This is a genomic window from Bradyrhizobium sp. ISRA442 (genome assembly GCF_038085055.1).
Lineage (GTDB): Bacteria > Pseudomonadota > Alphaproteobacteria > Rhizobiales > Xanthobacteraceae > Bradyrhizobium.
In genome coordinates, this window is record NZ_JALGCN010000016.1 from 1 (window position 1) to 55,224 (window position 55,224).

At 64.7% G+C, this 55,224-nt stretch carries 55 protein-coding genes; 29 read left to right on the plus strand and 26 right to left on the minus strand.

Annotated features, from left to right (window positions below; all coding sequences use genetic code 11):
• The first annotated feature begins 11 nt into the window (after positions 1-11).
• The 7 genes from MTR72_RS27680 to MTR72_RS27710 all read left to right on the plus strand — a co-directional run bounded on the left by MTR72_RS27680 (position 12) and on the right by MTR72_RS27710 (position 6,770).
• On the plus strand, positions 12-1,214 hold the full coding sequence (locus MTR72_RS27680; RefSeq protein WP_280970039.1) for a vWA domain-containing protein: 1,203 nt from the start codon (positions 12-14) through the stop codon (positions 1,212-1,214).
• A gap of 10 nt (positions 1,215-1,224) precedes the next feature.
• Complete coding sequence (locus MTR72_RS27685; RefSeq protein ID WP_008564652.1) at positions 1,225-1,548, plus strand: XdhC family protein; 324 nt, start codon at positions 1,225-1,227, stop codon at positions 1,546-1,548.
• Positions 1,549-1,550: 2 nt separating this feature from the next.
• Positions 1,551-2,252, plus strand: a complete 702-nt coding sequence (locus MTR72_RS27690) for an XdhC family protein (RefSeq protein ID WP_280970040.1) — start codon at positions 1,551-1,553, stop codon at positions 2,250-2,252.
• Complete coding sequence (locus MTR72_RS27695) at positions 2,249-3,853, plus strand: molybdopterin-binding/glycosyltransferase family 2 protein (RefSeq protein ID WP_280970041.1); 1,605 nt, start codon at positions 2,249-2,251, stop codon at positions 3,851-3,853. The genes MTR72_RS27690 and MTR72_RS27695 overlap by 4 nt, the downstream gene beginning before the upstream one ends.
• 222 nt (positions 3,854-4,075) lie before the next feature.
• A complete protein-coding gene (locus MTR72_RS27700; protein WP_280970042.1) occupies positions 4,076-4,465 on the plus strand; it encodes a DUF4189 domain-containing protein in 390 nt (129 codons plus the stop codon).
• A 90-nt stretch (positions 4,466-4,555) separates the two neighbouring features.
• Complete coding sequence (locus tag MTR72_RS27705; protein ID WP_280970043.1) at positions 4,556-4,966, plus strand: DUF2000 family protein; 411 nt, start codon at positions 4,556-4,558, stop codon at positions 4,964-4,966.
• A 700-nt stretch (positions 4,967-5,666) separates the two neighbouring features.
• Positions 5,667-6,770, plus strand: a complete 1,104-nt coding sequence (locus MTR72_RS27710) for a TIGR03118 family protein (RefSeq protein WP_280970044.1) — start codon at positions 5,667-5,669, stop codon at positions 6,768-6,770.
• Between the two features lie 218 nt (positions 6,771-6,988).
• Here MTR72_RS27710 and MTR72_RS27715 read toward each other — a convergent pair whose 3' ends face one another.
• Genes MTR72_RS27715 through MTR72_RS27725 form a run of 3 tightly spaced genes read right to left on the minus strand, consistent with a single transcriptional unit; the run spans position 6,989 to position 8,223 of the window.
• A complete protein-coding gene (locus MTR72_RS27715; protein WP_280970045.1) occupies positions 6,989-7,402 on the minus strand; it encodes a GFA family protein in 414 nt (137 codons plus the stop codon).
• Positions 7,403-7,417: 15 nt separating this feature from the next.
• On the minus strand, positions 7,418-7,891 hold the full coding sequence (locus MTR72_RS27720; RefSeq protein WP_280970046.1) for an SRPBCC family protein: 474 nt from the start codon (positions 7,889-7,891) through the stop codon (positions 7,418-7,420).
• Positions 7,888-8,223 carry an ArsR/SmtB family transcription factor gene (locus tag MTR72_RS27725; RefSeq protein WP_280970047.1) on the minus strand — a complete coding sequence of 112 codons (336 nt, stop codon included), beginning with the start codon at positions 8,221-8,223 and terminating at the stop codon, positions 7,888-7,890. Before MTR72_RS27725 ends, MTR72_RS27720 begins: the two co-directional genes overlap by 4 nt.
• A 90-nt stretch (positions 8,224-8,313) precedes the next feature.
• Here MTR72_RS27725 and MTR72_RS27730 point away from each other — a divergent pair, with 90 nt between their 5' ends.
• The 6 genes from MTR72_RS27730 to MTR72_RS27755 all read left to right on the plus strand — a co-directional run bounded on the left by MTR72_RS27730 (position 8,314) and on the right by MTR72_RS27755 (position 14,768).
• A complete protein-coding gene (locus MTR72_RS27730) occupies positions 8,314-9,015 on the plus strand; it encodes a TetR/AcrR family transcriptional regulator (RefSeq protein WP_341511578.1) in 702 nt (233 codons plus the stop codon).
• Positions 9,016-9,119: 104 nt separating this feature from the next.
• Positions 9,120-9,881, plus strand: a complete 762-nt coding sequence (locus MTR72_RS27735) for an HlyD family secretion protein (RefSeq protein ID WP_341511579.1) — start codon at positions 9,120-9,122, stop codon at positions 9,879-9,881.
• Positions 9,878-10,816, plus strand: coding sequence for an ABC transporter ATP-binding protein (locus MTR72_RS27740; RefSeq protein WP_280970050.1), 939 nt, complete (start codon positions 9,878-9,880; stop codon positions 10,814-10,816). Before MTR72_RS27735 ends, MTR72_RS27740 begins: the two co-directional genes overlap by 4 nt.
• A complete protein-coding gene (locus MTR72_RS27745) occupies positions 10,813-11,976 on the plus strand; it encodes an ABC transporter permease (RefSeq protein WP_280970051.1) in 1,164 nt (387 codons plus the stop codon). The genes MTR72_RS27740 and MTR72_RS27745 overlap by 4 nt, the downstream gene beginning before the upstream one ends.
• A gap of 30 nt (positions 11,977-12,006) precedes the next feature.
• A complete protein-coding gene (locus tag MTR72_RS27750; RefSeq protein ID WP_280970052.1) occupies positions 12,007-13,314 on the plus strand; it encodes an adenylate/guanylate cyclase domain-containing protein in 1,308 nt (435 codons plus the stop codon).
• Between the two features lie 539 nt (positions 13,315-13,853).
• Entirely contained in the window at positions 13,854-14,768 is a 915-nt protein-coding gene (locus tag MTR72_RS27755) for a PhzF family phenazine biosynthesis protein (RefSeq protein ID WP_280970054.1), read from the plus strand.
• Between the two features lie 140 nt (positions 14,769-14,908).
• Here MTR72_RS27755 and MTR72_RS27760 read toward each other — a convergent pair whose 3' ends face one another.
• Both MTR72_RS27760 and MTR72_RS27765 read right to left on the minus strand, forming a co-directional pair.
• On the minus strand, positions 14,909-15,370 hold the full coding sequence (locus MTR72_RS27760) for a DUF488 domain-containing protein (RefSeq protein ID WP_280970055.1): 462 nt from the start codon (positions 15,368-15,370) through the stop codon (positions 14,909-14,911).
• A gap of 9 nt (positions 15,371-15,379) precedes the next feature.
• Positions 15,380-16,201 carry a DUF72 domain-containing protein gene (locus MTR72_RS27765; RefSeq protein ID WP_280970056.1) on the minus strand — a complete coding sequence of 274 codons (822 nt, stop codon included), beginning with the start codon at positions 16,199-16,201 and terminating at the stop codon, positions 15,380-15,382.
• Between the two features lie 117 nt (positions 16,202-16,318).
• Between MTR72_RS27765 and MTR72_RS27770 the strand changes: the two genes are divergently transcribed.
• The 4 genes from MTR72_RS27770 (at position 16,319) to MTR72_RS27785 (ending at position 19,958) form a co-directional block, all read left to right on the plus strand.
• Positions 16,319-16,696 carry a hypothetical protein gene (locus tag MTR72_RS27770; protein WP_280970058.1) on the plus strand — a complete coding sequence of 126 codons (378 nt, stop codon included), beginning with the start codon at positions 16,319-16,321 and terminating at the stop codon, positions 16,694-16,696.
• Between the two features lie 149 nt (positions 16,697-16,845).
• Positions 16,846-17,049 carry a hypothetical protein gene (locus MTR72_RS27775; RefSeq protein ID WP_280970059.1) on the plus strand — a complete coding sequence of 68 codons (204 nt, stop codon included), beginning with the start codon at positions 16,846-16,848 and terminating at the stop codon, positions 17,047-17,049.
• Between the two features lie 242 nt (positions 17,050-17,291).
• The gene (locus MTR72_RS27780; protein WP_280970060.1) at positions 17,292-18,449 is read left to right on the plus strand and encodes a glycosyltransferase family 2 protein; all 1,158 of its coding nucleotides are present in this window, start codon (positions 17,292-17,294) and stop codon (positions 18,447-18,449) included.
• 6 nt (positions 18,450-18,455) lie between these two features.
• A complete protein-coding gene (locus MTR72_RS27785; RefSeq protein ID WP_341511580.1) occupies positions 18,456-19,958 on the plus strand; it encodes a glycosyltransferase family 39 protein in 1,503 nt (500 codons plus the stop codon).
• Between the two features lie 12 nt (positions 19,959-19,970).
• On the opposite strand, the gene MTR72_RS27790 is transcribed toward MTR72_RS27785, so the two are convergent.
• Both MTR72_RS27790 and MTR72_RS27795 read right to left on the minus strand, forming a co-directional pair.
• On the minus strand, positions 19,971-21,860 hold the full coding sequence (locus MTR72_RS27790; protein ID WP_280970062.1) for a CHASE2 domain-containing protein: 1,890 nt from the start codon (positions 21,858-21,860) through the stop codon (positions 19,971-19,973).
• Between the two features lie 59 nt (positions 21,861-21,919).
• A complete protein-coding gene (locus MTR72_RS27795; RefSeq protein WP_341511616.1) occupies positions 21,920-22,390 on the minus strand; it encodes a FecR domain-containing protein in 471 nt (156 codons plus the stop codon).
• Here MTR72_RS27795 and MTR72_RS27800 point away from each other — a divergent pair.
• On the plus strand, positions 22,290-22,658 hold the full coding sequence (locus tag MTR72_RS27800) for a hypothetical protein (RefSeq protein WP_341511619.1): 369 nt from the start codon (positions 22,290-22,292) through the stop codon (positions 22,656-22,658). The genes MTR72_RS27795 and MTR72_RS27800 overlap by 101 nt on opposite strands.
• A 381-nt stretch (positions 22,659-23,039) precedes the next feature.
• Complete coding sequence (locus tag MTR72_RS27805; protein WP_280970063.1) at positions 23,040-24,200, plus strand: DUF2778 domain-containing protein; 1,161 nt, start codon at positions 23,040-23,042, stop codon at positions 24,198-24,200.
• A 7-nt stretch (positions 24,201-24,207) separates the two neighbouring features.
• Here MTR72_RS27805 and MTR72_RS27810 read toward each other — a convergent pair whose 3' ends face one another.
• A complete protein-coding gene (locus MTR72_RS27810; protein WP_280970064.1) occupies positions 24,208-24,837 on the minus strand; it encodes a glutathione binding-like protein in 630 nt (209 codons plus the stop codon).
• Between the two features lie 11 nt (positions 24,838-24,848).
• Positions 24,849-25,442: a cysteine hydrolase family protein gene (locus MTR72_RS27815; RefSeq protein WP_280970065.1), complete on the minus strand. Its 594-nt coding sequence runs from the start codon at positions 25,440-25,442 to the stop codon at positions 24,849-24,851.
• A gap of 124 nt (positions 25,443-25,566) precedes the next feature.
• On the opposite strand from MTR72_RS27815, the gene MTR72_RS27820 reads away from it, so the two are divergent.
• Complete coding sequence (locus tag MTR72_RS27820) at positions 25,567-26,406, plus strand: LysR family transcriptional regulator (protein ID WP_280970066.1); 840 nt, start codon at positions 25,567-25,569, stop codon at positions 26,404-26,406.
• Between the two features lie 398 nt (positions 26,407-26,804).
• Here the strand turns inward: MTR72_RS27820 and groL are convergent, their stop codons facing one another.
• The gene (gene groL / locus MTR72_RS27825; protein ID WP_280970067.1) at positions 26,805-28,445 is read right to left on the minus strand and encodes a chaperonin GroEL; all 1,641 of its coding nucleotides are present in this window, start codon (positions 28,443-28,445) and stop codon (positions 26,805-26,807) included.
• Between the two features lie 45 nt (positions 28,446-28,490).
• Positions 28,491-28,805, minus strand: coding sequence for a co-chaperone GroES (locus MTR72_RS27830; RefSeq protein ID WP_027552484.1), 315 nt, complete (start codon positions 28,803-28,805; stop codon positions 28,491-28,493).
• Between the two features lie 383 nt (positions 28,806-29,188).
• On the opposite strand from MTR72_RS27830, the gene MTR72_RS27835 reads away from it, so the two are divergent.
• Complete coding sequence (locus MTR72_RS27835) at positions 29,189-29,476, plus strand: usg protein (RefSeq protein WP_280970068.1); 288 nt, start codon at positions 29,189-29,191, stop codon at positions 29,474-29,476.
• 168 nt (positions 29,477-29,644) lie between these two features.
• Positions 29,645-30,190 carry a cupin domain-containing protein gene (locus MTR72_RS27840; RefSeq protein WP_280970069.1) on the plus strand — a complete coding sequence of 182 codons (546 nt, stop codon included), beginning with the start codon at positions 29,645-29,647 and terminating at the stop codon, positions 30,188-30,190.
• Between the two features lie 214 nt (positions 30,191-30,404).
• Here MTR72_RS27840 and MTR72_RS27845 read toward each other — a convergent pair whose 3' ends face one another.
• The gene (locus tag MTR72_RS27845; RefSeq protein WP_280970070.1) at positions 30,405-31,655 is read right to left on the minus strand and encodes a NupC/NupG family nucleoside CNT transporter; all 1,251 of its coding nucleotides are present in this window, start codon (positions 31,653-31,655) and stop codon (positions 30,405-30,407) included.
• Positions 31,656-31,785: 130 nt separating this feature from the next.
• Between MTR72_RS27845 and MTR72_RS27850 the strand changes: the two genes are divergently transcribed.
• Positions 31,786-33,072 carry an MFS transporter gene (locus MTR72_RS27850; protein WP_445819643.1) on the plus strand — a complete coding sequence of 429 codons (1,287 nt, stop codon included), beginning with the start codon at positions 31,786-31,788 and terminating at the stop codon, positions 33,070-33,072.
• 262 nt (positions 33,073-33,334) lie between these two features.
• On the opposite strand, the gene MTR72_RS27855 is transcribed toward MTR72_RS27850, so the two are convergent.
• From MTR72_RS27855 to MTR72_RS27875, 5 genes are all read right to left on the minus strand, one after another.
• Positions 33,335-34,093, minus strand: coding sequence for an SDR family oxidoreductase (locus tag MTR72_RS27855; RefSeq protein ID WP_280970071.1), 759 nt, complete (start codon positions 34,091-34,093; stop codon positions 33,335-33,337).
• Positions 34,094-34,116: 23 nt separating this feature from the next.
• Positions 34,117-34,875: a proteasome-type protease gene (locus MTR72_RS27860; RefSeq protein ID WP_280970072.1), complete on the minus strand. Its 759-nt coding sequence runs from the start codon at positions 34,873-34,875 to the stop codon at positions 34,117-34,119.
• Between the two features lie 261 nt (positions 34,876-35,136).
• Entirely contained in the window at positions 35,137-35,979 is an 843-nt protein-coding gene (locus MTR72_RS27865) for a transglutaminase family protein (protein ID WP_280970073.1), read from the minus strand.
• 67 nt (positions 35,980-36,046) lie between these two features.
• Positions 36,047-36,991, minus strand: a complete 945-nt coding sequence (locus tag MTR72_RS27870; RefSeq protein ID WP_280970074.1) for an alpha-E domain-containing protein — start codon at positions 36,989-36,991, stop codon at positions 36,047-36,049.
• A gap of 4 nt (positions 36,992-36,995) precedes the next feature.
• Positions 36,996-38,414, minus strand: coding sequence for a circularly permuted type 2 ATP-grasp protein (locus MTR72_RS27875; protein ID WP_280970075.1), 1,419 nt, complete (start codon positions 38,412-38,414; stop codon positions 36,996-36,998).
• A 282-nt stretch (positions 38,415-38,696) separates the two neighbouring features.
• Between MTR72_RS27875 and MTR72_RS27880 the strand changes: the two genes are divergently transcribed.
• Genes MTR72_RS27880 through MTR72_RS27890 form a run of 3 tightly spaced genes read left to right on the plus strand, consistent with a single transcriptional unit; the run spans position 38,697 to position 40,699 of the window.
• Positions 38,697-39,434 carry a competence/damage-inducible protein A gene (locus MTR72_RS27880; protein ID WP_280970076.1) on the plus strand — a complete coding sequence of 246 codons (738 nt, stop codon included), beginning with the start codon at positions 38,697-38,699 and terminating at the stop codon, positions 39,432-39,434.
• A 37-nt stretch (positions 39,435-39,471) separates the two neighbouring features.
• Positions 39,472-39,987: a xanthine phosphoribosyltransferase gene (gene gpt / locus MTR72_RS27885; protein WP_280970077.1), complete on the plus strand. Its 516-nt coding sequence runs from the start codon at positions 39,472-39,474 to the stop codon at positions 39,985-39,987.
• 10 nt (positions 39,988-39,997) lie between these two features.
• Positions 39,998-40,699 carry a hypothetical protein gene (locus MTR72_RS27890; RefSeq protein ID WP_341511582.1) on the plus strand — a complete coding sequence of 234 codons (702 nt, stop codon included), beginning with the start codon at positions 39,998-40,000 and terminating at the stop codon, positions 40,697-40,699.
• A gap of 82 nt (positions 40,700-40,781) precedes the next feature.
• On the opposite strand, the gene MTR72_RS27895 is transcribed toward MTR72_RS27890, so the two are convergent.
• Both MTR72_RS27895 and MTR72_RS27900 read right to left on the minus strand, forming a co-directional pair.
• The gene (locus MTR72_RS27895; RefSeq protein WP_280970079.1) at positions 40,782-41,021 is read right to left on the minus strand and encodes a hypothetical protein; all 240 of its coding nucleotides are present in this window, start codon (positions 41,019-41,021) and stop codon (positions 40,782-40,784) included.
• Positions 41,018-42,040: a methionine synthase gene (locus tag MTR72_RS27900; RefSeq protein ID WP_280970080.1), complete on the minus strand. Its 1,023-nt coding sequence runs from the start codon at positions 42,038-42,040 to the stop codon at positions 41,018-41,020. The genes MTR72_RS27895 and MTR72_RS27900 overlap by 4 nt, the downstream gene beginning before the upstream one ends.
• A gap of 211 nt (positions 42,041-42,251) precedes the next feature.
• Here MTR72_RS27900 and MTR72_RS27905 point away from each other — a divergent pair, with 211 nt between their 5' ends.
• From MTR72_RS27905 to MTR72_RS27915, 3 genes are all read left to right on the plus strand, one after another.
• Positions 42,252-42,860 (plus strand): 2-hydroxychromene-2-carboxylate isomerase, encoded by a 609-nt coding sequence (locus MTR72_RS27905; RefSeq protein ID WP_280970081.1) that lies wholly within the window; start codon positions 42,252-42,254, stop codon positions 42,858-42,860.
• Positions 42,860-43,837 (plus strand): NADPH:quinone oxidoreductase family protein, encoded by a 978-nt coding sequence (locus MTR72_RS27910; RefSeq protein ID WP_280970082.1) that lies wholly within the window; start codon positions 42,860-42,862, stop codon positions 43,835-43,837. Before MTR72_RS27905 ends, MTR72_RS27910 begins: the two co-directional genes overlap by 1 nt.
• A 110-nt stretch (positions 43,838-43,947) precedes the next feature.
• Positions 43,948-45,993 carry a methyl-accepting chemotaxis protein gene (locus MTR72_RS27915; RefSeq protein ID WP_280970083.1) on the plus strand — a complete coding sequence of 682 codons (2,046 nt, stop codon included), beginning with the start codon at positions 43,948-43,950 and terminating at the stop codon, positions 45,991-45,993.
• A 131-nt stretch (positions 45,994-46,124) separates the two neighbouring features.
• On the opposite strand, the gene MTR72_RS27920 is transcribed toward MTR72_RS27915, so the two are convergent.
• The 7 genes from MTR72_RS27920 to MTR72_RS27950 form a co-directional block, all read right to left on the minus strand.
• The gene (locus MTR72_RS27920; protein ID WP_280970084.1) at positions 46,125-47,015 is read right to left on the minus strand and encodes a crotonase/enoyl-CoA hydratase family protein; all 891 of its coding nucleotides are present in this window, start codon (positions 47,013-47,015) and stop codon (positions 46,125-46,127) included.
• A 125-nt stretch (positions 47,016-47,140) separates the two neighbouring features.
• A complete protein-coding gene (locus MTR72_RS27925) occupies positions 47,141-48,562 on the minus strand; it encodes an amidase (RefSeq protein ID WP_341511583.1) in 1,422 nt (473 codons plus the stop codon).
• Entirely contained in the window at positions 48,555-49,727 is a 1,173-nt protein-coding gene (locus tag MTR72_RS27930; protein WP_280970086.1) for a M20 aminoacylase family protein, read from the minus strand. Before MTR72_RS27930 ends, MTR72_RS27925 begins: the two co-directional genes overlap by 8 nt.
• 13 nt (positions 49,728-49,740) lie before the next feature.
• Positions 49,741-51,246 carry a M81 family metallopeptidase gene (locus MTR72_RS27935; protein WP_280970087.1) on the minus strand — a complete coding sequence of 502 codons (1,506 nt, stop codon included), beginning with the start codon at positions 51,244-51,246 and terminating at the stop codon, positions 49,741-49,743.
• A 330-nt stretch (positions 51,247-51,576) separates the two neighbouring features.
• Positions 51,577-53,226 carry an ABC transporter ATP-binding protein gene (locus MTR72_RS27940; RefSeq protein ID WP_280970089.1) on the minus strand — a complete coding sequence of 550 codons (1,650 nt, stop codon included), beginning with the start codon at positions 53,224-53,226 and terminating at the stop codon, positions 51,577-51,579.
• Positions 53,227-53,339: 113 nt separating this feature from the next.
• Entirely contained in the window at positions 53,340-54,227 is an 888-nt protein-coding gene (locus MTR72_RS27945) for an ABC transporter permease (protein ID WP_280970090.1), read from the minus strand.
• A gap of 23 nt (positions 54,228-54,250) precedes the next feature.
• Positions 54,251-55,192: an ABC transporter permease gene (locus tag MTR72_RS27950; RefSeq protein ID WP_280970091.1), complete on the minus strand. Its 942-nt coding sequence runs from the start codon at positions 55,190-55,192 to the stop codon at positions 54,251-54,253.
• Positions 55,193-55,224: the final 32 nt, after the last annotated feature.

Sequence of the window (55,224 nt, forward strand, 5' to 3'; positions counted from 1 at the left end):
AGTGTTGGACCATGGCCATCAACCACCTTGCGCCTGACAAGACCGAGCAGTTCGCCGACAACATCGTCGGCTTTGCGCGCGCGCTGCGCGCGGCGGGCCTGCCGGTGGGGCCGGGCGCGGTCATCGATGCCATGAACGCGCTGCAGGTGATCGAGATCGGCAGTCGCGCCGATGTCTTCACCACGCTGGAGGCGATCTTCGTCAAGCGCCATGAGCATGCGCTGATCTTCAAGCAGGCCTTCAACCTGTTCTTCCGCGCCTCGGAAGAGTGGAAGCACATGCTGGATTCTGTGCCGCTGCCCGATCACGCCAAGAAGAAGCCGCCGCCGGCCTCGCGCCGGGTCCAGGAGGCGCTGTCGCAGCCGCACATGACCGAGACGCCGCAGCACCAGGAGCAGGATCTGCGCCTGTCGGTCTCCGACAAGGAAATCCTCCAGAAGAAGGATTTTGCGCAGATGAGCGCAGCGGAGATCACGGAGGCACTGCGCGCGATCGAGAAGATGCGGCTGCCGCAGGCCGAGCTTTTGACCCGCCGGCAACGGCCCGATCCACGCGGCTTGCGGCTCGACCTGCGCCGCACGCTGCGCGCGTCTTTACGCACCGGCGGCGACATCATCGACCTCCATCATCTCGGCCGGATCGAGAAGCCGGCGCCGATCGTGGCGCTACTCGACATCTCGGGCTCGATGAGCGAGTACACCCGCCTGTTCCTGCATTTCCTCCACGCCATCACGGATGCGCGCAAGCGCGTCTCGGTATTCCTGTTCGGCACCCGCCTCACCAACGTCACCCGTGCGCTGCGCCAGCGCGATCCCGACGAGGCGCTGGCGAGCTGCTCGGCCGCGGTCGAGGACTGGGCCGGCGGCACGCGCATTGCGACCTCGCTGCACAACTTCAACAAATTGTGGGCGCGGCGCGTGCTGAGCCAGGGCGCCATCGTGCTGCTGATCTCCGACGGGCTGGAGCGGGAGGCCGATTCCAAGCTCGCCTTCGAGATGGACCGGCTGCACCGATCCTGCCGGCGGCTGATCTGGCTGAACCCGCTGCTGCGGTTTGGCGGCTTCGAGGCCAAGGCGCAGGGCATCAAAATGATGCTCCCGCACGTTGACGAATTCCGCCCCGTGCATAATTTGAGTTCGATCCAGGAGCTGATCAAAACGCTCTCCCAGCCGCTGCCGCCGCATCACCGCAGCCTGATCCGCTCCGCAGCTTGAGAGGTGGCCTATGCTCGATCGCGACGAGGATATCCTGAAGGCGGCGGAGGACTGGCAGAAGGCCGGTCGTGGTGTTGCGCTCGCCACCGTGGTGGAGACCTGGGGCTCGGCGCCGCGGCCTGCGGGCTCGAGCCTCGTCATCAACGACGAAGGCACGTTCCTGGGCTCGGTCTCCGGCGGCTGCGTCGAGGGCGCCGTGGTCACCGAGGCGATGGACGTGATCGAGAGCGGCAAGCCCAAGATGCTGGAGTTCGGCGTCGCCGACGAGACCGCCTGGAATGTCGGCCTGTCCTGCGGCGGCACCATCCGCGTCTTCGTCGAGAAGGTCGGCTAGCCGTGAAGCTCGAGATCCTGCACGAACTCAATTCCGAGCGCGCCGCGCGGCGGCCGGTGATCCTGGTGACTGACACCGAGAGCGGCGAGCAGCGGCTGGTGAAGGCCAAGGACTTTGCCAGGGATTCCTTACGCGCCGAGCTTGAGAAGCAGCTTCGGATGGGCAAGAGCGCCAACGTCGAGGCCGGGGGCAAGAAGCTGTTCCTCAACGTCTACGCGCCGACCGCAAAGCTCGTCATCGTCGGTGCGGTCCATATCAGCCAGGCGCTCGCGCCATTGGCGCGCTCGCTCGGCTATGACGTCACCGTGGTCGATCCGCGCACGGCGTTTGCGAGCCCCGAGCGCTTCCCCGACGTTCCGCTGGTCGCCGAGTGGCCCGACACGGCGCTGCCGCCGCTCAATGTCGATGCCTACACGGCCTTTGTCGCGGTGACGCACGATCCGAAGATCGACGATCCCGCGCTGCTGCACGCCTTCGAGCGCGGTTGCTTCTATATCGGCGCGCTCGGCTCGCGGAAGACGCACGCCAAGCGCGGCGACCGGCTGCGGGCGCAGGGCGCGAAGGAGAGCGACATCGCGCGCATCCACGCGCCGATTGGCCTTGCGATCGGCGCGGTCTCGCCGTCCGAGATTGCGGTCGCGATCATGGCCGAGATCACGGCGGTGCTTCGGCTGCCTCCAAAAGAAAAAGAAGAAGCGGCATGAAATTCGGCCCGGCGAGCCCCAAGGATGCGATCGGCGGGGTGACCGTCCATACCCTGCGCCAGGGATCGCTGGTGCTGAAGAAGGGCACGACGATCGGCCCTGGCGAGGTCGAGACGCTGGAGCGCGCCGGCATCAAGGACATCGTGGTGGTGCGCATGGAGGAGGGCGACGTCTCCGAGGACGTCGCGGCCGCCAGCATCGCGCTCGCCGTCGGCGGCGATGGCATCCATGTCGAGCGCGCGTTCACCGGCCGCGCCAATTTGTTCGCGGCGCGCCCGGGCGTGCTGGTGATTGACCGCGCCGCGGTCGACCGCATCAACAACATCGACGAGGCCATCACCTTTGCCACGCTCTCCGCCTTCAAGCCGGTGGTCGAAGGCGAGATGGTCGGCACCGTCAAGATCATTCCTTTCGGTGTCGAGGAAAGCTTGCGCGATGCCGCGGTGAAGGCCGCGGGCAAGGACGTGATGACGGTCGCACCCTACGTGATCAAGCGCGTCGGCGTGGTCTCGACGCTGCTGCCGGGCTTGTCCTCCAAGGTGGTCGACAAGACGCTGCGCGTCACCGCCGAGCGGCTCGCGCCGGCTGGTGCCAGCATCATTGCAGAGCGGCGCGTCCCGCACGAGCAGCGGGAACTGTCGGCCGCGATCAATGAGCTGCTCGGGTTAGGTGCCGAGCTCGTGATCGTGTTCGGGGCCTCCGCGATCGCTGACCGTCGCGACGTGATCCCGGCGGCTGTTACGGGAATAGGCGGCGAGATCGAGCATTTCGGCATGCCGGTCGATCCCGGCAACCTCCTGTTGATTGCGCGCGCCGGCGGCGTGCCGGTGCTGGGTGCGCCGGGCTGCGCGCGCTCGCCGGTCGAGAACGGGTTCGACTGGGTGCTGATGCGGCTCTTGGCCGGCATCAAGGTGACGCGTGCCGAGCTGATGGGCATGGGCGTCGGCGGCCTGTTGATGGAGATCGTTACGCGGCCGCAGCCGCGCGCCAAGCCCGAGACTGAGGGCAACAGACAGGTCGCGGCTATCGTGCTCGCGGCGGGACGCTCGACCCGGATGGGCGGACCGAACAAGTTGCTTGCCGAACTCGACGGCAAGAAGCTGGTACGCCTCGCGACCGAGCAGGCGCTGGCGTCGAAGGCATCGGAGGTGATCGTCGTCACCGGCCATCAGGCCGAGCTGGTCGAGCAGGCCCTGCAAGGCCTGAAGGTGAAGTTCGTCCGCAATCCGGATTTCGCCGGCGGCATCGCAAGTTCGGTCAAGGCCGGCATCGCGGCCGTGCCAGAGGCTTGCGACGGCGTCCTGGTCTGCCTCGGCGACATGCCGCTGATCGATTCCGGCCTGATCGATCGCCTTATCGACGGCTTTGCGCCGGACCGCGGCAATCTCATCGTCGTTCCCGTGAGCGAAGGCCGTCGCGGCAATCCCGTGCTGTGGTCGCGCCGCTTCTTCAGCGAGCTGATGACGCTCGACGGCGACGTCGGCGCGCGCCATCTCATCGCAAAGCACGCCGAGGCTGTCGCCGAAGTGCCGGTCGACGGCGAGAGCGCCTTCCTCGACATCGACACGCCGCAGGCGCTTGAGGCGGCAAGACGCGGATAACGGTGCCGTAGGGTGAGTTAGCCCTGCGGCTGCGCGAAGCGCAGTCCACTAAGCGTAACCCACCATCTCACAGCGGAAAGAGAAGTGGTGGGTTACACTGCGCTAACCCACCCTACGAATTCATCCGCGCCTTTCGACTCCCGTTTTCAACCACTCGTTCACCATCTGGAAACGACCGCCGCTTACAGTCGCCGCCACCTGCCTGGGGGGAGGGGTTTTTCCATGGCTTCGAATGTCGTCGCGCGCCGTTGCGCGATGTTTTGCTTTGTCTTTTCGGTTGTTGTCACTGGCGCCCGTTACATCACCGAAGCCCACGCCGCCGGTGCGTTCGCGGTCGGCAAGTGCGGCGCCTACGGCCAGGCTTATGACTATGCCGGCGAGCACGAGGCGCGTGCGGCGGCGCAGAGGCAGTGCAAGGGCGAGTGCACGACGGTGACGATGAAGCGCGCCTGCGCTGCGATGTCGATCGATCTCAGCAATCCCTGCGGTGCCTATGGCTACGCCGTCAAGCCGAAGATCTCGGCCTCGCTGAATGCCGCCACGCGCGAATGCTACAAGTATGGCGGCAAGGAATGCGTGATCCGCGCCTGGGCCTGCGACGCGAAGGGGTGATTCCCCTTGCCGTCATGCCGGGGCGATGCGACGGTACCGCGCGAAGCGCGGCCCGGAGCATCGAACCCGGAATGACAGCGGAAGGAACCGATGCAATTCGACACCAAGATCGCGGTCGTGATCCGGACCGATCTGCAGGCCTGGCAGAAGCTCAACGTTGCATCCTTTCTCACCAGCGGCATTGCGGCGGCGTTTCCGGAATGCATCGGCGAGCCCTATGAAGACGCCTCGGGAACGAAGTATCTCTCGCTGATCGGTCAGCCGATCCTGATCTATGGCGCTGATGGTCCTGCGCTATCGCGTGCGCTCGATCGCGCGCTGTCGCGTGGCGTCACTCCGGCGGTCTACACCGAGGACATGTTCAAGACCACGCATGACGCCGCCAACCGCGAGGCGGTGAGGGCGGTTGCCCGCGCCGACCTCAATCTCGTCGGTATCGCCATGCGCGCCGAGCGCAAGGTGATCGACAAGATCGTCGACGGCTTGAAATTCCATAGCTGAAATCGGCACCGCGCGCGGCGCGTTGTCACTTGATTGTTATCGCGTGGCTTGCAGCAAACATGTGCTGCTTGACTCCAATCAAGGGCTCGCGCGGCCGTTAGCGACACAAAAGCCCAGTACAAAATCGCAAAATAAATCGTGAGTTAGTTTCTGACAGATAAGTCAAGCTGTCGTGGCGTCAAAATGAGATGCGGTCTATCTGCCGTCGACAGTGGTGCACACAAGATCGCTCGGCAAAGAGTGGCGCAAAAAAAATCGGACAGCGCGGGATAGTTTGTACCTTGCCGGGGTTTTATTGGCAGCGATCAGGACCTCACCGCTTGGACATGACAATGCGTGCGCTCGCATTGGCCAGTACGGTACTGCTCGCAAAATCGTCTTGAAGTAAAATCGTCTGGAAAGGGAGTGCAGCGATGAAACGCGTGTCATCAGCCTCTCTCGCAATCGGGCCCTGCCTGTTTGCTTCCGTCAGCATGCGCAGTGTTGAGTGCCGGCCCCTCAACAGGCCACGGCAGAATAGAGCATTTGGCCGGTGATTGCCGCCCATCATTTTACCTCTGCAGTCAAGCACCGAAGCCCTTTGCTGGAGCTGACGACTTCATCGCTATGAATCCGCCAGGCGGCATCGTTTCCGATGTTCTCGGATGAAAGACATCTGCTCGACCATCTCAGTCAGTCGTTGCATCATGGAGGAACAATCATGAAAGCGCCGTTCCACACTGACCCGACGTCCGCCGACGCCGCCGATGCGGCTATCTATGTTCAGACGAACCTGGTCTCGGATATCCCCGGACTCGCCACGGTAACCGATCCGAATTTGGTGAACCCTTGGGGCGTCTCGTTTCTCCCCGGCAGCCCCTTCTGGATCTCGGACCAGCAGACCAACTTGGCCACCGTCTACCCGGTGACCGACAGCACCGATGTCTCTCCCGCGGTTCTCACCGTGAGCATCCCAACCACCGCGACCGGACCCCAGGGCCCCACGGGACAGGTCTCCAATACGAACGCCTCGTCTTTCATCCTGGACGACGACGCGAGCGCCCGCTTCATCTTCGCCGATCTCAACGGGACGATCTCCGGCTGGAACCCCGGCCTCGGGACGACCGCGTCCGTCGAAGTGACGACGCCGGGCGCCGTCTATACCGGATTGGCAATCAACGAGGCTCATACGATGCTCTACGCCGCCAACACCAGCGCCGGGACCATCGACGTCTTCAACAGTAGCTTCGACCCGGTCGACCTAGGCGATCACGCGTTCAAGACCCCGGGCCAGATCGCGGCCCGGGGGCTCGTCCCCTTCAATGCGACGGACATCGGTGGCGAAGTGTATGTGACCTACGCGCCTTCCGGGCGCGATGCGCAGATAGTGGCCGACGAAGGCGACGGGGCGGTGGCCATTTTCAGCGAGAGCGGCAAACTCGAGCCGCATGGAGTGCTGCTCGGCGGCCCTCACACTCCTCTCGCCGCTCCGTGGGGCGTCGCTATCGCTCCGGACAATTTCGGCCAGTTCAGCGGCGACCTTCTGGTGGGCAATTTCAGCTTCCTGCATAGCGAAATCAACGCTTTCGATCCCCAGACCCACCACTTCGAAGGCACCATCCCGATCTCCGTCGGTTCGGGAAACACGCCGGGCGGTCTCTGGGCCCTGACTTTCGGGGGCAGCGGCAACGACGGCAGCCCGAACACCCTCTACTTCACCGACGGCATCGACGGCGAGACGCATGGTCTGTTCGGCGCAATCCAGAGCATGCCGCTAGCTGGGGCATCGACGCTGACGCATCATTCAGACGCGTTGTTGGTCTGATCGACGCAGCAGGGCCCTTCCGGCCCTGCTGGCACGATGCAGCTCACACCCCGAGGCAGCTCATGTCTCGCCGCAAAAGCGTGGTCGGCCGCGAACCGAATGGCAGGCCACAACGCGCGCGCGATCACCCGTCGAGCTCAAACGCCTGCTCGACGGGGCCGCCTCAGGCTTGAAAGACCAGTTCTGGGCACGATGCTGGGGCGCCTAATGTCGGCGCCTCACGCCGGCGGCATGCCCTCGAACTTCGGCAGGCTGGGATCGAGCTGATCCCAGCCATGTCCGCGCGCGGCGTAAGTGACCACCTGGGGCTTGTAGCGAGACGGCTCGTCGAGGCTCGCGGCGCGGATGGTGAAGATGTCGGGCATCGCCGCGAAGGTCATGTAGACCGGCAAGCCGCACACGGAGCAGAAGGCGCGCGTCTTCACATTGCCGCTGTCACCGACCATGTCCCATTGCTTGGCCTCACCTGTCACCGTGACGCCGGCGCGCGCGAAGGTCGCGTACGAGCCGTGACCGCTGCCACTTTCACGCTGGCAGTCCCGGCACTGGCAGTGGTTGGCGAAGAGAGGCTCACCGGAGATCGAATAGCGGATCGCGCCGCAGGCGCAGCCGCCGGTATAGGGCTTCTTCATCGCGATATCTCCCTCTCACTCTTCGCCGCTGACCGCGTCGAGCCTCTGCAGGACCTTGGTCCAGCCATCGCTCATGTTGCGGTAGGCGGTGTCGTTCCTGGGCGTCAGGAAGCCCGAATGCACGAGGCGCACGCGCGTACCGGCTTCGACCGGCGTGAGGGACCAGGTGACGACGGTATTGAGCGGCGAGCCGTAGCCGGTATTGCCTTCGTCGCCGCCCTTCCAGGCGTAGGCGAGGCGCCGGTTCGGCACGACTTCGAGAACGCGGCAATGGATCACGCCATCCCAGGCGCCGGCCGGGTTGGTCTTGAACGTGAAAGTGTTGCCTTCGGTTGCCTCGAAGCCGGTCGGCGGCATCAGCCAGCGCCCGATCAACTGGGCGGTCGTCAGCGCCTTCCAGATCGTCTCGGTGGAGTGAGGGAGGACCTCGTCGATGACGATGTCCTGTGTGTTTTCTTGGGGCTTGGCTTTCAACTCGGCAGCACTCACGGATCGATCTCCTTCAACAGGGTACGCAGGTTTTGGAAGCGCTCGCGCCAGAACACGCCGTAATGGTCCATCCATTCGACCAGCGGCTCGAGCCCTTGAGGGGCGGCGCGATAGTAGACATTGCGGCCCTCGGCACGCTCGGCGACGAGGCCGGCCTGCCGGAGGGATTTCAGGTGCTGCGAAATCGCGCCTTGGGTCACACCGCTGCCGCGCGTCAGCTCGGCGACGCTGATCTCTTTGCTCTCGAAGACACGCTCGAACACGGCGCGCCGGGTCGGATCGGCCAGCGCGCGCATGACGGTCGTAACCAGGTTTGGGGCGGCTTCGCTCATGGCCAACCAATTAGTCCAGGCTAATGCATTAGTCAAGACTAATGTGTTGGTCCGATTGACTATGACTGACCGGTCAGTCATAATCTAAAAATGGTAAAGACCCCGATCCACATTTCCGCCCCGCCAGACGTCCGCACGATCGCAAAGGGCGGCGCATCCAAAGCAGGTGGCGACGCCGTTGCAGGCGCCTCGAACCGCGCCGCACGGGCGGCTGAGCGGCGCGCGGCGATCGTGGAGGCGGCGCTGGAGGAATTCATCGCGCGCGGCTTCGCGGCGACACGGCTCGACGACATCGCCAAGCGCGCGGGCGTCGCCAAGGGCACGATCTACCTGCATTTCAAGGACAAGGAATCGATGTTCGAGGAGCTGGTCCGCATCGTGATCGTACCGGTGGTGGAGAAGCTCACGACGCTGCCGCCGCCGACCGGCTCGGTGCGCGATCTCGTCGAGTCCTTTGCCAGCAATTTCCTCAAGGAGGTCGCGAACACCAGGCGCGGCGATCTCGTGCGCCTGATCGTGGCGGAGGGGCCGCGCTTCCCGGCGGTGGCCGATTTCTACTATCGCGAGGTCGTCTCGCGCGGGATCGCAGGCATGCGCGCGCTGATCGAGCTCGGCATCGCCCGCGGCGAGATCCAGCAGAAGAACCTCGCACGCTTCCCCCAGATCCTGGTCGCACCGGCGATGATCGCGGTGATCTGGCAGAGCCTGTTTGCGCGGCATGCGCCGCTCGATGCGCAGGAGATGCTGCGCGTCCATCTTGATTTGATTTTTGGTGAACGGAGGACGACATGACGTCGTCGCAAATTATTTCGCACTTCATCCTCATCCTGAGGAGCGCGGAACGCGTGTCTCGAAGGATGAAGGCCCGGCTTTCAGTACGCCAGGCGCGACTTCATATGATCGTGGCCGTCGTGCTCGCAACTGGGCTTGCCGGGTGCATGGAGAAGCGTGATCCCGGCTTCCAGGGCTGGGTCGAGGCCGACATGATTTTCGTCAGCCCCGACGAGGCCGGTCGCGTGATCAAGCTCAATGTCCGCGAAGGTGACGAGGTCAAGGTCGGCGATCACCTCTATTCCGTCGACGACGATCTCCAGCTTGCCGATCTCAACCAGAACAAGGCGACGCTCGCGAACGCGCAGCAGACCTATGATCGCGCGGCCTCGCTCAGCAAGACCGGCTCCGGCACGCAGGCCAATCTGGATTCCGCGGTCTCGGCCTTGCGGGTCGCGGAAGCACGCGTGGCGACATCGGAGACGCGGATGGCGCGGCGCAAGTGCTTTGCGCCGGTTGCCGGCACCATCCAGCAGATCTATTTCCGCGAAGGCGAGATGGTTGGCGCGCAGCGGCCGGTGCTATCCATCATGCCGCCCGGCAACATGAAGCTGCGCTTCTTCGTGCCGGAGGCGGAGCTGCCGAAGCTCGCGATCGGCGATCAGGTTCGCGTGTCCTGCGACAATTGCGCTGATGACCTCACCGCAAAGATCTATTTCATCGCGACTTCGGCCGAATACACCCCGCCGGTGATCTACAGCCTCGATGAGCGCAACAAGCTCGTCTACCTGATCCAGGCGCGGCCCGCGCGGCCGGATGCCTTGCGGGTGGGTCAGCCAATCAGCATCTATCTCAATCCAAAGACTCCAGTGGCGGACAAGCGATGAACGGGACATCCGGCAACGGCATCGCGATCGACGTCAAGGGCCTGACGAAATCGTTCGGCGGCCGCGAGGTCGTGCACGATCTGTCGATGCAGGTGAAGCGCGGCTCGATCTACGGCTTTCTCGGGCCCAACGGCTCGGGCAAGACCACGACCATTCGCATCCTCTGCGGCTTGCTCACGCCGGACAGCGGCGAGGGCACCTGTCTCGGCTACGACATCCGCCGCGACGCCGAACGCATCAAGCGCCAGGTCGGCTACATGACCCAGCGCTTCAGCCTGTATCAGGACCTCTCGGTGCGCGAGAACCTGGAGTTCGTAGCGCGGCTCTACGGCCTGCGCGATGCCCGCAGCGCGGCGCGCGACATGATCAGGCGGCTCGGGCTTTCGGGCCGCGAGGAGCAGCTCGCCGGCGAGCTCTCCGGCGGCTGGAAGCAGCGGCTGGCGCTCGGCGCCTGCACCTTGCCCAATCCTCAACTCTTGCTGCTCGACGAGCCGACCGCGGGCGTCGATCCCAAGGCGCGGCGCGATTTCTGGAACGAGATCCATGCGCTCGCGGCCGACGGCCTCACCGTGCTGGTGTCCACCCACTACATGGACGAAGCCGAGCGCTGTCACGAGATCGCCTACATCGCCTACGGCCATCTCCTGGCGCGCGGCACGGTGGACGAGGTGATCGCGAAATCCGCACTCACCACCTATACCGTGACGGGTGAGGATCTGAACGGCCTTGCGGCCGAGCTCACCGGAAAGCCTGGCGTCGACATGGTCGCGCCGTTCGGCACGTCGCTGCATGTCTCGGGACGCGATGTCGCGGCGCTGGAGGCGAGCATCGCGCCATGGCGCGACAGAAGCGGCCTGCGCTGGCAGAAATCGTCGCCTTCGCTCGAGGACGTGTTCATCGAACTGATGGGCCGCTCGAAGGACAATTTCCAATGACCGCCGTCGATCAGCCGTTCCCAACGCACGAAATCCGGGAGCGCTTCGGTTTCTGGAAGCGCTCCTATGCGATGCTGGTCAAGGAATTCATTCAGCTCAGGCGCGATCGCGTGTCCTTTGCGATGATCGTCATGCTGCCGGTGATGCAGCTCCTGCTGTTCGGCTACGCCATCAACACCACGCCGCACAACCTGCCGAGCGCGGTGCTGCTCCAGGAGGACAGCGATCTCGCCCGCTCGGTGCTGAAGGCGCTGGAGAACACCGCCTATTTCCGCTTCCTTTACGAAGTGCACGATGTCGACGATTTCGACAATCTGCTGAAATCCGGCAAGGTGCTGTTCGGCGTCGAGATCCCACGCGGCTTCGAGCGCGCGGTGCGGCGCGGCGACAAGCCGGCGCTGCTGGTCGCGGCCGATGCGACCGATCCGATCGCGGCGAGCGCCGCGCTCGGCTCGCTCGGCATGGTCGTGCAGACCGCGCTCGCGCACGATCTCTATATCGGCGATCCCCCGGAGATGCCGTTCGAGATCCGGGCACATGCCCGCTACAATCCGGCGGCCGCCTCGAGCCTTAACATCGTGCCGGGCCTCGTCGGCACCATCCTGACCATGACGATGCTGATCTTCACTGCGCTCTCGGTCACACGCGAGGTCGAGCGCGGCACCATGGAGAGCCTGTTGTCAATGCCGATCAAGCCGGTGGAGGTGATGTTCGGCAAGATCATTCCTTACGTGCTGGTCGGCTTCGTCCAGGCCTTCCTCATCATCGGCATCGGTGTCGGTCTGTTCGGCGTACCCGTGCTCGGCAACTTAGTCCTGCTGGCGCTGTTGTCGACGCTGTTCATCACCACCAACCTGTCGATCGGCTATACGATCTCGACGGTGGTGCAGAACCAGCTTCAGGCCATGCAGATGTCGATGATGTTCTTCCTGCCGAGTATCCTCTTGTCCGGATTCATGTTCCCGTTCGCGGGCATGCCGGCCTGGGCGCAATATGTCGGCGAATGCCTGCCGCTGACGCATTACCTGCGGATCGTGCGCGCCATCATGCTGAAGGGCGCGACCATGCAGAACCTGCGCTTCGATGCGCTGGCGCTGGCCGCCCTGATGCTGGTCGCCATGGTCATCGCCGTGACGCGCTTCCGCCGCACGCTGGATTGAGGCAAAATACCCCGGAATCGAGGGGGTGGAATGGTCAGCTTTGCGAGCAGAAGGAAACGGCATCATGCCGTGTTGTCGGAGGATTTCGAGCGCGAGCTGACGCGGGAAGTGCTGCGCACCGAACTCTTGCGGGTGAGGGCGCTGATCATGACGGGATGCGTCATGATCGTCTTCCTCACCGCGATCTACCTGATCGATCCGGCCGTCGTGAACCGGGTCTGGCGCGGAACGCGTGGACTCCTCGAAGAGTACGGCCTTCTGATCGGCTTCATCCTTCTCGAGGTCTGGATCTACACCCAGATCCGGCGCAACCTCAGGCTCAACCGCGATCTGCCGGTGGTCCGGCGCTATATCGGCGCCCTGATCGAGACGTCGCTGCCCACGGTCATCCTCATCCTGCAAATCCGGAGCATGGGCGCGAGCCAGGCGCTCGGCTTCGCCGTGCCGCTGATCTACTTCATCTTCGTCATCCTCTCGACCCTGCGGCTCGATTTCTGGCTCTCCACCTTCACGGGCTTCGTCGCCGCGGCCCAGCTCTTCGCGGTTGCGCTGATCTATGATCCCTCGAGCGGCATCGGCGAACCTCAGACCTATTTCCATGCGGTGCGCAGCATCATCATCCTGGTCTGCGGCGTGCTCGCGGGCACGGTCGGCGCGCAGCTCCGGCGACAATTTGCCGCGAGCATCGCGGCGGCCACCGCGCGCGACCGCGTGACCAACCTGTTCGGCCAGCACGTCTCGCCTCAGGTGGTGGATCGGCTGATGACGCAGGGAACGAGCGCCGGCGGTGACGTCCGCCGCGTTGCGGTGATGTTCGTCGATTTCCGCGGCTTCACCGCGGGCGCGCAGACGCGCTCTCCGCAGGAGGTGGTCGACCGGCTCGACGGCGCCTTCGCGGTGCTGGTCGACATTCTCGACCGCGAGGGCGGCATCGTGAACAAATTTCTCGGAGACGGCTTTCTGGCGCTGTTCGGCGCGCCGCTGGAGGCCTCCGACGCCGCTCATCGCGCGGTTGCCGCAGGCCGCGAGATGCTGACCGCGATGGATCACATCAACGCGCAGACGAGCTGGCCGCTTCGTATCGGCATCGGCATCCATTTCGGCGAGGTGGTTGCCGGCAATATCGGCTCGCCCCGGCGCAAGGAGTACACGGTGATCGGCGACACCGTGAACTTTGCCTCGCGGCTTGAAGCGTTGAACAAGGAGTTCGGCTCGCAGCTCCTGATCTCGGCATCCGTGCGCGAGGCGCTCGGGGACGACGGCGGCGATGCCGTTGCGCTCGGCGAAGTCGCGGTGCGTGGCTACGAGCAGCCGGTGGCGGTATTTCGGCTGGGGTGAGGGGCTTTCGACGGCTTCAGACGCAACTCGCGTTTGGTTGATGAGGCGTGATGAAATTTTTGCCGGAGCTTTCTGCTCCTGCACTCAGGAAGCCGAAACGTCCTCGGCTTTCGTCTGTCACGCGGAGAAAACCAATGACCCGATTGACCTTTGTCTCGGCGGCCTTGATCGCTGCCGCCGTCTATCAAATTCAGACCGCAGCCGCCCGTGACGTCGCCGCGCGGCGCGCCGCACCTCAAACAGCGGCGGATTGTGTGAGGGCTCCAGCGGTGGGCGCGTATGCCTCTGCCCCCTACAAGGAGCCACCTTGCATGCCGAAGCCGACGAACTGACGATGGAGGCAGACGAGGTCGGGCTGGCGAACTCCGCCAACCTGACCTCGCGATCCGCTGCGGCCGGCTCACTATGCCTGTAGTCGCGCCAACAATGATTGCTCCGAATGCTCCGAGTTTTGAGACATGACGAGTAATGCCGCCGGCTTATACAATGCCGGCGGTGCGGCCGGTTGTGGCCGCCATTTGCGTGAAGGGAAGCGAAAGATGCAGCGGCGCTACATCACCGTCGACGTGTTCACCGACCGTGCCTTCGGCGGTAACCAGCTCGCCGTCGTGCTCGACGCCGGCGGGCTTTCGACCACACAAATGCAGGCGATCGCGACCGAGTTCAACTATTCCGAGACAACCTTCGTGCTGCCGCCGCGCGATCGGGACAATGACGCGGAGGTGCGCATCTTCACGCCGGTCAGGGAGCTTCCTTTCGCGGGGCACCCCAACGTCGGCACCGCATTCGTGCTGGCCACGTTCGCGAAAGAGCCGAAGCCGCGCCTGCTGTTCGAGGAGAAGGCGGGGCTCGTGCCGGTCGACATCAGGAGAGAGCAGGGCCGGGTGGTCAACGCCGAGCTGACCGCGCCGCAGCCGCTGTCGCGCCTCGCGCAGCTTTCCGCCGCCGAGGTCGCGGCTTGCCTGTCGCTCACCACGGATGACATCAGGACCGATCGTCACGCGCCGCAGGTCGTCGGCGTCGGAACGCCCTTCGTGGTGGCGGAAGTGCGGTCGCGCCACGCCGTGCGCCGGGCCAAGCCCGATGCCGCAGCGTTCGGCCGGGTGTTGCCGCGTGACGGTGCTTTCGCCATCTATTTCTACACCCGTGATGTCCCTGCGCCGGAGTCGCCCTGTGAATTGCAGGCGCGGATGTTCTTCCCGGGTGCGAGTGGCCTGATCGAGGACCCCGCCACCGGCAGCGCCACGGTCGCCGCGGCGGCCTTGTTCGCCGATCTCGATTCCCTGCTCGAGGGCGAATTGCGGCACACGATCGGCCAGGGCTTCGACATGGGCCGCCCGAGCCTCCTCCTGACGCGCGTGCGCAAGCAGGATGGCAAGATCGTCTCCGCTCATGTCGGCGGAAGCTGCGTGCAGATGATGGAAGGCACGTTCAGCTTGGCGGGGGAGGGGTAACCCTCGCCGCCCGCGCGCGAATTCTCTCCACTTGTCATCCGGGGCGCGCGTAGCGCGAACCCGGAATCCATCGGGCCGCAGAGTTGGTGGGTAAATGGATTCCGGGCTCGCGCTCGCGCGCGCCCCGGAATGACGGGGATCTAGATCTGCCGCCCCGCCAAATTCTTCACCGTCACCCCATCCCGCTCCTCGATGATCTCCGCGATCATCTGCCGGTGGCAATGGGCGTGGTCGCGCTCGTAGCAGAGCAGGCAGACGGGGCCGGCCTTCTTCACCAGCGCAGAGAGCTCGTCGAGCTCTTCCTTCGCCTGCGGCGTCTTCAGGTGCTTTGAATAGATCGTTTCCAGCACGTCGTATTGGCCGCTGCGAGCGGCGAGGCGGCCTTCCCTGGGCGTGCCGAGCGCGGCGAGGTGGACATAGGCGATGCCGCGCTCATCGAGGCCGGCGGCGAGCTGCTTCTTGGAGAAGCCCGGCCGGCGCGAGGAGGTCACCGCGCGCACGTCGACCACGAGCTTGACACCGGCCTGTTCAAGTTCGTCGAGCACGGCCCTGGGCGGTGTCTGCTCATAGCCGATTGTGAAGAGCTTCTTCGCCTTTGCCATCGAGCAATCTCAGCCCACCCGCGCAATCAGTTCCATGGCGCCGGCCGGTGCGCGCACCTTGCCTTCATGGATCACGTAGGCGAACACATCGCGCGGCTCCTTCTTGGGCTTTGCCTTGTCAACCTTCGGCAGGTCGTCGGGTTCGCTTCCCTCGGCCCAAGCTTGAAACCGCTTGCTCCAGGCATCGAGCTCCTTGGGCGGGTAACAGGTCTTGATCTCGTCGTTGCCCTTCTGCAGCCGGGCATAGACGAAATCGCCGGCGACGTCGGCGATCGCCGGATACTTGCCGTGCTCCGCAAACACCACGGGCGTCTCGAATTCGCGGATCAGCGCGACGAAATCCGGCGTGCAGAAGCTGTCGTGGCGGACCTCCACGACATGGCGCAACACGCGCCCGTCGAGCTTGCGCGGCAGGAGCTCGAGGAATTTGCCGAAATCGGCGCCGTCGAATTTCTTGGTCGGCGCGAACTGCCAGAGCACAGGTCCGAGATGGTCGCCGAGTTCCAGCACGCCGGAATCATAGAACCGCTTGATGGAATCGCCGGCCTCCGCCAGCACGCGGCGATTGGTGGCGAAGCGCGGACCCTTGACCGAGAACACGAAACCCTCCGGCACCTCGCTTGCCCATTTGCGAAAGCTCTCCGGTTTCTGCGAGCCGTAATAGGTGCCATTGATCTCGATCGAGGTCAGCTTCGAGGCTGCGTAGGACAGCTCCTTCGCCTGCGCGAGCTTCTCCGGATAGAACACGCCGCGCCAGGGCTCGAAGGTCCAGCCGCCGATGCCGATGAAGATGTTGCCGGATTTTTTTGACGCGGTTTTTGCTTTGGCCACGGAAGGATCTCGGATGGACGGGGAGCGGGCCTTCATCCTAATCAAACGAGTTGTGATTGGCCAGTTGCCGCACGCCTTCTAAGCTTTGCGCGGGATCTGCGAAAAAAGGAGAACAAGATGCGGATGCTGATGGTGGGAGCGGCGCTCGTGATGATGACATCTGCTGCCACATCTACTGTCATGGCGGATGACGATGATGCGCGCGGCGCGCAGAAGCTCGCCATCCAGGGCCGCGACGATTACTGGCATTGCCTGGCGCGCGAGTATTCGCGCGACAGCAATCAGGGCCTGTCGGAGCAGGATTTCAGCCGCTCGGTCGCCAGCGCCTGTCCCTCGGAGCGGCAGTACTATCGTGTGGCGCTGCTCGACTATCTGACCACGCAATATCCGAACATCGATTCCGGCGCCCATCTCGCCACTGCGAACAAGGCGGTCGAGTCGGCGCAGAAGGACATCGTGACCGCGTTCGTCAAGCGCCGGCCGCCGGAGAAGTAGGGGAGTGGCGAATGGCCAGTAGCGAATAGGGCAGGAAAGCCAGCATTCATCATTCGCTACTCGCCATTCGCCCCTCCGCGGAGGGCTCTTCCGGCTCCGCGCTCATCCATGGTATCAGATGGGAACATCTGGAACAGGGATGGGGTCACATGTCGTCTGAGTCGGTGGGTGGCATTTGTGGTGCGATCGTTGCCGCGATCGTGCTGGCGGTCGCCGTCGTCTTCGGGCCGATCGGCCAGTTCGGCAAGCCGCCCAAGCCCGCGAAGGTCGAGCCGGCCCCTGGGGCCGCGCCAGCGGCACCAGCCGCACCTGCGCCGCGAGGTCCCGTGATCCGGGAAGTGCCTAACCAATAAGGGCATGAAAACGGGGGTTTTAGCCCCCTTGCGAAGAACTTTGTCGTTCCTATCTAGTTGACAACGGCGACGTCGAGCGAAGAGCTCCGGCGCCGGAACGACCTTGGAATAGCTTGGGCCTGCGCCGGATGTACGCGCGGTCCGCCGTTCCGGGGTCGTTGGCATTTTAGGGCCTCTTTCGGCCATTTCCCCAGAGAAACCCCGGCTTGGCAGCGCAGGACGTGGCGGATATACGCTCCGTCATGAATGAAGCGATCAGACCGAGCCCCGAAAGCCGGCCACAGGGCCAAAATCACGTCCAAGAGACGGTTTCGCGGTCGCCAGAGCTTTCGGTGGTCGTCCCGACCTTCAACGAACGCGACAATGTCACGGTACTGTACCGGCGGCTCGAGGCGACGCTCGCCGGCATCGCCTGGGAGGTCGTGTTCGTCGACGACAATTCGCCCGACGGCACCTGGGACGTCGTGCGGGCGCTTGCCCAGCACGACAGCCGGGTGCGCTGCATCCGCCGCATCGGCCGCCGCGGCCTGTCGGGCGCCTGTATCGAGGGCATCCTGGCCTCCAGCGCGCCTTACGCGGCGGTGATCGACGCCGATCTCCAGCACGACGAGACGCAACTGCCGAAGATGCTGTCGCTGCTGGTGAGCGGGCAGGCCGAGCTCGTCGTCGGCAGCCGCTACATCGAGGGCTACAAGAGCGAAGGTTTCAACAAGCAGCGCGCCGGCGCCAGCGCGCTCGCCACCGAGGTGGCCAAGCAGGTGCTGCGGGTCGAGATCGCCGATCCCATGAGCGGCTTCTTCATGATCCGCCGCGACCGTTTCGAGCAATTGGCACCAAAGCTTTCGGTGCACGGCTTCAAGATCCTGCTCGACGTCGTCGCGAGCGCACAGGGCAGCTTACGCGCCGTCGAGATTCCCTACACGTTCGGTGCGCGGCAGCATGGCGAGAGCAAGCTCGATTCCATGGTCGCGCTGGACTTTCTCGGCCTCGTGCTGGCGAAGCTGACCAACGACATCGTCTCGCTGCGCTTCATCCTGTTCGCGATGGTCGGCGGCATCGGCCTCGTCGTGCACCTCACCACGCTGTTCATCGCGCTCGAGTTGTTCAGGGTGCCGTTCGCGGAGGCGCAGGCCGCCGGCGCGCTCGTCGCCATGACCAGCAACTTCATCCTCAATAACTTCCTCACCTACCGTGATCAGCGGCTGAAGGGCTTTGCCATTGTGCGCGGCCTGATCGCCTTCTACATCGTCTGCAGCGTCGGCCTGCTCGCCAATGTCGGCGTCGCCTTCTCGGTTTACGACCAGGAGCCGATCTGGTGGCTGGCTGGTCTCGCCGGCGCGCTGATGGGCGTGGTGTGGAACTATGCGATGTCCGGACTGTTCGTCTGGCGCAAGAAATAGCCAGCGATGGGCGGGGCTGACGCGCGGATCGTCCGCAATACGGCGCTGGTGATCCTCGCGCTGATCGCGCTGCGGCTGGTGGCCGCCGCGTTCACGCCGATCACCTTCGACGAAGCCTATTACTGGATGTGGTCGAAGAACCTTGCGGGCGGCTATTACGACCACCCGCCGATGGTCGCCCTCGTGATCCGCGCCGGCACCATGATCGCCGGCGACACCGAGCTCGGCGTCCGGCTGGTCTCGATCCTGCTCGCGCTGCCGATGAGCTACGCGATCTACCGCTCGGCAGCGATCCTGTTCGGCGGCGCGCGCGTCGCCGCGACCAGCGCCATCCTGCTCAATGTGACACTGCTCGCCGCGGTCGGCACGATGATCGTCACGCCGGACGCGCCGCTGCTGGTTGCCTCGAGCTTCGTGCTGTTCTTCCTCGCAAAGGTGCTGGAGACCGGGCGCGGCGCCTGGTGGCTCGCGGTCGGCGCAGCCGTCGGCGCGGCGCTGCTATCGAAATACACCGCGCTGTTCTTCGGGCCGGCGATTCTGATCTGGCTCGCGGCCGTGCCGAAGCTCAGGCGCTGGTTTCTCTCGCCCTGGCCCTATCTCGGCGGCCTCGTTGCGTTCGCGCTGTTCCTGCCCGTGATTCTCTGGAATGCGGACCATCAATGGGTCTCGTTCGCAAAGCAGCTCGGCCGCGCGAGGATCGAGGACTTCCGTCCCGTCTTCATCGCCGAACTGATCCCGACCCAGATCGCCTTCGCCACGCCCCTCGTCTTCATCCTCGGTGCAATGGGGCTTCACGCGCTGACCTGGCGCAGGGCGGGCGCGCTCGCCTCGCGCGTGCTGATCGAGGCGATGTTCTGGACCATCGTTGCCTATTTCGTCTGGCATTCGCTACATGCCCGCGTCGAGGCCAACTGGTTCGCACCGGTCTATCCGCCCTTCGTCGTCGCCGCGGCCGCCGCTGCCAACCTCGTGCAGTGGAAGCCGGCCGAGCGCCGGCTGGTCGATTTCTGCCTGCGCTGGGCCGCGCCCGCAGGCATCGTGATGTTCGCCGCGCTCATCGTGCAGGCCAACACGGGCGTGCTGTCCGGCTATCGTCGCGATGCGACTGTGCGCAGCGTCGGCGTGGGTTGGCGCGAGCTTGCCGGGCAGATCGAGGCCGTACGCGCCCGCCATGGTGCAAGCTGCATCCTCGCACCGGACTACGGCACCACGGGCTGGCTTGCCTTCTATCTGCCGCGCGGCACCTGCGTGCTGCAACAGAGCCAGCGCATCCGCTGGGTCAATATGGGAGAGCCCGATCCGAAGCTGCTCGCGGGCAAGCTCATCTATGTCGATGAGTTGCATCCGGAGGGCCACCCGTTCCTCAACGAGTTGTTTGGAGAGGTGACGCGCGTTGCGGAATTGCAGCGCAAGCGGGGGCCGCTGGTGATCGAGACCTACGGCATCGATTTGCTGGAAGGCGCCAAAGGCGAGGTGCTGGACCGCTCTCCGCCGCCGGAAGCGCGGTAGCGGTTCGAGACTTCAGCCCGCCACGTCGGCTCCAGCCGCCGCCTGTCTCGGCTGTCGCTCATCGCGCCAGAACCAGACCGTCACCGTGCCGGAGCGGCCGCGAATCTGCGTGCGCAGCGGGCCTCTCAGCGTGTTGTCGCGATCGCCGAGGAAGTCGGCGGCGTCCAGCAGCGTATCGCTGAGCGCGAGCTTTGCATCGTGCTGGGCGGCGACTTCCATCAGCCGGCTCGCCACGTTGACGGTGTCGCCCGTCGCGGTGATGTGCTGGTGGCTGCCGCCTAGGCGCGAGGCGACGATGGGGCCGAAATGCGCGCCGATCTTGAAGCTGAGCCGATCCCCGATCGAAGGCGGCAGCGATGCGAGCCAGCCTTGGACGGCGCGATGCAGGTCGACTGAGCATGTGACCGCGCGGGCTGCGTCATCCGGCATCGCGCGCGGCAGGCCAAACAGGATCATGGCGCCGTCGCCGAGAAAGTCCGTGATGATCCCGCCGGAGGAGACTGCCGTCTTGTCGACCAGCGCGTGAAACGCCTTGAGCAGATCGCGGAGCGTATCCGGATCGATCCGTTCGCTCAGCGACGTGAAGCCGGAAAGATCGATGAAGACGACGGCGGCGTTCTGCCGGACCGGCTTTGCCAGGAAATCGGGATCGCGCGCCAGCCACTCCTGCACTGCCGGCGCCTGGAATTGCGCCAGCGATCGGCTCTTGGCGGCGAGATATTGCGTCCGGCGTCCTGTCGCCCACAATTGCACGCCGGCGAAGACTGCGACCGGAGGCACCGCGGCTGCAAGCGTGGTCGCGCCGTTGAGCCAGATGCCGTGTGTGAACGCGAACAGGTTCAGCGCGGCCCAGGCCGTCATCACCGCGGCGGCTGCAATGATGCCGATCGCGCTCCGCCGCCAGGCCAGTAGGCCCACCAGCAGCATCGGCAGCAGGATCGCAGCGAGTGCATCGGCGATGTGGACCCGGCGGTCGCGCACGATGCCGTCGCCGGCAACGAGGTGGGTGATGGCGGTCGAGACGACCTCGACGCCCGGCATCAGGGAATCGAATGGTGTCGGGAAGAAGTCGCCGCCGCCCGCGACGGAGGCGCCGATCACGACGATCCGATCTTCGATCGTCCCGCGATCGAGCGTGCCGTCGAATATGGTCTGCGCGCTCACCGTGCGGATGGTTCGGCGCGGTCCGTAATAGGTGATCGGCAGCGCGAAGTCGGTATCGGTCCGAACCGTGCGATCGCCGAGCATGAGATGGTCCGGTGCGATCGTCAGCGGCTTGTCGAGCGCACGGCTCGCCACCCGCAGCGGAAACGACAGCTCGACCTTGTCATGCGTCCTGAACAGCATCGGGACCGAGAGCGGTGATCCCGATTGTCCCGTCGCGACGTTGACGACCCCGACCTCGGCGTGATCGGTGAAGGCCGCTAGCGGCAGCAGGAAGCGTTCGGCCTGGGGCAGGGTGGCGAGTGGCCCCTCGCTGCTCGTCGCCACGGTATCGCTGGCGGTCGGGAAGATCGCCGCGGCGGCGAGGATGGTGGGACTGGCGGCGAGCGAACGCGCCAGCGTGGCATCGCCGAGCCCGCCGCCGCGATCGACCAGCAGGAGGTCGATGGCGACGACCTTCGGCTTGAACTGCGCGATGGCGTCGACGACGCGCGCAAGATCGGCGCGGGGCAGCGGGTAGCGGCCGCCGCGCTTCACGACGGTATCGTCGATCGCAACGATGGTGACGAGATCGGGAGGGCGCTGCGGGCCGCGCGCCAGCGTACGCAGGTCGGTCAGCGTTGCCTCAAGGCGATCGAGAAACCGCAAATGGCCGTTGGCGTGACCGGCATAGATGCTACCGCCCCACAGCGCAGTGAGGACGAGCGCAACCAGGATCTCAACGCGTTGGCTACTCATACGGCCGTTTCTGCAATCCGCTTTGTCCGAGCCTGTTGTTCCAAGTCGACTGTCCAAGTCTACTGTCCGAGCCTTGCCATCAGCGCGTCGATGCGAGGCTGGCCCCAGCGTTTGACCTCCAGCGTGCCGGTGCTCGTCTCGACGTCGACGCCTTCGCCCGGTCCGAGGACGACGCCGCGTCCGCGAGCCCTGCGGCTCACGCCGACACGTCCGTCGGCGACGAAGACGGACGTCTTCGCGTCGGCAACATCGACCGCCCATTTGGTGCCGCGCACCGCCGCGATCGCCTGCGGCGTCAGCACCTTGAAGGGATTGCCGCCGCGCTTCTTCGGAACCTCGATCAGCAGGGCCTTGCTGCTCAACTCGACGGAGTCAATACGTCCGTCGCGGTTGGCGTCCTTAAGTTCAAACCTGGCGCCATTTTCAGCAATGATCGTGATGCCGTTGTCGCAGCGCCACATCTGCGTGCCGGCGGCGGACGGCGATGATGTGCAACTTGCACTGGCGGGCTGCGCGGCAGCCTGCCCCATCAACAGAAACGACCACGCCAGAGCCAAGCATCCGGCGCGCGTGCCCCTTTTCATGTCAGCCTCCATTGGCGTGGTCGGCACATTTCAAGGCAATGTTGATACGGTACCGTATTACACGCCGAGGCTGCTGAAAAGTGCCGTGCTGGCAGCTATTTTGTCGATCGGCGTATTTCCAGATTGCACGCGATCAACTTTCGGTCAGGCCGGCGTGTCGCGGGAGCTTCCGACAAGCAGCATCGACGGCACGTCAGGTGCTGTTTGTAGATGATGCCCATCATATCGACGCAGCGAACGGACGGCGGACTCGCCAGCCGCGCGCAACGCCTCGTCGCTATGTTTGGCGGTATTGCAGACCACGAAAACGGCGTAGTTGGATGCGCAATACGCCGCTGCTGGAGACGCCAGATGACCACGCCGAGAGGCGTGAGAATTATGGTTAACAGCCCCGCCTAAGTCCGTAGTTCTGCGGGCTTTTCCCTAAATGGGACAGCATTAACGAGTTGCCCTATATCCGCCTGAACTTAATCCGCATTTAACTAAAAGTCGCCTTAATGACGCTCCGACCTCCTGCGAGATGCTGCGGTCTGAACGTGACCAGTAGCGGCACTTCGAAGGGGGACTGAGTGACACCGTCCTGGACGCAAGGCGAATGAGTACGAGTATCGCTGCGCAGAGTAACGCGGCACGGAAGTCCAAGAATTCTTTTCGGAAGTCTTCCCGGAAAAAGACCAGCCCAAACGTGCTTGGCGCCGCCGCGATCGGCTGCCTCGTGCTGGGAGCCGGCTGGACCGTCTACAGCAACATCCTTGCCGCGAGCGTCTATCCGACGGTCGGCAGCACCGGCTACGACGAGCCCGTGATCAAGCGCGCGCCGAAGGTCGCGCTGCGCGAGGCGGGTGAGGCGGTGAGGGAAGCTTTCGCGCTGCTGCCCGACCGGGTGCAGGTCGCCGCGCCGATCTCGCGCGAAATGTTCAACGAGCGCTTTGCCGCCGCCGCTACCCAGGGCGTGGAGTCGAACGCGGCGAGCGCGGCGCTTCAGGCTCCTGCAACCAAGACTGCCGAAGCCAAGGAGACTGCGAAGCCCGCCGCGCCTGTGAAGGTTGCGGAAGCGCCGAAGGCGCAGGGCCCGGCCAAGATCGCGGACGCCGCGAAGGCCAAGCGTGGTGCTGATGCGCCGGTGCAGGTCGCCTCGGCCGAGCCGGCCGAGACTGCGCACCTGCCCGAGGCGAAGCCGAAGTCCTTCGCCGATCGCGCCAAGGCTGCCGTGTTGTCGATCACCGGTCCCCGCCAGTCGATGGTGGAGAAGCTCTGGGGCAAGCGCGAGCCGTCCGGCGGGCTGCTGGCCTATGCGTCGGCCGATGCCAGCGTGACCGCGAGCATCGCGCCGAAGGAGCAGAATCCCATGCTCGGCGGTTCGCCGCCCTATGAGCGCGACACCGCGGTCTACGACATCACCGCAAAGACGGTTTATCTGCCCGACGGCACCAAGCTCGAGGCGCACTCCGGCCTCGGCTCCAATCTCGACGATCCACGCTCCTCGCGCGTCCGTATGCGCGGCGTGACGCCGCCGCACATCTACACGCTGAAGCCGCGCGAGGCGCTGTTCCACGGCGTCCCCGCGCTGCGGCTGACCCCGATCGGCGGCGAGAACGCGATCTATGGTCGCGACGGCCTGCTCGCGCACACCTTCATGCTCGGGCCGAACGGCGACTCCAACGGCTGCGTGTCGTTCAAGGACTACTACGCATTCCTCGACGCCTATCGCAACAAGGGCATCCGCAAGCTTGCGGTGCTGGCGCGGGTCGAGTGATCCGCGTCTAGGCCGCTAGCGTCTTGCGCAGCGCCATCTCGGTGGCAATTGCTTCCCTCACGGCGGGCCGCGCCTGCATGCGTTCGAGATAGCTGACCAGCGACGGCCATTGCGCGATATCGACGCCGGCGGGACGGAGCAGCAGCAACGCCCAGGTGAGATGCGCATCTGCTACGGTGAAGCGATCGCCGACCAGGAATTCGCGCTCAGTGAGATGCGTGGCCGGCACCGACAATATCTGTCCGATTCTTGCGCGCGGCTTGGCGAGCGACGCCTCGTCCTTGTACCAGAAGGTTGGAAACAGGAACCCCTTGTGGATCTCGGCGCCGGTGAAGCTGAGCCACTCCTGCAGGCGATAGCGATCCGGATCGCCGGGCCGCGGCGCAAGCCCGAGCTCAGGCTTCAAATCGGCGACATATTGCAGCACCGCCGCGCTCTCGGTGAGCCGTTCGCCGTTCTCCAGGATCAGCACCGGCACGGCGCCTTTCGGCGAAACGCCGCGGAAATCGCTGCCGTCGTCCACGACCTTCTTGGTCCAGATATGGACGAGGTGATAGCGCGCCTCGATGCCGGCCTCCATCAGCGCGATACGGCTGGCGAGCGAGCAGGCCATCGGAAAGAAATAGAGCTGCAGCATCGTGCGCTCCGTTACTTCAGCGCCTCGCCGCGCGCGATAATTGCGAAGCGATCCGACAGCTCGGCGAGCGCAACCTCGTGGATCGTCCGGGCATCCAGCGTCCCGCCGCGGCCATCGGGCAGGTCGCGAGTGGCGCAGGAATCGGCCGCGATCGTCGTGCGCAGGCCGAGGTCGAGTGCGGCGCGTGCGGTCGAACTCACGCACATGTGGGTCATGAAGCCCGCCAGCACGATGTTCGTGCGTCCGGTCGCGGCGAGCCGCGCCTGCAGGTCGGTGCCGGCGAAAGCGTTGGGCAGTCCCTTCTCGATCACGGGCTCGGTCGCAAGTGGTGCCAGGCTCTCGACGATCGCGCCGCGCTCGGCCTCGCGGTCGAACAGGCCGCCGGCGCGGCCCTTGTGCGCGATGTGGAAGATCGCAGCGCCGCTCTGGCGCGCGTGTGCGAGCAGGCGAGACGCGCGCACGATCGCGGCCTCTGCATCAGGCAGCGCGAGCGGGCCCGCGCGATATTCGTTCTGGATGTCGATCAGGACGAGACAGGTCTCGCCGAGCCGTGGCGGAGTAAGATCTGCGCCGGCGAGTTCGAGCAGGGTCTTTGGAGCGGTCATGGGAGCCTTTCCAGGAGGTCGGACCAGCGCAGCCTAGCGCGGCCGCGGCCCGCGTTCGTGCAGGACTATTGCAGCAGGTGGCTGCAAATTTGCAGGCAAGCGGGCAGCATGCTAATCGGTGCGGATGAACTGGGACGATTTGCGCATCATCGCGGCCGTGCGGGACGAGGGCACCTATGCCGGTGCGAGCGCGCGGCTGCGCATCGACGAGACCACGGTCGGGCGGCGCATCGCCCGCATCCAGCGCGACCTTGGCGTTCCCCTGTTCGAGGCCATGGACGGCGTGCGCCGGCCGACCCGCCACTGCGAGAAGGTGCTCGAACACATCGGTGCGATTGCCGGGCATGTCGCCGAGATCGGCCGCATCGGGGAGAGCCAGCCGGGTCCCGTCGGACGGCTGCGCATCGCCTCGACCAATTCGGTCGCGGAGGAGTTGCTCGCGCCACGCGCCGAGCCATTTTTGCGCGAGAACCCTGGCCTGACGCTGCAATTCCTGACGTCGAGCGAGAACGTCAAGTTCTCGCGCTGGCAGGCCGATCTCGCCATCCGGCTGCGCAAGCCGGAGAAGGGCGACTTCACGATCTCCAAGCTTGCCGAGGTGCGGCTGTATTTCTTCGAGCCGGCGGAGGCCGTCGATGCCGCACCGATCGTCTGTGCCTATCCGGACGAGTTAGATGCGATCCCGGAGCAGCAGTTCTTGCGCGCAAAGCGCCTCAGCGCGGCGCGCTGCGTCACCGACAATGTCCGCGTCATCCAGACGTTGATCAGGTCGCATCGCGCCATCGGTGTCCTGCCGGAGCACAACAGCGCAGCGCTGCTCGCCGATCGCGGCCTGCGCGCGACGCTGCTTCCCAGGCGTCGCGACGTCTGGCTGCTGGTGCAGAACCATCTCAGGCGCGATCCGGCGACGCGCTTGACCATCGACTGGCTGCGGCTGTGCTTCAGGGATCTCGCGCATCGTTGACTGCCGACGGGCGACCGACAGCCGCGTGATGACCGCGATAGGCTTCGTGCCGAAGCTCGAAGAGCGAAGGCGGAAGCGCGAGCCCGGAATCCATAACCCCAGGCGGTTGGAATGGTCCACTACGTCTACATCTTCGCCAGCAGGAAGCACGGCACGCTCTACATTGGCTGAGCAGAATCCGAACTGGGATGATCTCTATCCCAGGTTAGCCAACTGACGTTCGTGGTTATGGATTCCGGGCTCGCGCCCAACGGGGCGCGCCCCGGAATGACGAGGGGGAGAGCCGGCAAAAACAAAAACCCCGGCATCGCTGCCGGGGTTCTGCATTTCGTGGAGCGAGATCCCGGCTCTGCGGTGCACCGCTGCGCGCTGCACCGCGTCCGGGACGACTTCGTCGATCAGAAGTCCATGCCGCCCATGCCGCCGCCCGGAGGCATCGCGGGGCCGGCGCCGCCCTTCTTGGGCAGCTCGGCGACCATGGCTTCCGTGGTGATCAGCAGAGCTGCAACCGAGGCTGCGTTCTGGATCGCGGTGCGCACGACCTTGGTGGGGTCGATGATGCCCTTGGTGACCAGGTTGCCGTATTCGCCGGTCTGGGAGTCGAAGCCGTAGTTGTAGGCCTTGTTCTCCAGGATCTTTCCGATGATCACCGAGCCGTCTTCACCGGCGTTGATCGCGATCTGGCGAGCCGGCGCGGACAGCGCCTTGCGCACGATCTCGACGCCGGTCTTCTGGTCGTCGTTCTTGGTGCGCAGGCCCTTGAGCTGCTCGGAGGCACGGAGCAGGGCGACGCCGCCGCCCGGGACGATGCCTTCCTCGACAGCCGCACGGGTCGCATGCATCGCGTCATCAACGCGATCCTTGCGCTCCTTCACCTCGACCTCGGTCGCGCCGCCGACGCGGATCACCGCGACGCCGCCTGCGAGCTTGGCGAGACGCTCCTGGAGCTTCTCGCGGTCGTAGTCCGAGGTGGTCTCCTCGATCTGCGCCTTGATCTGGGCCACGCGCGCCTCGATGTCGGCCTTCTTGCCGGCGCCGTTGACGATCGTGGTGTTCTCCTTGTCGATCATCACCTTCTTGGCGCGACCGAGCATGTTGAGCGTGACGTTCTCGAGCTTGATGCCGAGATCTTCCGAGATCGCCTGGCCGCCGGTCAGGATCGCGATGTCCTGGAGCATGGCCTTGCGGCGATCGCCGAAGCCCGGAGCCTTGACGGCCGCGACCTTCAGGCCGCCACGGAGACGGTTCACGACGAGGGTAGCGAGCGCTTCGCCCTCGACGTCCTCGGCGACGATGACCAGCGGCTTGCCGGTCTGCACCACGGCCTCGAGCAGCGGGAGCAGCTCGTTCAGCGAGGAGAGCTTCTTCTCGTTGATGAGGATGTAGGCGTCATCCATCTCGACGCGCATCTTGTCGGCGTTGGTGACGAAGTAGGGCGAGATGTAGCCGCGATCGAACTGCATGCCCTCGACGACGTCGAGCTCGGTCTCGAGCGACTTGGCTTCCTCGACGGTGATGACACCCTCGTTGCCGACCTTCTTCATGGCGTCGGAGAGGAACTTGCCGATCTCCGCGTCGCCGTTGGCCGAGATGGTGCCGACCTGGGCGATCTCGTCATTCGAGGTGACCTTCTTCGAGTTCTTCTCGAGGTCCGCAACCACGGCTTCGACCGCGAGGTCGATGCCGCGCTTGAGGTCCATCGGGTTCATGCCGGCGGCGACCGACTTGGCGCCTTCCTTCACGATCGCGGCCGCGAGCACGGTCGCGGTGGTGGTGCCGTCGCCGGCCGCATCAGCGGACTTGGAGGCGACTTCGCGCACCATCTGGGCGCCCATGTTCTCGAACTTGTCGTCGAGCTCGATCTCCTTGGCGACGGTGACGCCGTCCTTGGTGATGCGCGGAGCGCCGAACGATTTGTCGAGAACGACGTTGCGGCCCTTCGGGCCGAGGGTGACCTTCACTGCATTGGCGAGGATGTCGACGCCACGCAGCATCTTGTCGCGCGCCTCAACCGAGAATTTGACTTCTTTGGCTGCCATCTGGATTTTTCCTTAAGGGTTTGACTGAGGGAGAGAGAGGGGCTCTTAAGCCGCCTTCTTCTTGGAATCGCTGACCTCGAGGACGCCCATCACGTCGCTCTCCTTCATGATCAGCAGGTCCTGGCCGTCGATCTTGACTTCGGTGCCGGACCACTTGCCGAACAGCACGCGGTCGCCGACCTTCAGGTCGATCGGGATCAGCTTGCCAGCCTCGTCGCGGCCACCGGGGCCAACGGCGACGACTTCGCCCTGGGAGGGCTTTTCCTTGGCAGTGTCGGGAATGATGATGCCGCCAGCGGTCTTCTCTTCTGCGTCGATGCGCTTGACCACGACGCGGTCGTGAAGCGGACGGAATTTCATGCAGTCCTCCTAAGCAGTTGCACGAGTTGAGGATTTTCAGCTTGTTAGCAATCGTTACCAGCGAGTGCTAGCACAAGCGAGGTTGAAATAGGACAGGAATTTTGCGGGAGCAAGGGCTTGTAGCAGAAAAATCAGCACTCCCAAGCGCGCGTTGCCAGCTTCCCTTTTCCATCGTTAACCGACCTGCGGAGCCCGTATTAGCACGGGCGCGCATCTGCTGCTAACGCATTGAATTTCAACAGCTTGTTAAACTTTTGGGCTTGAGATGGATTGTCAGTTTGCGTCACATTTCTCTCATGTGAGCGCATCTCCACCGGGTGGCTCGTCGGGCACACGGGATCGAGCCAGCCCCCTGAATATGCGCTCCTGCAAAGGAGGTTGGCATGGGCTTGCCGGTTGGGGGTGTTTCCGAGGACTTCCGGAAACAGATGCTTGGTTACGGGCTGACGACGGCGCAAATTCTCTATCGGATGCCGGATCATCCCTCGCTGCTGCAGACTTACGTCTGGCAGAACTACGATGTCTTCCCGAAATTCCCGGCGCTGACCGACTTCCTGGCGTTCTGGGAGGAGAAGCTCGACGGTCCGCTGTTCTCGGTGACGGTGGCGCACTCCAAGCTGATCAAGCCCGCGGAGCTGCGCGCCGTGGACGGCGTGTTCAGGCTGAACTGACGCCGGGCTCGGACTCGTAGGGTGGGCAAAGGCGCGCTTGCGCGCGCCGTGCCCACCAACCTCTCCACGATCGCATCTCGCGCTGGTGGGCACGCTTCGCTTTGCCCACCCTACGATTTCCCCAATCTGTGCTAGCCTCTCGCCCATAACAACAACGGGAGGCAACTCATGGCCAAGACCAAGAAGCCGGCATCGCGCAGCGCCGCACAGCCTGCGGTGAAGAAGAGGAGCGGCAGCAAGGCCGCGGCGCGGTCCTCGGCGCGCAAGGCGGTGAAAGCGAAGGCGCGCACGACACCGGCCAAATCGTCCGCCAGGAAGGCTGCGCGGCCGAAGCAGCGCATCGCCGTCAGCCATCACCGCGAAGAAGACTTCAAGGCCGACGGCCTGCGCGCCTACGCCCAGTATCGCGACCTCGGCATCTCCGATGCAACCCATGGCCTCGCACAAGCGCATGTCATCCGCCTCTTGCCACCGTGCAATCCGGCCGAGGTCTCAAAGCTCCACTATCACGACGTCGAATTCCAGATGGTCTATGTGCTCAAGGGCTGGGTGAAGACCTATATGGACGGCCAGGGCGAGACGCTGATGACGCAAGGCAGCGCCTGGACCCAGCCGCCGAAGATCAAGCACATGATCCTCGACTATTCGGATGATGTCGAACTGCTGGAGGTGATCCTGCCGGCGGAATTCAAGACGGTGGAGTTGAAGGCGTAGCCGTTCTCTCGTCGTCATTGCGAGGAGCGCAGCGACGAAGCAATCCAGACCATTTCCGCGGATGAATTTCTGGATTGCTTCGCTTCGCTCGCAATGACGTTCTCTTACCTCAGCCTGTAGCCCGGATGGAGCGAAACGAAATCCGGGAAGGCCGCGAACACCGGAAGCGATGTCCCGGATTGCGCTGCGCTTCATCCGGGCTGCAGGTTCGGCCTCAGGTCATGACCCCCACCACCGCCCCCATCAAACACGTCGTCAGCGTCCCCGATACGATCGACTTCAGCCCGAGCGCATTGATCTCCTCGCGCCGCTCCGGCGCCATCACACCGAGGCCGCCGATCATGATGCCGAGGCTGGCGAAATTCGCAAAGCCACACATCGCGTAGAGCATGATCAGGCGCGAGCGTGCGTCGAGCGCGTCCGGCGCAAGTTTCGACAGATCGACATAGGCGATCAGTTCGTTGAGCACGGTCTTTGTGCCCATCAGACTGCCGGCCGTGACGGCCTGATCCCATGGCAAGCCCATCAGCCAGCACACCGGCGCCATCACGAGCCCGAGCAGGCGTTGCAGCGAGATCGCGGCGCCGCCAACGTTCGGCAGCAGGCCGAGGGTGGCGTTGACGAGATAGACCAGCGCCACCAGCACCAGCAGCATGGCGACGATGTTAAGCAGCAGCTCGAGGCCCGCGCTCGTGCCCTTCACGATGGCGTCCATCGTGCTGGAGACCTCCATCTCGGGATCCTCCAGCGCGCCGCCGGTGCGTTTGTCGCTGGTCTCCGGCACCATGATCAGGCTGACGAGGATCGCGGCCGGCGCGCCCAGCACCGAGGCGATGACGAAATGTGCCGCAGCATCGGGGATCAGCGGCGCCAGCAGCGTCGCATAGAGCACCAGCACCGTGCCGGCGATGCCGGCCATGCCGCCGGTCATCACCAGGAATAATTCGCTGCGCGTCATCTGCGCCAGATACGGCCGCACGAACAGCGGCGCCTCGACCATGCCGAGGAAGATGTTGGCGGCGGTCGACAGCCCGACCGCGCCGCCGACGCCGAGCGTGCGTTCGAGCAGCCACGCCATGCCGCGCACGATCGGCGGCAGCACCCGCCAATAGAACAAGAGCGTCGTCAGCACGCTCATGACCAGCACGATCGGCAGCGCCTGGAACGCCAGGATGAAATCGGCTCCGGGCACCTTGACGTCGAAGGGCGGGGTGCCGCCGCCGACATAGCCGAACACGAAGGACGAGCCGGCGCGCGAAGCCGATGAGATGGCGCCGACCGCGTCGTTGATGGCGCCGAAGGCATGCGCCACGACCGGCAGCTTCAACAGGACGACCGCGGTCACGAAGGTGACGACGAGCCCGATCGCCGCCTGGCGCGTTGAGACCGCGCGTCGGTTTTCGCCGAGCGCCCAGGCGATCAGCAGCAATGCGAAAATGCCGAGTGCCGATTGCAGCCGCAGCATGATGTTCCCAAACCCCCAATGATTATGGCCGCGCGTGCATTGCAAAGGCAATGCCGGAACATGGGCGCGGCCGCCCGCTGTTGACAAGCACGCCTGCGTCGGCCACGCGGAGCCTGTCAATATCGGGCGGATGGTCCAGAAGGTGAGCCAAGAGCTAAGTGAAGGGCTGAGTGAAGAGCTAAGCGAAGAGCGGCCGGTGTCAGCGAATCCGCCGGTCAGTGCCCGCGTGCTGCTCTCCCACCGCGCCTTCCTGTTCTTCCTGCTCTCGCGCAGCCTGTCGCGCTTTTCCAGCCAGATCGCGGCGGTCGCGATCGGCTGGCAGATCTACGATCTCACCGGCTCGGCGTTCGACCTCGGCATGGTCGGGCTCGTGCAGTTCCTGCCCACGGCGCTCCTGGTGTTCGTCGCCGGCCACGCCGCCGATCGCTACGAGCGCAAGCGCGTCGTCCAGCTCTGCCAGCTCGTTGAAGCGGCGACGGCGCTCTATCTCGCCATCAGCACCTATCTCGGTGCGGTCGGCGAGGTGCAGATCTTCGTCGCCACCTTCGTGCTCGGCATCGCCGGCGCCTTCGAGAGCCCGACCACTGCGGCCCTGCTGCCGCTGATCGCGCCGCAGGGGTCGCTCCAGCGCGCAACCGCGATCTCGAGCGGCGCGGCGCAGGTCGCGACCATCACGGGTCCCGCGCTCGGCGGCTTCGCCTATGCGATCGCGCCGCATCTGGCCTATGCCGTGATGGTGCTGTTCTGGATTTTCGGGATGATCCTGACCGGCTTCATCCGGCCGCGCCCGCAGGCGGTCGCCAAGGATATGGGCGCGGACAACATCTTTGCTGGCGTCCGTTTCATCCGCGGCAATCCGGCGATCCTCGGCACCATCTCGCTTGACCTGTTCGCCGTGCTATTCGGCGGCGTCACCGCGCTGCTGCCGATCTATGCCCGCGACATCCTGCAGACCGGCCCGGTCGGGCTCGGCGTCTTGCGTGCGGCGCCGGCCGTCGGCGCGCTGGTCATGACCATGGTGCTGGCGCGTCATGCCATCTCGCGGCATGTCGGCCTGCGCATGTTCCAGGCCGTGATCGTGTTCGGCATCGCCACCGTCGTGTTCGCGCTGTCGTCCTGGATGTGGCTGTCGGTGGTGTCGCTTGCGATTCTCGGCGCGGCCGACACGATCAGCGTCGTGATCCGCTTCTCGCTGGTGCAGTTGGCGACGCCCGACGAGATGCGCGGCCGCGTCGGTGCAGTGAACTTCCTCTTCATCAACGCCTCGAACCAGCTCGGCCAGTTCGAGAGCGGGCTGACGGCCGCGCTGTTTGGCGCCATGCCGGCCGCCGTGCTCGGCGGCGTCTGCACCATCGCGGTTGCGCTCTTGTGGATGAAGCTGTTTCCAAGCCTGCGGCAGGTGGAGCGGCTGGAGTAGGGGACACCTCTCCCCCCCGTCATTGCGAGCGAAGCGAAGCAATCCAGAATCTTTCCGCGGGGACAGTCCGGATTGCTTCGCTGCGCTCGCAATGACGATTGTGAAGGTGGCGCGTGGGTTTGCTTGACTTCACCCCGCTCGCCGGCAGCAGCCACAACCCCCTTGACGTCTACTGTGCATGGGGTTGTTTTTCAGTTTTTGAGTGGGGCGCAGAGTGCCAGCCCTCTCCCCGTAAGAACGAGGAGAGGGAGAGGAGAGACCTTTAGCCCCGTCCCACGAACGGCATCTTGGTCGCCATCACCGTCATGAACAGGACGTTGGCATCGAGCGGCAGGCCGGCCATGTAGGCGACGGCATCGCCGACCGCCTTGGCGTCCATGCGGGGCTCGTGCTTCGTCGTGCCGTCCGGCTGCAGCACGCCGGGGCCGTTGACCATGCGATCGGTCATGGGGGTAGCGGCATTGCCGATGTCGACCTGGCCGACCGCGATATCGTACATGCGGCCGTCGAGATTGCTCGCCCTGGTGAGGCCCGTGATGGCGTGCTTGGTCGAGGTGTAGGCTGCCGAGAACGGCCGTGGCGCGTGCGCCGAGATCGAGCCGTTGTTGATGATGCGGCCGCCGCGCGGGGTCTGGTCCTTCATGATGCGGAAGGCGTGCTGTGTGCACAGGAACGGGCCGGTGAGGTTGGTGTTCACCACCGCCTGCCACTGTTCGAGGCTGAGGTCCTCGAAATTCACGGCCGGTGCGCCCATGCCGGCATTGTTGAAGAGCACGTCGAGCCGGCCATAGGTCTGGCTCACCTTGGCGAACAGCGCGGCGATCGAGTCGGGTTTGGTCATGTCGGCGGTAACGCAAAGGCTCTTGCCGGCCGGACCAAGCTTCGCCGTCTCCTCGAGCATGTCGAGCCGGCGTCCGGTGAGCACCACGGTGAAGCCCGCGTTCATCAGCGCCAGCGCCGCCGCACGTCCGACACCAGTGCCGGCGCCGGTCACCACTGCGATCTTCTTTGCTTCACTCATTGTTTCCTGCCTTTTCTCTGGTGTCAGGTTTTGGGTTCTTTTTCGTTCTTGTAGGGCGGGCGCGGGATGTTCTGGTGCGCCGCGCGCAGCGCCGCGGACCAGCGCGAACGCAGGTCGTGGAAATAGGGCTCGCCCGCCTCGATGCGGTGATTGAGGTCGGCATCGCAGGCATCCGCGCGCACCACCAGCACGTCGATCGGAAGGCCGACGCCGAGATTGGAGCGCATGGTGGAGTCCATCGAGATCAGGCCGGTCTTCAGCGCCTCGTAGAGCTCGACGTCGTAGTGCATGGCGCGGTCGAGCACCGGCTTGCCGTATTTGTGCTCGCCGATCTGCAAATACGGCGTGTCGGTGGTGCATTCGATGAAGTTGCCGGCGGTGTAGACCATGAACAGGCGCATGCGCGCGCCCTTGATCTGGCCGCCGAACAGGAAGGAGACGTCGAACGAGACGTCCTCGGATTTCAGTGCCGGTCCTTCCGTGGCGTGCACGGCGCGGATCGCGCGGCCAATCCGCTGGGCGGCCTGGAACATGGTCGGCGCATTCATCAGCGTCTCGACCTCGCCCGTGTCGGGGTCTTCCAGGCCTTCGGTCAGGGTCGACAGCACCGACTGGCTGATGGCGAGGTTGCCGGCGCTGGCAATCGCCATGATGCGCTCGCCGGGCTTGGAGAAGATGTGGAGCTTGCGGAAGGTCGAGACGTTGTCGAGGCCGGCATTGGTGCGGGTGTCGGCAATCATGACGAGCCCGTCCCGAACCAGGATTCCGCAACAATAGGTCATTTCCGTCCCCGAACGCGTTTGCGCGGAATTACTAGCCAATTTCAAAGGCCGCTCCAACCCCAATTCCCGCGGGCGCTGGGTTGAAACCTTGCGGTAGATGAAGGCCGTAGGCGGCTGGGAGGCGTCCGCTCTCACCCCTCATGGAGAGGAGCGTGCGCAGCACGTGTCTCGAACCATGAAGGCCCCGATCTAGCCCGCGGCCCATCCTTCGAGACGGCGCTGCCGCGCCTCCTCAGGATGAGGGCGTGCGCGCGGCACGCGTCACCCCTGCCATTGCGATTGGGACTGGCCGCCGCGGCCGGCCTGCTCGACCTTGACCGCCACGGTCAGCGTCTCGATGCCGCCGCCATAACGGGTGCCGCGCACGGGCGCCGCGCCGAGATAGTCGAGCCCGATCGCGACGCGGACATGGGCGTCCGTCGAGCAGATGCAGTTGGCGGGATCGAAGCCGATCCAGCCGAGATCGGCTACGTACGCTTCCGCCCAGGCGTGGCCGGCATTCTGGTGGATGGTGCCGTCGGCGCGCAGGAAGTGGCCGGAGACGAAGCGCGCCGGCACGCCGCCGGTGCGGGCGCAGGCGATGAAGATATGCGCGTAGTCCTGGCAGACGCCGCGCTTGAGCGTGAATGCCTCCGCTGCCGAGGTGCCGCTGTTGGTCGGGTCCTCGTCGAAGGTCATGTGCTCGCTGATCTGCGTCATCAGCGTGTGCAGGAAGCCGAGCGTGTCGCTCTCGGCCTCCGCGCGCAACTGCCGCGCGACCGCGGCCATCGCCGGATTGACCTCGGTGAGCTGCGTCGTCCGCAGGAACATGCCGGGCGGAAAGCGTTCGTCGGTGCCGCGCAGCACGCCGCCGGTGTCGTGGGTCTCGATCAGGCCCTCGGCGCTGATCTTGATATCGCCGACGGGTCCGCAGGACAGGACATGGGTGACGTTGCCGAACGCATCCTCGTGGGTGTCGAGCTTGGTGTCGGCCGAGACGTCGATCTGCCATTCCGCCACATATTGCCCGTCGTGGCTGCCGGGCGTCATGCGCAGGACCTGGATCACGCTCGTCGCCGGCGGTTCGTAGCGATAGGTCGTGGTGTGCTGGATTCGCAGGCGCATGGTGGACCATAGTCTTGTGTCGTCGTTCCGGGTTCGCGCTTCGCGCGCCCCGGAATGACGGCATGTATCAGATCAAATACTGCCTCGTGATGATTTCGCCCAGCCTGGAATTGTCCGCGATGAATTCCTGAATGAATTCATGCACGCCATGCTGGAAGATGTCGTTCATGTTGGAGTGCTCCAGCCGGTTGCGGATGCCGCGGGCGTGGCGCTGGGCCGGGCCCTGGCGGCCATAGGCGACGCCGACCTGGTCGAGGTTGCGGACGAGATTGCCGTAGCAGCTCGCAAGCGAGCGCGGCAGCGTATCGTTGAGGATGAGCAGATCGGCGATCAGCCAGGGTTTCAGCGTCTCGCGGTAGACCCAGTGATAGGCGGTGAGTGCCGAGACCGAGCGCAGGATCGAGCTCCACTGATAGAAATCGAGCGGGCCGCCGACATGCTCCTCCTCGGGCAGCAGCACGTGGTACTTCACGTCGAGAATGCGCGCGGTGTTGTCGGCGCGCTCGAGATGCACGCCCATCCGCGAGAACCAGTAGGCGTCGTTGCGCAGCATGGTCCGGTAGGCGGAGCCGTCGAAGCGCAGGGACGTCTCCTGCACGAAGCGCAGGAACTTTGCCAGCTCCTCGCGCGTGGAGGTGCCCTTGCTCCAGACCGCCTGGAGCTCGATCCAGGCCGAGTTGATGGTATCCCACATCTCGCTGGTGAGCGCCGTGCGCACCGAGCGCGAGTTCAGCCGCGCCGCCTCGATGCAGTTCCTGATCGAGGACGGATTGTCCGGCGAGAAGGAGAGATAGTCGACGACGTTGGTTTCGTTGGCTTCCTGATATTGCTGATAGAAGCTCGCGGCGACGCCGGCGGTGAGCAGCGCCGAGTCCCATTCATTGGTCTTGCCGATATAGGCGGCGGGAAGTGCGGTGACGCGCAGCGTCGCATCGATGGTGCGCGCGAGATATTCGGCCCGTTCGACGTAGCGGGCGAGCCAGTAGAGGTTTTCGGCGGTACGCGACAGCATCTCTCTACTCGTCCAGAATCCAGGTGTCCTTGGTGCCGCCGCCCTGGCTCGAATTCACCACCAGCGAGCCTTCCTTCAGCGCGACGCGGGTGAGGCCGCCGGGCACGATGGTGGTGTGCTTGCTGCCGGTCAGCACGAAGGGGCGCAGGTCGACATGGCGCGGCGCGAGGCCTGACGCCGTGCAGGTCGGGCAGGTCGAGAGCGCCAGCGTCGGCTGGGCGATGAAACCTTCCGGCTCGCGCTTGAGCTTCTCGCGGAAGGCTTCGATCGTCGCCTTCGTCGCCGCCGGCCCGATCAGCATGCCGTAGCCGCCGGAGCCGTGCACCTCCTTCACCACGAGCTCGCTGAGATTGTCGAGCACATAGGCGAGGTCCTTCGGCTCGCGGCAGCGCCAGGTCGGCACGTTCTTCAGGATCGGCTCCTCGCCGAGATAGAATTTCACGATATCCGGCATGTAGGAGTAGATCGCTTTGTCGTCGGCAATGCCGGTGCCGACGGCATTCGCCAGCGTGATGTTGCCGGCCGCATAGGCCGACATCAGTCCCGGCACCCCGAGCACGGAGTCGGGGCGGAAGGTGAGGGGATCGAGGAAGTCGTCGTCGACGCGGCGATAGATCACGTCGACACGCTTCAGCCCCTCGGTCGTCCGCATGAACACTTCGTTGTTCTTGACGATGAGGTCGCGGCCTTCGACGAGCTCGATGCCGAGCTTGTCGGCGAGGAAGGAGTGCTCGTAGTAAGCCGAATTGTACACGCCGGGGGTGAGCAGCGCCACCGTCGGCTCGCTCGATGCGCCGTGCGGCGCGACCGAGCGCAGCGCGGCGAGCAGTTCGTCCGGATAGCGCTCGACCGGCGCTACCCTGTGGCGGGCGAACAGGTCCGGAAACAGCCGCATCATGATCTCGCGGTTTTCCAGCATGTAGGACACGCCCGACGGCGTGCGCGCATTGTCCTCCAGCACGATGAAGTCGTTGGCGTCGACCCGGACGATGTCGATGCCGGCGATGTGCACGTAGACGTCGTGCGGCACATGCTGGCCGTTCATCTCGGGACGGAACACCGGGTTCTGGAAGATCAGATCATCGGGCACGATCTCGGCGCGCAGGATGTCGCGGCCGTGATAGATGTCGCGCAGGAACATGTTGAGCGCACGCACGCGCTGCTTCAGGCCCTTTTCCAGCAGCGCCCATTCCTTGCCCGACATGATCCGCGGGATCACGTCGAACGGGATCAGGCGTTCGGTGGACTCGGCCTCGCCATAGACCGCGAAGGTGATGCCGATGCGGCGGAACAGGAGCTCGGCCTCCTGGCGGCGATATTCGAGCGCCTCGGGAGGCGTCTCCTTGAGCCAGCGTGCCAGCTCCTGATAGGCGGGGCGAAGCTCCCCGCCGGGGATATTCATTTCATCAAACGCGACTGCCATAGATCCCGACTGTTCTCCCCAGGCATTGCGCCATTGGACAGGTCGCGTAGGCCTTGGTGAAGACCGCAACGTCCTGTGGCCATGCATCAGAGAGTGCATGACTTCCCTGGGTGGTAGCAAGGGCCGGGCCAGCGCGATAAGCATGGACTGAAGGCATTTGCCGGGGACGACCGGGGGCTTGCCTGAAAAAATGGCTGAGGACTGCTTATTTCGGCAGCAAAAGCGCGTGACTTCAACGCGTTACCTCGGCAAAGTCGGCGCGACAGGTGAGGGACTTAAGTTATGAGCGAAATCGTCACGGCGGGCATACTGGTCATCGGGGATGAAATCCTGTCCGGCCGGACCAAGGACAAGAATATCGGCTTCATCGCCGAATACCTGACTAATATCGGCATCGACCTGAAGGAGGTCCGGGTTGTTGCCGACGACGAGGACGACATCATCGCCGCGTTGAACGCACTGCGGCAACGCTACACCTACGTCTTCACCACCGGCGGCATCGGGCCGACTCATGACGACATCACCGCCGATAGCGTCGCCAAGGCATTCGGTGTCGGCATCGATCACCATCCGGAGGTCGTCGCCCGTTTCCGCGAGCGCTGGAGCGAGCAGGACCTCAACGAGGCCCGGCTGCGCATGGCCCGCATCCCGGATGGCGCCGAGCTGATCCAGAGCGCGACCATCCTCGCCCCCGGCTTCAAGATCGGCAATGTCATCGTGATGGCGGGGGTGCCCTCGATCATGCAGGCGATGATGGATATCGTCTCGCCCAAGCTGAAATCGGGCGTCCGCATGCTCTCCGATTCGGTCCGCGCCAATGCGCGGGAGGGCGACATCGGCAGCCCGCTGCGGGCGATTGCCACGGCCCATCCGGACACGATCATCGGCAGCTATCCGTTCATGGACGAAGAGCAGAAGCCGAACACCAATCTGGTGGTGCGCTCGCGCGATCCGGAGAAGCTCGCGGCCGCGATGGCCGCAGTGAAGGAAATGCTGGCGGGATTGAACATCACCCGCTAGCAGCTAGCTGCCGGACGACGAATGGCAGGAGACGACAATGGCTGGTGAAGCACCGGAACTGAGCGCGCAGAAGGCCTTCCCGGTCTCGTGGGATCAGTTCCACCGAGATTGCCGGGCACTGACCTGGCGGCTCAACGAGGTCGGTCCATTCCACGCGGTGATCGCGATCACCCGCGGCGGCCTGGTGCCGGCCGCGATCGTCGCGCGCGAGCTCGGGGTGCGCGTCATCGATACGGTCTGCATCGCGAGCTACGACCACACCAAGCAGGGCGACCTGCAGGTCCTCAAGGGCATTTCCGAAGCGGCGATGAAGCTCGGCGGCGGCACCGGCAAGGGCCTGCTGATCGTCGACGACCTCGTCGACACCGGCAAGACCGGCAGGCTGGTGCGCGAGATGCTGCCTGACGCGCATTTCGCCACCGTCTACGCCAAGCCCAAGGGACGTCCGCTGGTCGACACTTTCATCACCGAAGTCTCCCAGGACACCTGGATCTTCTTCCCCTGGGACACCGCGCTCTCCTACCACCCGCCGCTGCGCGACGGCGCGGCGTGATGAGTAGCGAATGGCGAATAGCAGCTCGTCCACTCGCCATTCGCTATTTGCTACTCGCCCCCTGCAAAATCGCGTCACGCCGACCGGCGAGATCATCGCCACTCCGCACCGCGGCCTGTTCACCGGCAATCGCGGCATCATCCATGATCCCGCGACGAAGACGCTCCTCAAGAAGCGCTGGTCGACGCCGGCCTGGCTGACCTGCACGTGCGAATTCCGCGGGCGCCGCCGCGAGGTGATGGCGACGCAAAGCTGGACCGAGCTGTTTTTCCTCGACGAGGCAACTGCGCTCGCCGCCGGACACCGTCCCTGCTTCTATTGCCGTCGCGACGATGCCAATCGGTTTCGCGCGGCGTGGGAGAAAGGCAATCGTGTGCACAATGTGCGCATGCACGACATCGATACGGTGCTGCACCACGAGCGGCTCGATCGCGGCAGGAAGCGGCTGCACGCGCTGTTGATGCCGCTCGAACAATTGCCTGACGGCGCGATGGTGCAGCAGGGCGAAGAGAGTTTTCTGGTGACGCAGGGCAGGGCACTGTTATGGTCACCGGCGGGCTACGTCGCCGGGACGCGCGAGCTGATTCAGCCGATGCTGCTGACGCCGCCATCGACGCTGCGCGCGTTGAATGCTGGTTATGAAGTTACGCTGCATCCGAGTGCACAGTCCGTTCCCTCCCCCCTTGCGGGGAAGGGCCAGGGAGGGGGGTAGCCCCAAGCGAGAGCGGAGTTCGAGGCTACCCCGCTCTCCAGCTCTCCCTCGAGAGGGCGCAATGTGCTCGTGGCGATACCTGTTACTTCAGCGGCCGCCCTTGCTCGTCGACCGTCATCCGCGCATCGCGCAGGGCCCATTCACGGATCACTTGGCGGCAGCGGGCGAGCTCAGCTTCGCTCGCGGCATTCGAATCCTTGGACGTGCGCTCGACCATTGCCTTGCAACTGAGAAGCACGGAGCGATCCTCCGCGTGCGCCGGCAGCGCAGCCGCCACTAGCAGCGCGAGGCTACATGCAATCCGAAGCAGCGCCGCCATCATCGCAATGTTTCGCGCGCCAGCGCGGCACCGGCGCCGAGCGCCATCAGCTTGGCCTCCGCGATCTCCCGTCGCATCGGCGCCATGCCGCAATTGGTGGTCGCGATGATGTTGTCCTTGGGCACGAATTTCGACACCGCGTCGATCACCTGCACGACGTCCTCAGCCGTCTCGACCGTATCGCTCGCGACATCGATCACACCGGCCTGCACGATCTTGTTCTTGAGCAGCGTAAGCAGGTCGAGCGGCACCTTCGAATTGCGGCACTCGATCGCGACCTGCTGGATCGAACTCGCATCGATCGCCGGAAAGATCTGCTCATACTGCCGCCACTGGCTGCCGAGCGTCTCCTTCCAGTCGGTGTTGGCCTTGATGCCATAACCGTAGCAGATATGCACGGCGGTGGCGCAGGTCAGCCCCTGCGCGGCGCGCTCCAGCGCCTTGATGCCCCAGTCATTGACCTCGTCCATGTAGACGTTGAAGGCGGGCTCGTCGAACTGCACGAGATCGACGCCGTCAGCCTGCAGCGCTTTGGCTTCCTCGTTCAGCAGCTCGGCGAAGGCAAAGGCCATCTTGACCCGGTCGCCGTAATAGCGGTCGGCGATGGTGTCGATGATGGTCATCGGCCCGGGCAGGGTGAACTTGAGCTTTCTCTTGGTATGCGTGCGCGCGACGCGCGCTTCGTCGGCGTGGACGCGGCCCTTGAGCCTGAGCTGTGCGACCACCTGCGGCACCATCGCCTTGTAGCGATCCTTGCGGATGCCCATCTCGACCTTGTGGGCGAAGTCGATGCCGTCGATCTTCTCCAGAAAGCCGTGCACGAAATGCTGCCGGGCCTGCTCGCCCTCGGTGACGATGTCGATGCCGGCGTCCTCCTGAACTTTTACCGCGAGCATCGTCGCGTCGCGCTTGGCGCGTGCAAGCTCGTCGCCCTTCGACTTCCAGGGCGCCCAGAGCATGTTGGGCTCGGCGAGCCATTCCGGCTTCGGCAAGGAGCCGGCGATCGTGGTTGGAAACAGCATGGCGGCCCTCCCGGCGGGTTGTGTTGCGCCCCTTCCTGCCATGTCTTAACGTCGAGGTACAGAACAACAAAAGTCGCCTAGTAACCGGCGGCGTCCATAGGGAAGGCGATGATCGATCTCTACTCGCGCCGACGCCGAGCGGCTGGAACCAGCCCCCACGGAGTACGGGGCAGTGCGACGAACAAAACCAACAACGCAACAAGGAAACGCCATGATCGAGTTCTTCTTCGACTGTTCCAGCCCCTGGACCTATCTCGCCTTCCACAACGTCCAGCCGCTCGCGAAAGAACTCGGTGCCGAGATCACCTGGCGGCCGATCCTGGTCGGCGGCATCTTCAACACGGTCAACCCGAGCGTCTACGCACAACGAGAAAAGCCGGTGCCGCTGAAGGCGCGCTACATGCTGAAGGACCTCGGCGACTGGGCGCGCGCGGCTGGGCTCGCGATCAAGATGCCGCCGACGGTGTTTCCCGTGAACAGCGTGAAGGCAATGCGCGGCTGCATCTGGGTTGGTAAGGACGTGGTACCGTTCGCGACCGCCGTGTTCGAGGCCTATTGGGGCGAGGACAAGGACATCTCGCAGGACGCGGTGCTCGCCGGCATCTGCAGGAAGATCGGTCTCGATGAGCAGAAGTTCTTGGCCGGCATCTCGGAGCAAGGGATCAAGGACCAGCTCAAGGCCAATACGGAAGAGGTCGTGGCCCGCGGCGGCTTCGGCTCGCCGACGATCTTCGTCGACAAGACCGACATGTATTTCGGCAACGATCGGCTGCCCTTGATCCGCGAGGCGCTGCTGCGCCGCAAGGCGAGCGCGGCCTGATGGTGCGGGCTGTCGTCTGTCGCCAACTCGGCGCGCCCGAGACGTTGCGGCTGGAGGAATGTCCGTCGCGGCCGCTGAAGCCAGGCGAGGTGCGCGTCACAATCCGCGCTGCCGGACTGAATTTTCCCGACGTGCTGATGGCCGCTGGCGAGTATCAGCTCAAGCCGGAACTGCCGTTCACACCGGGGATGGAAGCCGCAGGCGACGTGACCGAGTTTGGGGCGGAGGTGAGCGGCGTCGCCGTTGGCGACAAGGTCATCGTCAAGATGCGCCACGGCGCCTTCACGGATGAAGCGATCGTGACGCCCGCGCAGCTCACCCCAAAGCCGTCGACATTCGACTATGCGGAAGCCGCGACTTATCTCGCCGGTCACGGCACCGCCTATCACGCATTGATCGATCGCGGCAGGGTCGAGCCAGGCGAGGTGCTGCTGGTGCATGGCGCCGGCGGCGGCGTCGGCCTTGCCGCTGTCGAAATCGGCAAGCTTTTGGGCGCCACCGTGATTGCGACGGCGTCCAGCGACGAAAAGCTCGCGATCGCCAAGGCGCGGGGCGCGGATCATCTCATCCGCTACGACCGCGAGCCGTTCCGCGATGCCGTCAAACGCATCACTGACGGCCGTGGCGTGGACGTCGTCTTCGATCCCGTCGGCGGCGAAGTGTTCGAAAATTCGATGCGTTGCATCGCGTGGGGTGCGCGGCTTCTGGTGATCGGCTTCACCGGCGGCATCGGCTCGGCGAAGACCAATCTCCTGTTGATCAAGGGCGCGAGCGTGCTTGGCGTGCGCGCCGGCGAGGCCGTGCGCAAGAATCCGGCGCTGGGTGAGGTTCGGCTGAAGGCGCTGCTCAAGTGGGCGGAGGAGGGCAAGCTCCGCCCCAACGTCTCGCACCGCCTGCCTTTGGAGGACTACGCGAAGGCGATGCGATTGCTGCTCGACCGCAAGGCGATCGGCCGCGTCGCGCTGGTGATGGATTGACTTGGGTGCCGCATCCGTGAGCAGGCGTCGCCCATCTTTTGCTCACGCGCATCAAGTGCTTTCTTTACCAGTCCTATCCTATTACGAGCTCGCAAACGCGAACTCGATTGATGTTAAAGAACGCAAGAATTCTTCATCGCATAGCCTTGGCCGCGCTGCTGCCTCTCGCGGCGCTTGCCGCGCTCGCACTCTACGAAATCTCCGTCAAATGGTCCGCGCGCTCGGAAATGGCCGACATGCGGCCGGCCGTGGACGCCGTCGGCAAGCTGAGCCGCTTCGTCCATGAGCTCCAGCGCGAGCGCGGCCTGTCGTCGACCTTTCTAAGCAGCAAGGGCAGGCAACTGGGCGCAGAGCTCCTCCAGCAGCGTGGGCGCAGTGATGCCGAGAGGTCCATAGCGCTCGGCGCGCTCGCCGATCTTGACCGCGAAAGAAGCGGCCCACTTGCGTCCGCAAGCCGGACGGCGACGGAGGGCGTCGGCCGCCTCGATTCGTTGCGGGAGCAGATCGATAACCAGGTGGTTGCTCCGGTCGTGGCAGTTGGCCATCTGACCGATATCATTGCCCGTGTGATTACCGTGATGTCGGGCATTTCGAAGCTCGCCACCGACGACGATGTTTCGCGGTCGATTGCAGCGCATGCCAATCTGGTGGAAGCCAAGGAACGTGCCGGTCAGGAACGTGCCACCGTGGCCGGCGCGATTGCGGCGGGCCGTTTCGAGCCGCAGGCCTATATCCGGGCGATCGGCCTTGCGGCGGCGCAGGACAGTTTCTTGACTTCCTTTCGCGCAGTCGCCTCGTCGCAGGCCAAGGAGCTCGTCGGTTCGCAACTGTCGGGACCTGCAATCGACAAGTTCGAAGGCATGCGCAGGGTCGTCGAAAAGGGCGGACTTGCGGGAGATTTCGGCGGGCTCGACAGTAAATCATGGTTTGATGCGGCGACGGTTCGAATTGACCTCATGAAGAAGGTCGAGGATGGCCTGGTGACGCAGCTCGCCGGCCTGATGGCGAAGAAGGAGGCTGAAGCTACTGTGAGCCTTGGTCTGGTGATCGGTCTGACCGTACTTGTACTGCTGGCGAGCTTGGTGGCGGTCGCGATGATGGCGCGGAGCATCACGGTTCCGATCGGCCAGCTTGCCGACACCATGACGCGCCTGGCCGGCGGCGAGTTCGACCGGCAGGTCGATGCAACAGATCGGAGCGACGAGATCGGCGCGATGGCGCGCGCCGTTCAATTCTTCAAGGAAAACCTGATTCGCACCGTCGAGCTCAACGCGAGGGAGCGCGAAGCGACCGCGCAGCGCACGGCCCGCGCAACCCGCATCGACCAACTCACCGAGCGATTCAACGTCGATATCGCCGAGGTAATCGAGACGGTCATATCCGCCTCCTCGCAGCTCGAAGCCACGGCAGCCCGAATGAACAAGTCGGCCGGTCAGACCAGCGACGAAGCTGCGAGCGTGGCCGGGGCGACGGAGGTTGCTTCCGTCAACATGCAGACTGTCGCTGCGGCGACCGAGGAGCTGTCGAACTCAGTCACCGAAATCGGACGGCAGGTGACGCAATCGGCGCAGATCGCCCAAAAGGCCGCCGTCGAAAGCCGCCGGACCAACGAGACCGTGCAAGGTCTTTCATCCGCCGCGCAAGCAGTCGGCGACGTGCTCAGGCTGATCAATGAGATCGCGAGGCAGACGAACTTGCTGGCGCTGAACGCGGCGATCGAGGCGGCTCGGGCGGGACAGGCTGGCAGGGGATTTGCCGTCGTTGCGGGCGAAGTGAAGAGTCTCGCCGAACAGACCGCAAAGGCAACCGACGATATTCGCGGCCAGATCGAGGCGATCCAGACGACCTCCGGGGAGTCGGTCGCCGCAATCCACGACATTACGGTCACGATCGAGGAGATCAACGAGATTGCCTCTTCGATAGCGGCTGCGGTTGTCGAGCAGGATGCCGCCACGCGGGAGATTGCGCGCAACGTTCAGGAGGCCGCGCGAGGCACCGGCGAGATCTCGGCAAGCATCCGGGGAGTCAGGGTCGCATCGAACGAATCCAGCACGGCCGCGAGCGAGGTGTTTGACGCCTCGGAAGAGCTGACGCGTCAGTCGGAGAACATGCGCCGGTTTGTCGAGACGTTCATCCGCGGCATTAAGGCAGCGTAGCGCTGTCGAGTGGCCGGCCGAAGGCGTACAGCGCTTCTCCGGACGTTTGGATCGCAATGTGGTGGGTCACGCTTCCGCCTTCGCTCTTCGAGCTTCGGCGGACAAAGTCGTGAACCCACCCTGCGAGAGAGCTATTTATACTCCCGCTCCGTCCACCACGGGAAATAGTCCGGCATATCGGTCGACACCTTGTTCTTGAACTGCGCGGGGCGCTTCTCCAGGAACGACACCACGCCTTCCCTGACGTCGTCGGAGCGGCCGCGGGCATAGATGCCGCGGCTGTCGACCTTGTGGGCTTCCATCGGATCGTCCGCGCCCATCATGCGCCACATCATCTGGCGGATCAGCGCCACCGAGACCGGCGCGGTCTTGGCAGCGAATTCCTTGGCAAGCGCACGCGCGGTCGGCAAGAGGTCGTCCGGCGGCACGACCTTGCTGACGAGACGTCCGGCGAGCGCTTCCTGCGCCGGGAAGACGCGGCCCGAATAGCACCATTCCAGCGCCTGCGAGATACCGACGATGCGCGGCAGGAACCAGCTCGAGGCGGCCTCCGGCACGATGCCGCGCTGGGAGAACACGAAGCCGAACCGCGCGGCCTCTGACGCAATGCGGATATCCATCGCAAGCTGCATGGTGACGCCGATGCCGACCGCAGGGCCGTTCACCGCGGCGATCACCGGCTTCAGGCACTTGAAGATGCGCAGCGTCACCTGGCCGCCGCCGTCGCGCACCTGCGGATCACTGTAGTCGACCTTGCCGTCGGCAAACCGCTTCACCGGCCCGCGCCGCGCATCGCGATCGAAGGTGTTGGCGCCGGAGGAGAGATCGGCGCCCGCGCAGAAACCGCGGCCGGCGCCGGTGACGATGATGGCGCGGATGTCGTCGTCCTTGTCGGCGGCGTCGAACGCGTCGATCAGCTCGGCTTGCATCTGCGCGTTAAAGGCGTTGAGCTTGTCGGGCCGGTTCAGCGTGATGGTGAGAATCTGCTCGGCGACCTCATAGTTGATCGTCTCATACGCCATCGAGTGTTTCCTCTCTTGGTATTCTTGAATCAATTCCGTCATTACCGGGCTTGACCCGGCAATCCATCTTTTTTGAGAAGGATGGCGCGCGGGTCGAGCCCGCGCTTGTGCTGAGACGCTAGATGCTATTTCGCCGGAGGACTCGGCCACGGCCGTTGTGCGCCACGCAGGCCCTCGAACGCCTTGGCCAGGCCGAGTACGCCGATGTCGTCGAAGCGGCGGCCGACAATCTGCACGCCGATCGGAAAACCCTTGGCGTCGAATCCGCCGTTGATGGAGACGGCAGGGTTCTCCGACATATTCCATGGCACGGTATAGCAGATGTGCTCGAACGGCTTCATCGGATCGTTGGTTGGCGATGCGAGCTCCGCCGGAAAGTTCACGTTCGGCGCGGTCGGCGAGATCACGTAGTCGAGCTCGCAGAACAGCTTTGCCGCGGCGGCGCGGATCGCCATGGTCTGGTTGAAGCCGCGGATCACCTCGACGCCCGACAGGCTTGCGCCGGACTCACCCCATTTGAAGATGTAGGGTAGTACTTTTGCTTGCTCGGCGGGCGTCAGCTTCGACAGATCGTCCCACATCCGCGCGCGCCAAAAGTTGTCGAGGCCATCGAGCATCTCGCGGGTCAGGATGCCATCGACTTCGGTGATAACAGCGCCCACGGATTCGAACGCCTTGGCGGCCTTCACCGCGACTTCACGCACCGGCTTTTCCAGCGGCAGCCCAACGCCGAGATCGAGCATCAAGCCGATGCGCAGCTTGCGCGGCGACTTGTCCAGCGTCTTCCAATTGAGGGGCTCGGCGGGCAGGCTCATGCCGTCGCGCCGGTCGGGCTTTGAGATCACGCTCATCATCAGGGCGCAATCGTCGACGGTGCGGGTCATGGGACCGGCGACGCGGCCGACATAGGGCGGATCGATCGGCACTCGGCCGAGGCTCGGCTTCAGGCCGACGAGGCCGCACCAGCCGGCGGGCAGGCGCACGGAGCCGCCGATGTCGGTGCCGAGATGAAGCGGGCCGTAGCCGGCGGCAGCGGCGGCGCCTGCGCCCGCGCTGGAGCCGCCGGGGTTCTTCGAAAGGTCCCAGGGATTGCGCGCGAGCGCATGGAAGCTGGAAAGTCCGGAGGAGAGCATGCCGTAATCGGGCATGGTGGTCTTTGCGAAAATGACCGCGCCGGCGTCGCGCAACCGCGCTGCGGGCGGCGCGTCCCTTTCGGCCGGCACGAGCTTCACGCTCGCTGCGCCCAGCGGCACCGGCACGCCCTTGGTCGCGATGTTATCCTTGATCGTCACCGGCACGCCGTCGAGCGCGCCGGCCGGCTCGCCGCCGGTCCAGCGCGCGGTCGAGGCCTTTGCCGCACCGCGCGCGGTGTCGGGATCGAACGCATACAGCGCCTTGAGGTGCGGCTCCCACGCAGCGACGTGCTCGAGCACGTCCTCCAGCACCTCGCTCGGCGAGAACTGTTTGGCGCGATAGCCCGCGATCAGGTCGACCGCCGAGAGATCGTGCAGCGAGGTGACCGGCTCGTCGGCGCTGTGCTTAGGCATTGCCACCTGCCGGCATGCGCGTCTCGATGATGCGGGCGAACATGCTGGCGCCGATCGGCAGGATCTTGTCGTCGAGCACGTAGCCGGGATTGTGCACCGGCACCGAGCCATCGTGGCCGACCCAGAAATAGGCGCCGGGAATGGTCTGCAGCATGTCGGCAAAATCCTCGCTGCCCATCTTCGGCTGGGTGCGGGTGATGACGTTGGCGGGATCGACGACGGTGCGCGCGACCTCCTCGACCACCTTGGACTGCTCGACCTGGTTGACCAGCACACCAAAAGTGTCGCGGATGTCGGCCTCGATCTCGACCTGGAACGCGCTAGCTACGCCGGCGCAGATCGCGCGCATGCGTTCGCGGATCAGCGCGCGAACCTCGTCGGAAAACGCACGCACGGTACCGCAGAGATGCGCTTCGCCGGGAATAACATTATAGGCCGAGCCCGCATGGATCTGGGTGATGGACACGACGGCGGCCTGGAGCGGCTCGACGTTACGGCTGACGATGGTCTGGATCGCCTGTGCCAGCGTGGTCGCGATCACCACGGCGTCCTTCGAACGCTCCGGCATCGCGCCATGCGCGCCATAGCCGTTGATCCGGAGATCGAAGAAGTCGGCGCCGGCCATCGCAGGTCCCGGCAGGATCGCGATCTCGCCGAGATTGAGGTCGGGCGCGTTGTGCAGGCCGTAGAGTTCGTCGCAGGGGAATTTTTCGAAAAGCCCGTCCTTGATCATGGCGCGGGCGCCGCCGAGGCCTTCCTCGGCCGGCTGGAAGATCAGATGCACAGTGCCGTCGAAGTTCCTGGTCTCGGCGAGGTAGCGCGCGGTGCCGAGCAGCATGGTGGTGTGGCCGTCATGACCGCAGCCGTGGAAGCGGCCGGGAATGGTCGAACGCCATTTCAGATTGGTGTTCTCTTCCATCGGCAGCGCATCCATGTCGGCGCGCAGGCCGATACGCTTGTTGCTCGAGCCCTTGCCCTTGATGACGCCGATCACGCCGGTGCCGCCGAGCCCGCGATGCACCTCGATGCCCCAGCTCTTCAGCTTGTCGGCAACGATGCCGGAGGTGCGCACCTCCTCGAAGCCGATCTCGGGATGAGCGTGCAGGTCGCGGCGGACGGCGGTGAGTTCATCGGCATAGCCGTCGATGCGGTCGATCGTGGGCATGTGTTCTGTCCGGTTAGCGTGAAGGGGGATTGAAGACGGGACCGTTGGGCTTGATGCGAACGCCGGGGCGCAGCTTCGTCCAGGGCAGGGAGGCCGTGTCCGCCGGCATCGCGCCCGGTGCGGCGCAGATCAGGAGTTTTGCCGCGATCGGCTCGAAATCGGCGCGGAAGTGCACGGAGCTCTTGTTGACGAGAATGGCCTGCTCGGTCGGCTCGATGCCGACGTAGCGGTACATCGCCTGGTCGGCGAGCTGCGCCTTGTGCGAGCTCACGACCACACGGACCTCGCCGATGCGAAGGCAGGCGGATGGACCCATCTCCATCTCGCGGCCGCCGTAATAGGGGCCGGGTGCGATGAAGCGGCCGTCCGAGAGCTTTTCGACGACAAAGGTCTCGCGATAGGGCTCGTCGCCGGGAATGCCCGACCTGCCGCCGAGCGAGAGCGTCACGGTCGCACCAGTGCCGGCTGCATGTGCGGCTTTGGCCGACTCCGGATCGTAGATCACGCCGGTCGCAGCGCTCGCCTTGTTGCGCACCAGCGCGCGCAGCATGCCGGTGGTGTCGGAATCGCCGCCGGCGCCTGGATTGTCCTGGGTGTCGGCGATGATGATCGGCTTGCTCGCGCCCTTCGCGAGTTCCATCGCATGGCGCACGCCTTCGTCTGGCGCATAGATCTTGCCGTCGAAATCGTCCTCGTGGCTTTCGATCAGCTTGACGATCGCGTCCGCTGCGCGATCAGCGTCATCTTGCGTCCTGCCATAGGCGAACACGCTCGGCCCGCAATCGCGGAAGTCGGCGGCAGGAAAGCCCGGCGCGAAGGACAGCGTTGGCACGGCCTCGCTTTCGAGCGCCGCAAGCCTTTCATAGATGCCTTTGGTGGGCTGGTCGCTGGTGCATTGCCAACTGATCGGAATCAGGAAGGGCAATTGCCGGAACGCCTTTGCAAAGCGCTGCTTTGTCTCCAGGAGCCGCGCCAAATGTCTTGCGGAGGCCCGGCCGGTGTCGGCCATGTCGACATGAGGATAGGTGCGGTAGGCAATCAGCGCGTCCGCATGCTCGACCATCTCGGGCGTGACGTTGGCGTGCAGGTCGAGGCTCGTGACGAGCGGAACATCCTTGCCGATGATGCGGCGCACGCGCGCCAGGATCTCGCCTTCGCCGTCGTCGAGATGCTCGGTCACCATCGCGCCGTGCAGGTCGAGATAGACCGCATCGAGCGGGCCGGCCGCTTTGATGCCATCGACCATGACCTTCACGATGCGCTCGAATGCGTCCTTGGTGACATGCGCCGAGGGGCTTGCGCCGCACGCAATTGTCGGAATGAGTTCCCATCCGTTGGCTTCGCCGCTCTCGACGAAACCGGCGAGGCCGACATTGATGCGGCGCATCACCTTCAGCACGTCGGCGCCTTGCGTCATCGCCGGCCAGCCGCCGCCATGCTGGAAGTCCTTAAACGTCGCCTTCGTCGGTGCGAAGGTATTGGTCTCGTGCAGGAAGCCGCCGACGGCGATACGGGTCATCAGTTAATTCCAATTGAAAGTGCGCGACGTTAGCCTCGGCCTTGCGGCGAGAGCAAGGTGCGAAGCAATTCGAAAGCGCATGGGGTCAAGCTGTTTTGGGAATGCTGCGGATGCGATCGGAGTTGGACGTAAAGATGCGGCCACACTCTCGGTATCGTCCCGGCGAAGGCCGGGACCCATAACCCCAGGGAGAAGTTTGGCGAAGATTAGTCACCCGGGACTCGCACCGTGCGCAAGTCGATAGATTCCGCGGTATGGGTCCCGGCCTTCGCCGGGACGACGATGGGGAGGCAGGGCGCCTCCACACTTTCACCGTCGCGCGGCGAGACCTTACGCGCTCGCCGCAACACCTTCCGCCACCGGACGGAAATTCGCGAAATCCCAGCCGCGGCCGGGGGCCGCATCCAGCAGTGCCCTGGTGTAGGCCTCCTTCGGATGCATCAGCACCTCGCCTGCCGGGCCCTGTTCGACGACGCGGCCGTGCTGCATCACCACCACCTCGTCGCAGATTTGCGCTGCGACGCGCAAATCGTGGGTAATGAACAGGATGGCGATGCCGAGGCGCTTCTGGATCTCGCCGAGCAGTTCCAGAACCTGCGCCTGCACGGAGACGTCGAGAGCGGAGACCGCCTCGTCCGCGACCAGCACGTCAGGGTCGAGCGCGAGGGCGCGTGCAATGGCGATGCGCTGGCGCTGGCCGCCGGAAAACTGATGCGGATAGCGCGACACCGCGTCGGCCGGAAGACCGACCAGCTCGAGCAGCTCGCGCGCCCGCTTCATCGCATCGGCGCGCGCGACGCCGTAGTTGATCGGCCCCTCGGCGATGCTCTCGCCGACGGTGACGCGCGGGTTGAGCGAGCGGTAGGGATCCTGGAACACGATCTGGATTTTTTGCCGGTGCGGTTGCAGTAACCGGCGCGACAGATCGGAGATCTCGCGGCCGGCAAGACGCACGCCGCCGGAGGTTGGGTCGATCAGGCGGACGATGCAGCGCGCCACCGTCGACTTGCCCGATCCGCTCTCGCCGACGATGCCGAGCGTGCGACCCTTGCGAAGCGTGAGGGTGACCTTATCGGCGGCGACGACCTCGCGGCCTTTGCCGAAGAAGGACCGCTCGCGATAGACCTTGCCGAGGTCGTTGGCCTCCAGCACGATCGGTTCCTTGGTCTCCTCGCGCGCCGCCCGCGGCACCAGGCTCGGCACCGAGGCGAGCAAGTTGCGGGTGTATTCCATGGTCGGATTACGCAGGATGGTCTCGAGCGGGCCGGTCTCGACCAGCCGGCCCTGCCGCATCACCGCGACGCGGTCGGCGATCTCGGCCACCACGCCCATGTCGTGGGTGATGAACAAAACCGCGGTGCCGTGATCGCGCTGGAGGTCGCGGATCAGGGTCAGGATCTGCTTCTGCGTCGTCACGTCGAGCGCAGTGGTCGGCTCGTCCGCAATGAGCAGCTTCGGCTCCAGCACCAGCGCCATCGCGATCATGATGCGCTGGCGCTGGCCGCCGGAGAGGCGGTGCGGGTAGGAGGCGAAGATGCGTTCGACCTGCGGCAGGCGGACCTGCTCCATCATGTCGAGGATGCGCTTCTTCCGCGCCCTCGCGTCGAGATCGGTATGGGCGCGCAGCACCTCATCGATCTGGCGTCCGACCGGTACGACCGGGTTGAGCGCAGTCATCGGCTCCTGGAAGATCATCGCCATCTGCGTCGCGCGCAACTGCCGCAGGCGACGGTCGGTCGCGGTGAGCAGCTCTTCGCCGACCAGTTTGACGCTGCCGCCGGTCGGAACCAGCGAGCCCTTCTGCAACAGGCCCATCACGGTCAGCGAGGTCACCGATTTGCCCGAACCGCTTTCGCCGACCAGGCACAGCGTCTCGCGCTCGCGGACCTGGATCGAGATGCCGTCGATGATCTTCGGCCCGTTCGGTTTCCTGCCGACGGTGACGATGAGATTGTTGATGTCGAGAACGGTGTTGGTCATCAGGTCACTCCGTCGTCATTGCGAGGAGCGAAGCGACGAAGCAATCCGGATGCAGTCTGGATTGCTTCGCTTCGCTCGCAATGACGGAACAAGGGGCAGGGCCGGCGAGACAATCACTTCCCCTCTCGCTGCTTCATGCGCGGATCGAGTGCGTCGCGGGCGGCGTCGCCGATCAGGTTGATGCTGAGGATCGCGATCGACAGCAACAGGCCGGGCCAGAAGATCAGCGACGGCTTGAGCTGGAAGTACTGGCGCCCTTCGGCCATGATGTTGCCCCAGGTCGGCGTCTCCGGCGAAATGCCGGCGCCAAGGAAGGAGAGGATGGCCTCGGTGAGGATCGCGGATGCGCACACATACGTACCTTGCACGATCAGCGGCGCGATCGTGTTCGGCATCAGGTGGCGCCACATGATCTTCGGGAGCGAGGAGCCGACCGAGATCGCGGCTTCCACATAGGGCTCCTCGCGCGCCGACAGCACGACCGAGCGCACGAGGCGGGCCACGCGCGGGATCTCCGGAATCGTGATCGCCACCAGCACGGTCCAGATGCTGGCGCCCGACAGCGACACCACGGCGATCGCGAGCAGGATGCTCGGCATCGCCATCAGACCGTCCATGATACGCATCATCACGGAATCGATCAGCTTGAAGAAGCCGGAGACGAGGCCGATCACAAGTCCGATGACGACTGACAGGATCGCCGAGCCGATACCGATCAGCAGCGAGATGCGGCCGCCATAGATGACGCGGGACAGCAGGTCGCGGCCATAGGCGTCGGTGCCGAGCAGGAATTGTGCGGAGGCCGGCTTCAGCCGCTGCGACGGCGCGAGCTGGATCGGATCATGCGGCGCGATCAGCGGCGCCAGAATCGAGATCAGTACGATCAGCGCGAGACAGACCGTTGCTGCCGCGATGATCGGCGTCGACGTGAGGAAGCCGAACCGTGGCCTGAGCGGCGACGTGATCGGAATGGACGACTGGGGAAGGGTATCTACCGACATTCTTGACCTTGTTTATCCTTGCCTCAGTACCGGATCCGCGGATCGAGCAGGGTGTAGGCCACGTCGATCAAGAGATTGACGACGACGTAGATCAGCGACGTCAGCAGGATCATCGCCTGGATCACCGGATAGTCACGCGCCAGCACCGCATCCACGGTGAGGCGGCCGATGCCGGGGATGTTGAACACGCTCTCGGTGACGACGACCCCGGAGATCAGAAGCGCAAAGCCGGTGCCGATCACGGTGATCACCGGCACCGCGGCGTTGCGCAGCGCATGCCGCATCATGACCGCGACTTCGCTGATGCCTTTCGCGCGCGCAGTTCGCACGTAATCCTCGCCGAGCACATCGAGCATCGCAGCGCGCGTCATACGCGCGATCAGCGCGATGTAGATGAAGGACAGCGCGCAGGTCGGCAGGATGATGCGCTCGAAGAATGGCCCGAAGCCGGTGCTGATGCTCTTGAAGCCCTGCACAGGAACCCAGCGCAGGTCGATGGCGAAGATCTGGATCAGGATATAGCCAACCACGAACACCGGCACCGAGAAGCCGAGGACGGACAGTCCCATCACGAAGCGGTCAATCCAGGTGCCGTGCCTCCAGGCCGCAACCACTCCCAAGGGAACGGCAACGACGACGGCGAGGATGATGGTCGACAGCGCGATCGAGATCGACGGCTCGACGCGCTGACCGATCATCTTCAGGACGGGCAGGTTGGAGATCAGCGAGGTCCCGAGATCGCCGTGCAGCAGCTTGTTCACCCAGGTGATGAACTGCACGATCAGGGGCTCGTTGAGGCCAAGCGAGGTGCGGATGCGCTCCAGCCGCTCTGGCGTGGCGTTGTCGCCGGCGAGGATCGCGGCGGGATCGCCGGGGGTGAGCCGGAGCAGCAGGAAGACGAACAGCGCGACCACGCCCATCACGGGCACGGCGGCGAAAATTCTGCGAACGAGATATCCGAGCAAGTTGGATCCGTCAGATTAGAGGCAAACCGTGG

Excerpts from the sequence above, each read along its gene's own strand:
- MTR72_RS27680 (WP_280970039.1), top strand. The coding sequence starts at position 12 with ATGGCCATCAACCACCTTGCGCCTGACAAGACCGAGCAGTTCGCCGAC.
- MTR72_RS27685 (WP_008564652.1), top strand. The coding sequence starts at position 1,225 with ATGCTCGATCGCGACGAGGATATCCTGAAGGCGGCGGAGGACTGGCAG.
- MTR72_RS27695 (WP_280970041.1), top strand. The coding sequence starts at position 2,249 with ATGAAATTCGGCCCGGCGAGCCCCAAGGATGCGATCGGCGGGGTGACC.
- MTR72_RS27700 (WP_280970042.1), top strand. The coding sequence starts at position 4,076 with ATGGCTTCGAATGTCGTCGCGCGCCGTTGCGCGATGTTTTGCTTTGTC.
- MTR72_RS27705 (WP_280970043.1), top strand. The coding sequence starts at position 4,556 with ATGCAATTCGACACCAAGATCGCGGTCGTGATCCGGACCGATCTGCAG.
- MTR72_RS27710 (WP_280970044.1), top strand. The coding sequence starts at position 5,667 with ATGAAAGCGCCGTTCCACACTGACCCGACGTCCGCCGACGCCGCCGAT.
- MTR72_RS27715 (WP_280970045.1), bottom strand. The coding sequence starts at position 7,402 with ATGAAGAAGCCCTATACCGGCGGCTGCGCCTGCGGCGCGATCCGCTAT.
- MTR72_RS27725 (WP_280970047.1), bottom strand. The coding sequence starts at position 8,223 with ATGAGCGAAGCCGCCCCAAACCTGGTTACGACCGTCATGCGCGCGCTG.
- MTR72_RS27730 (WP_341511578.1), top strand. The coding sequence starts at position 8,314 with ATGGTAAAGACCCCGATCCACATTTCCGCCCCGCCAGACGTCCGCACG.
- MTR72_RS27735 (WP_341511579.1), top strand. The coding sequence starts at position 9,120 with ATGATCGTGGCCGTCGTGCTCGCAACTGGGCTTGCCGGGTGCATGGAG.
- MTR72_RS27740 (WP_280970050.1), top strand. The coding sequence starts at position 9,878 with ATGAACGGGACATCCGGCAACGGCATCGCGATCGACGTCAAGGGCCTG.
- MTR72_RS27745 (WP_280970051.1), top strand. The coding sequence starts at position 10,813 with ATGACCGCCGTCGATCAGCCGTTCCCAACGCACGAAATCCGGGAGCGC.
- MTR72_RS27750 (WP_280970052.1), top strand. The coding sequence starts at position 12,007 with ATGGTCAGCTTTGCGAGCAGAAGGAAACGGCATCATGCCGTGTTGTCG.
- MTR72_RS27755 (WP_280970054.1), top strand. The coding sequence starts at position 13,854 with ATGCAGCGGCGCTACATCACCGTCGACGTGTTCACCGACCGTGCCTTC.
- MTR72_RS27760 (WP_280970055.1), bottom strand. The coding sequence starts at position 15,370 with ATGGCAAAGGCGAAGAAGCTCTTCACAATCGGCTATGAGCAGACACCG.
- MTR72_RS27770 (WP_280970058.1), top strand. The coding sequence starts at position 16,319 with ATGCGGATGCTGATGGTGGGAGCGGCGCTCGTGATGATGACATCTGCT.
- MTR72_RS27775 (WP_280970059.1), top strand. The coding sequence starts at position 16,846 with ATGTCGTCTGAGTCGGTGGGTGGCATTTGTGGTGCGATCGTTGCCGCG.
- MTR72_RS27780 (WP_280970060.1), top strand. The coding sequence starts at position 17,292 with ATGAATGAAGCGATCAGACCGAGCCCCGAAAGCCGGCCACAGGGCCAA.
- MTR72_RS27785 (WP_341511580.1), top strand. The coding sequence starts at position 18,456 with ATGGGCGGGGCTGACGCGCGGATCGTCCGCAATACGGCGCTGGTGATC.
- MTR72_RS27790 (WP_280970062.1), bottom strand. The coding sequence starts at position 21,860 with ATGAGTAGCCAACGCGTTGAGATCCTGGTTGCGCTCGTCCTCACTGCG.
- MTR72_RS27800 (WP_341511619.1), top strand. The coding sequence starts at position 22,290 with ATGATCGTGATGCCGTTGTCGCAGCGCCACATCTGCGTGCCGGCGGCG.
- MTR72_RS27795 (WP_341511616.1), bottom strand. The coding sequence starts at position 22,390 with ATGGGGCAGGCTGCCGCGCAGCCCGCCAGTGCAAGTTGCACATCATCG.
- MTR72_RS27805 (WP_280970063.1), top strand. The coding sequence starts at position 23,040 with ATGAGTACGAGTATCGCTGCGCAGAGTAACGCGGCACGGAAGTCCAAG.
- MTR72_RS27810 (WP_280970064.1), bottom strand. The coding sequence starts at position 24,837 with ATGCTGCAGCTCTATTTCTTTCCGATGGCCTGCTCGCTCGCCAGCCGT.
- MTR72_RS27815 (WP_280970065.1), bottom strand. The coding sequence starts at position 25,442 with ATGACCGCTCCAAAGACCCTGCTCGAACTCGCCGGCGCAGATCTTACT.
- MTR72_RS27820 (WP_280970066.1), top strand. The coding sequence starts at position 25,567 with ATGAACTGGGACGATTTGCGCATCATCGCGGCCGTGCGGGACGAGGGC.
- groL (WP_280970067.1), bottom strand. The coding sequence starts at position 28,445 with ATGGCAGCCAAAGAAGTCAAATTCTCGGTTGAGGCGCGCGACAAGATG.
- MTR72_RS27830 (WP_027552484.1), bottom strand. The coding sequence starts at position 28,805 with ATGAAATTCCGTCCGCTTCACGACCGCGTCGTGGTCAAGCGCATCGAC.
- MTR72_RS27835 (WP_280970068.1), top strand. The coding sequence starts at position 29,189 with ATGGGCTTGCCGGTTGGGGGTGTTTCCGAGGACTTCCGGAAACAGATG.
- MTR72_RS27840 (WP_280970069.1), top strand. The coding sequence starts at position 29,645 with ATGGCCAAGACCAAGAAGCCGGCATCGCGCAGCGCCGCACAGCCTGCG.
- MTR72_RS27845 (WP_280970070.1), bottom strand. The coding sequence starts at position 31,655 with ATGCTGCGGCTGCAATCGGCACTCGGCATTTTCGCATTGCTGCTGATC.
- MTR72_RS27850 (WP_445819643.1), top strand. The coding sequence starts at position 31,786 with ATGGTCCAGAAGGTGAGCCAAGAGCTAAGTGAAGGGCTGAGTGAAGAG.
- MTR72_RS27855 (WP_280970071.1), bottom strand. The coding sequence starts at position 34,093 with ATGAGTGAAGCAAAGAAGATCGCAGTGGTGACCGGCGCCGGCACTGGT.
- MTR72_RS27860 (WP_280970072.1), bottom strand. The coding sequence starts at position 34,875 with ATGACCTATTGTTGCGGAATCCTGGTTCGGGACGGGCTCGTCATGATT.
- MTR72_RS27865 (WP_280970073.1), bottom strand. The coding sequence starts at position 35,979 with ATGCGCCTGCGAATCCAGCACACCACGACCTATCGCTACGAACCGCCG.
- MTR72_RS27870 (WP_280970074.1), bottom strand. The coding sequence starts at position 36,991 with ATGCTGTCGCGTACCGCCGAAAACCTCTACTGGCTCGCCCGCTACGTC.
- MTR72_RS27875 (WP_280970075.1), bottom strand. The coding sequence starts at position 38,414 with ATGGCAGTCGCGTTTGATGAAATGAATATCCCCGGCGGGGAGCTTCGC.
- MTR72_RS27880 (WP_280970076.1), top strand. The coding sequence starts at position 38,697 with ATGAGCGAAATCGTCACGGCGGGCATACTGGTCATCGGGGATGAAATC.
- gpt (WP_280970077.1), top strand. The coding sequence starts at position 39,472 with ATGGCTGGTGAAGCACCGGAACTGAGCGCGCAGAAGGCCTTCCCGGTC.
- MTR72_RS27890 (WP_341511582.1), top strand. The coding sequence starts at position 39,998 with ATGGCGAATAGCAGCTCGTCCACTCGCCATTCGCTATTTGCTACTCGC.
- MTR72_RS27895 (WP_280970079.1), bottom strand. The coding sequence starts at position 41,021 with ATGATGGCGGCGCTGCTTCGGATTGCATGTAGCCTCGCGCTGCTAGTG.
- MTR72_RS27900 (WP_280970080.1), bottom strand. The coding sequence starts at position 42,040 with ATGCTGTTTCCAACCACGATCGCCGGCTCCTTGCCGAAGCCGGAATGG.
- MTR72_RS27905 (WP_280970081.1), top strand. The coding sequence starts at position 42,252 with ATGATCGAGTTCTTCTTCGACTGTTCCAGCCCCTGGACCTATCTCGCC.
- MTR72_RS27910 (WP_280970082.1), top strand. The coding sequence starts at position 42,860 with ATGGTGCGGGCTGTCGTCTGTCGCCAACTCGGCGCGCCCGAGACGTTG.
- MTR72_RS27915 (WP_280970083.1), top strand. The coding sequence starts at position 43,948 with ATGTTAAAGAACGCAAGAATTCTTCATCGCATAGCCTTGGCCGCGCTG.
- MTR72_RS27920 (WP_280970084.1), bottom strand. The coding sequence starts at position 47,015 with ATGGCGTATGAGACGATCAACTATGAGGTCGCCGAGCAGATTCTCACC.
- MTR72_RS27925 (WP_341511583.1), bottom strand. The coding sequence starts at position 48,562 with ATGCCTAAGCACAGCGCCGACGAGCCGGTCACCTCGCTGCACGATCTC.
- MTR72_RS27930 (WP_280970086.1), bottom strand. The coding sequence starts at position 49,727 with ATGCCCACGATCGACCGCATCGACGGCTATGCCGATGAACTCACCGCC.
- MTR72_RS27935 (WP_280970087.1), bottom strand. The coding sequence starts at position 51,246 with ATGACCCGTATCGCCGTCGGCGGCTTCCTGCACGAGACCAATACCTTC.
- MTR72_RS27940 (WP_280970089.1), bottom strand. The coding sequence starts at position 53,226 with ATGACCAACACCGTTCTCGACATCAACAATCTCATCGTCACCGTCGGC.
- MTR72_RS27945 (WP_280970090.1), bottom strand. The coding sequence starts at position 54,227 with ATGTCGGTAGATACCCTTCCCCAGTCGTCCATTCCGATCACGTCGCCG.